This is a genomic window from Psychroflexus salinarum, assembly GCF_042677225.1.
Taxonomy (GTDB): domain Bacteria; phylum Bacteroidota; class Bacteroidia; order Flavobacteriales; family Flavobacteriaceae; genus Psychroflexus; species Psychroflexus salinarum.
This window is the reverse complement of record NZ_JBHTIV010000005.1, coordinates 576,716-634,386: the sequence shown is the minus strand read 5'-3', so window position 1 is coordinate 634,386 and position 57,671 is coordinate 576,716. Positions and strand designations below refer to the sequence as shown.

Sequence of the window (57,671 nt, the reverse complement as noted above, 5' to 3'; positions counted from 1 at the left end):
GTCTTTCGTGCTTTGGTTTACTGGATTATCTGGCTCTGGAAAATCTACCATCGCCAATAAAGTTGAAGAAGAATTATTTTATAAAGGCATAAGCACTTATGCTTTGGATGGAGATAACATTAGAAGTGGTATCAATAAAGGACTTGGCTTTAGCAAAGAAGATCGACTGGAGAACTTAAGGCGAATTTCAGAAGTTGGAAAACTGTTTGTAGACGCAGGCATTGTGACCATCGCTGCCTTTGTTTCGCCGTTGATTTCAGATCGTGAACAAGTCAAAAAAATCTTAGGTAAAGAAGACCTCATTGAAATTTTTATCGATACCTCTCTGGAGGAATGTGAGAAACGTGATGTTAAAGGCCTTTATAAAAAAGCAAGAGCTGGTGAAATCAAAAATTTCACAGGGATAGATGCGCCTTATGAAGCACCAAAAGATCCTGAAATTCATATCCAAACCGAAACTACTGAAGTGGACCAAGCTGTCCAACTCATCATTAATTATTTAGAAGAAACACATAGAATTTAACTTCATGAGAACGTATTATTTAAATTATTTAGAAGAACTCGAGTCTGAAGCCATTTTTATCTTGAGAGAAGTTTGGGCTCAATTTCAAAATCCAGTTATTTTATTTTCTGGAGGAAAAGACTCCATTTTGGTAACACATTTGGCTAAAAAAGCCTTTCATCCGGCAAAAATTCCTTTTGCCCTGATGCATGTGGATACGGGTCATAATTTTCCTGAAGCGATTCAGTTTAGAGATGATATCGTTGAAAAACTTGGTGTCAACCTTATAGTAGGTTCGGTTCAAAAATCGATTGACACAGGTAGAGTGGCTGAAGAAAAAGGTAAAAATGCCACCAGAAATGCCTTGCAAATTACCACCCTTCTCGACACGATTGAAGAACATAAAATAGACTGTGCGATTGGCGGAGGGCGAAGAGATGAAGAGAAAGCCAGAGCTAAAGAGCGGTTTTTTTCTCACAGAGATGAGTTTGGGCAATGGGATCCAAAAAATCAGCGCCCGGAATTATGGAACCTGCTGAACGGAAAATACTTTGAAGGCGAACATTTCCGTGCATTCCCCATAAGCAACTGGACAGAAATGGATGTTTGGAATTACCTCACCAAAGAAAACATTGAAATCCCCTCACTTTACTTAGCTCACGAACGTGAAGTGGTGAAAAGAAACGGATCCTGGATTCCAAATTCAGACTATTTGGTTCTGGAATCTAACGAAGAAATTGTTAAAAAGAAAATTCGGTTCCGAACCCTTGGAGATATTACCATCACTGGCGGAATAGAATCTGACGCCGATACCATGGAAAAAATTGTCGAGGAGGTTTCTACCATGAGAGAAACCGAACGTGGCAACCGAAGTGACGATAAACGTTCAGAAACTGCCATGGAAGACCGTAAAAAAGACGGTTACTTCTAGAATCTTTTTACTCAAAAAATTTTATAACTCTGATTACAAAACTGACTCATACGATGAAAATAGATAAAAATCAACTGCTTAGATTTACCACTGCTGGTAGTGTTGATGATGGAAAAAGCACGCTTATTGGAAGATTACTTTACGATTCCAAATCCATATTTGAAGACCAACTTACAGCGGTAGAAAATTCAAGCAAGCAAAAAGGTATTGAGGGTGTAGATCTTGCCATGTTTACAGATGGTCTTAAAGACGAACGTGAACAGGGCATTACCATAGATGTAGCCTACAGATATTTCACCACACCTAAACGTAAATTCATCATTGCCGACACACCTGGACACATCCAATACACCAGAAACATGGTTACTGGTGCTTCTACCGCCAATGCTGCCGTCGTTCTTATAGATGCAAGACATGGTGTGATAGAGCAAACCAAAAGACACACCTTCATTGCTTCTTTACTGAACATTCCTCATATTATTGTTTGTATCAATAAAATGGATTTGGTGGATTATTCTGAAGACACCTTCAACACGATTGTAGAGCAGTTCGAAGAATTCTCATCAAAATTACTGATCAAAGATGTCCGCTATATTCCAATAAGCGCATTGAATGGGGACAACGTCGTGAATAGATCTGAGAACATGCCTTGGTTCCTGGGTTCACCGATGCTTCACGAGCTAGAAACGCTGCACATCAGCAGTGACATCAATAAAATTGATGCTAGATTTCCAGTTCAAAACGTATTAAGGCCACAACGAAAAGGATTTGAAGATTACAGAGGTTATGCGGGTAGAATCGCTAGTGGAATCTACCGAATTGGTGATGAAATTGCAGTACTACCGTCTGGATTTACATCAAAAATTAAAACGATAAACGCAGGAGAGAACGAAGTTAATGAAGCTTTTGCTCCTATGTCTGTCGCAATGACTTTAGAAGACGATATCGACATCAGCCGGGGAGATATGATCGTAAAAGTGAACAATCAGCCAGAATTATCACAAGAATTTGATGTGATGCTTTGCTGGCTGAACAATTCGCCTGTCAAACCCAGAACTAAATACACCATTATGCATACGTCCAACGAGCAAAAAGCAGTCATCAAAGAGATTGTCTACAAAATGGACGTGAACACCTTCAAAAGAAGTGAAGATGACAAAGATTTAAAGATGAATGATATAGCACGAGTCAAACTTAAAACGTCTCACCGATTGATGCTCGATAGCTATAGAGATAATAGAAATACAGGGAGCATTATTTTGGTAGACGAGTCTACAAAAGAAACGGTTGCTGCGGGGATGATTGTTTAGACAAAAAATTTCAAGCAGTCGATTTGAGCTCCCTATTGTATACTGAAGAAATAAAAAAATAGATTATCAAATAGACCTCACAGTCCCGAAAATTCGAGACTGTGAGGTCTAAGTTTTTAGATGGGTGTTAAAACTCAAACTATATTTTTAAACCCATAACCACTTTAAGTTTAACTTTTCGCCTCCTTTAACCTCCTCAATTTCTTTCTCTAGCTTTTGAATATATTTACTTTGGGAGTCTTGGATGAACTCTGGGATGGAATAAACGTTATTGGTTCCGTTTTTTACTCCAATACCAAGAAAAGGTGCTTATAGAATATTAACTTAGGAACAAACTAAGATTAATGTTATAAGTTTGTTCCTATTTTTATACAAAGACTATGACCTCATTATTACCTATTAGACCGATATTTATATTAATAGCTTTATTTTTTGTAATTTCTTGTAAACAGGAAGAAGAAAACTTTTTCATTACTGGTAAAGTCAATGGAGACTATTCTGGACTCCTATTTCTATACTATCAAGGCGAGGGTAGGAAAGATAGCATACTTGTAAAAAATGGTAAGTTCAAATTCAAAGGAAAGGTGGAGCATCCCACAGAGGCTAGTATATCGACAGAAGGAATGTCCTCTTGTGATAAAAATTTTTTTATAGAAAATGTAGATATGGTTGTTGATATAACTATTGAAGAAAAAATGATTAGAGAATACGAACTTAATATGGTTTATATAGATACTGTATTGGGAACCAAAACTTCGAAAATTGCTTATGATTTCCAGAAGTTCAAAGAAACTTATAAAAAAGACTCTGATTGGAACAAGAAGCTATATACCAAAGTTGATGAAATTATTAGAAGGAATCCTAAGCATAGGTATTCAGCAAATTTATTAGATGAAGTTAGTTATGATTCCGTTTTAAGCTATAAGCAATTACAAAAGTTGTATAGCAATTTAAATTTGGAACATCAGGATTCACTTCGCATAAAGACACTTGAGTATAATATATTTCCAGAAAGAAGGGTAGAAATCGGAGATTCTTTAAAAGATTTTGAGCTACCTGATACAAACGAGCAACTTTTGAGTACCAAAGAATTTAGAGGCTCTTTATTGCTTATTGAATTTTGGGCATCTTGGTGTAAGCCATGTAGGAAGAGTTTTCCCAAATTGTTATCGATAGCCAAGACATATAAAGATTCAAACTTCAAAGTTTTAGGGGTTTCTATTGATCAAAATAAAGATAAGTGGCTCAAGGCAATTGAAGATGACAAATTAACTTGGCCAAACGTTATTGATACGGGTGGTGAATTTGGAAAAACAGCAACTGATTTTGGCATTTTTGCCATTCCCAATAATTTTCTTATTGACAAAACTGGAAAAGTTATTTCGAAAGATATTCCTTTAGAAGAGTTGAAAAAAATACTAGATTCTATTCAATAATTTTCAGTTTCTTAAATAAAAAAACTAATAAGCTTTCCCTATGATTTCAAGCCTAAACCAAGTCGAAGTAAGAGAATAATGAGATGGGTACTTTTGTAAGAGTAAAGCATGATAGAAAATTTGACTATCAGCATTTTCATCTAGAAACAAATTAAAAAGTAAAGAAACATAGGTTATGTAAGTCCGATTGGAGTCGATAATTTTCAAACTACTGTAAATAGCCTTTTGAACTAAGCTAAGGTTATATTTTTCACGATTACACATAACTATAACTGATTATTAATTTCAATTTTAAACCTGTCTTTAAAAAACTAAGGCAGGTTTTTATTGAAGCTGGTTTTTTTATAAATAATTGATAGCCAACAATTAGATATTCCTTAGCAAAGTCATACTTTTGCAGCATCTAAAAAAGAATCTTAAAATGGCTCAAGCTAAAGGAATAAAATCTGCTTTAATTTCGGTATATCACAAAGAAGGTTTAAGACCTATTGTAGAAATTTTAAACCAGTTGGGTGTCGAAATTTACTCGACTGGTGGAACTGAAAAATTTATTACAGATCTTGGAATAAATGTAATTCCTGTAGAAGATATCACCTCCTACCCTTCTATTTTAGGAGGTCGAGTAAAAACTCTCCATCCTAAAGTTTTTGGAGGTATTTTAAACCGAGGTGAAAATGCACAAGATCAGGAAGAATTAAAGTCTTACGATATTCCTCAGATTGATTTAGTTATAGTTGATTTATATCCCTTTGAAGATACCGTAGCTTCTGGAGCGAATGAACAAGATATTATTGAAAAAATCGATATTGGAGGTATTTCGCTTATCAGAGCAGCTGCTAAAAACTTTAAGGATGTGCTTTGCGTGTCCTCAAGACAAGATTACTCTTCTTTAGAAGAAATTCTGAAAGAAAACAAAGGCGTTGTAAGCCTTTCACAAAGGAAGAATTTTGCAGCCAAAGCATTTCAAATTTCATCGCATTACGATACAGCTATTTTCAATTATTTCAACACCACTGAAGCCATTCCTACTCACAAGCAAAGCTTTGACAAAGGGAAAGAACTTCGCTACGGCGAAAACCCACATCAGCAAGGTTTTTTCTTTGGAGATTTTGAAAAAGTTTTCAATAAACTACACGGTAAAGAATTGTCTTACAACAATCTGCTAGATGTAGATGCTGCTGTTAATTTAATGTCAGAATTTCATGGAGAAGACCCAACTTTTGCTATTCTTAAGCACAATAATGCTTGCGGATTGGCTCAAAGAAATACTATTCACCAAGCCTATCTAGATGCTTTAGCTGGTGATCCCGTTTCAGCGTTTGGTGGAATATTGATTTCAAATTCAGAGCTAGATAAAGCTACTGCAGAAGAAATTCATAACCTCTTTTGCGAAGTTGTGATTGCACCTAGCTTCACAGATGAGGCGTTGGAAATCCTAACCAAAAAGAAAAACCGAATTATTCTGGTTCAGAAAGAATTTCAATTTTCAGACAAAATCGTTAGAACTTGCCTCAACGGTGTTTTAGTTCAGGATAGAGATGCAAAAACTGATGCTTTTGAAGATTTGAAAACAGCTACAAAACTATCACCTAGTGATACTCAGGTGGAAGATCTATTATTTGCTTCCAAAATATGCAAGCACACCAAGTCAAATACCATTGTACTGGCAAAAAACAAGCAATTGCTAGCAAGTGGGACTGGACAAACTTCAAGAGTTGATGCTCTGAATCATGCTATTGAAAAGGCTTTGAATTTCAAATTTGATTTGAAAGATTCGGTTATGGCAAGCGATGCTTTCTTCCCATTTCCAGATTGTGTCGAGATTGCTGGCAACGCAGGAATCACTTCTGTAATCCAACCTGGCGGGTCTATTAAAGACGAATTGAGCATCGACTATTGCAATGAAAATAATATTTCCATGGTGATGACAGGAATACGTCATTTTAAGCATTAATTAATTAACTTTATCCTCTTCAAATAATATACGCATGGGATTTTTTGATTTTCTTACCGAAGATATAGCTATAGATTTAGGAACTGCAAATACACTTATCATTCATAATGATAAAGTAGTTGTGGATAGCCCGTCAATTGTAGCCCGAGACAGATTAACTGGGAAAATTATCGCGGTAGGAAAAGAAGCTGCTATGATGCAGGGAAAAACACATGAAAATATAAAAACTGTTCGTCCGCTAAAAGATGGTGTCATCGCAGATTTTGATGCTAGTGAACAGATGATAAGTATGTTCATCAAAGAAATTCCAGCTCTCAAAAAACGTTTGTTCACGCCTTCTCTTCGTATGGTTATTTGTATTCCTAGTGGGATTACAGAAGTTGAAATGCGCGCTGTGAAAGATTCAGCTGAACGTGTAAACGGTAAAGAAGTTTATTTGATTCATGAACCTATGGCTGCTGCAATTGGTATTGGTGTAGATATTATGCAACCTAAAGGAAACATGATTGTTGATATAGGTGGTGGTACAACAGAAATTGCTGTTATCGCTCTTGGCGGTATCGTTTGTGATAAATCTGTGAAAATTGCTGGTGATGTGTTTACCAATGATATCATTTACTTCATGAGAACTCAGCATAACCTTTTCATAGGAGAACGTACTGCTGAAAAAATAAAAATTCAAATTGGTTCTGCAACCGAAGATTTGGAAACTGCTCCAGAAGACATGAGTGTTCAGGGACGTGATTTGTTGACAGGAAAACCAAAACAAGTTGAGATTTCCTTTAGAGAAATTGCTAAGGCACTTGATAAATCTATCCTAAGAATTGAAGATGCTGTGATGGAAACTCTATCACAAACTCCTCCAGAATTGGCAGCAGATATTTACAATACAGGAATATATCTCGCTGGTGGTGGTTCCATGTTGAGAGGTCTTGATAAACGTTTATCTCAAAAAACAGATTTGCCTGTTTATATAGCTGAAGATCCGCTAAGAGCAATTGTAAGAGGAACAGGAATTACCCTAAAAGATTTAGAAAGATACAAAGCTGTCCTTCTGAAATAAGTCTAAGTTATGCAGCAAATCATTTTATTTCTTATTAAAAATAAGACAGGTTTGGTGTTTATCATTCTTATGACAATAGCGCTTGGACTTACATTCAAAGCTCATACCTACCACAATAGCAAGTTGGTTTCCTCTGCAAATTTCATCACTGGAAATATCCTAGGAACTTCAGAAAGTATATATCAATATTTTGATTTAGAAACTCAGAATGAGATTCTTTTAGAAGAAAATGAGCTCTTAAGAAGAAAGATTTTGAATCTTTCCTTTACTGAAGACACTTTAGAATCAAATCTGGATTTTATTACTGATACTTTATATAAAATTCAAAAAACAACTGTAGTTTCCAATTATTATGATAAAATAGACAATTTTCTTCTCATTGAAGGTGGGGTAAAGGATAGTATAAAGGAAGATCTTGGTGTTATTTCAAGTAAGGGTATAGTAGGAATAGTGCAAGATGTTAGTCAGGGATATTCGAGAGTAATTTCTATATTAAACACCAACACTTCCATCAATGCTCAACTCAAAAAAACCTCTCATTTTGGAACTTTAACCTGGGATGGAAAGGATCCAAATATTTTGAGTTTGGTAGATGTTCCTAGATCTGCACCCGTCAGAGTTGGGGACACCATAACAACAGGCGGACGTTCCTTAATCTTTCCTGAAAATGTTCCTATTGGCATCATTAGCGAATATGTATTGGATGAGAATGTGGGCTATTATAACATTTCGGTAAAATTATTCAACGATATGACTAATCTGAAACACGTCTATGTCATTGAAAATACAAGTAAAGAAGAGGCTTATGAATTATTAAATCCTGAACAACCGTAGATGAAAACTTATTTCATAAATAGCATAAGGTTCGTCCTTCTTATTCTAGTTCAGGTTTTGATTTTAAATCATTTTGAGGTATTTGGCTATGTGAGCCCTTATATTTATCCTTTACTCATAATTTTGTTGCCGTTTAATATCAATTCTATTCAGAAGCTTTTTTTAGCCTTTGCTCTCGGAATCTGTTTAGATTTTTTTGAAGATAGCGGCGGCATACATGCTGCAGCAACTTTAGTCATTGCTTACCTGAGACCTTTGTTCTTAAGAAATGCTTTTGGCTTAAGCTATGATTATCAAACTTTAAAGTTTTATAATGCACCCTTTAAATCTCGATTTGTTTATGTAAGTTTAATGGTTCTAATCCACCACACAGTGCTTTTTTCTTTGGAACTATTTAGTGTTAATCATTTACTATATCTTTTTGAAAAGATTATTTACTCTTCGATTTTCAGTATATTATTGATTATGATTACATTAAACTTAATACGTAAGAACAGTAAATGAGAAAGTTACTCCCTATCATCTTAGTTAGTTTTACAGCCTTGATTTTCCTAATTAGGTTATTTTATTTACAAATAATGGATGACAGTTTTGATGAAGTTTCAACAAACATATCGGTAAGGAAAGTTTACGATTACCCTCAAAGAGGTTATATCTATGACCGAAATGGTGAACTTATGGTGGGCAATCAACCTGCCTACGATGTAATGGCAGTTCCTCTTGAGGTTAAAGAATTTGATACTTTGGAGTTAGCAAGTTTGCTTAAACTCTCTCCAGAGCGACTTAAAGTTCAATTGGAAAAAGCTTGGCGTTATTCTCCTAGACTTGCTTCAGTAATTACACCTCAACTAACAAAAGATGAGTTTGCCTACCTACAAGAACGGATGCATAAATATGAAGGTTTCTATATTCAAAAGAGATCTTTAAGAGATTATAATATAGATCATAGTGCCAATATCTTAGGATATATTGCCGAGGTTGGCCAAGGAGAAATATCACAAAATTCCTATTATCAATCCGGAGATTTAAAAGGGAAACAAGGTGTAGAAGAACAATATGAGAAAATTTTAAGAGGCGAAAGAGGTGTTAAACATTACCTTAGAGACATACATAATAAAAATATAAAGCCTTTTAAAGAAGGTAAATTTGATACTGTTTCTAAAAAAGGAAGTGACTTACATCTTACTATTGATGGGAAACTGCAAGACTACGGAGAGAAGTTGATGAAAGGCAAACGCGGTGGAATAGTTGCTATTGAACCCAGTACAGGTGAAATTTTAACTTTAGTAACAGCGCCGTCCTACGATCCAGATTTATTGGTGGGTAGAAAACGCTCAAGAAACTTTACAAAGCTATATTACGATACTATTCAAAAACCACTTTACAATCGAGCTTTACAAGCTATTTACGCCCCTGGCTCACCATTCAAAGCACTTACAGGTTTAGTAGCCCTTCAAGAAGGGGTTGTTGATCTTGAAGAAGATTTTAGATGCAATGGAGGATATAATTATGGAAGGAGAAGAATGGGATGTCACCATCATCCAAGCCCTGTAAAACTTATTTCAGGTGTTGCTTATTCCTGCAATTCTTATTTTTCACAAATTTACAGAAGAACCATTGAAAAATATGAAACTCCTCAAGAAGGTATTGATGCCTGGCGGGGTCACTTAGCAAGTTTTGGACTTGGTGATTATTTAGGTTATGATTTACCGGTAGGAAGAGCAGGACTCTTACCCGATTCTGAGTATTACAATAAAGTATATCCTGATAACAACTGGTATGCAACAAATACGATTTCCAATGCGATTGGACAGGGGGAGGTGCTCACTACTCCCATACAACTGGCCAATGCTACTGCTGCTATCGCTAACAAAGGTTGGTTTTACAGACCTCATATTTTAAAAGCTATAGATAATTCACCTATAAAAGAAGAAAAATATACGACCAAGCAAATCACAACCATAGATAAAGAACATTTTGAACCCATTATACAAGGCATGCATGATGTATTCAATTACGGGACAGCCTCATTTCTAAGAGTCCCTGGAATAGAAGTCGCCGGAAAAACCGGAACTTCAGAAAATTACATAAAAATTGATGGTGAAAGAGTCCAAATGACAGATCACTCTATTTTTGTGGCTTTTGCCCCCAAAGATGATCCCAAAATAGCCCTGGCAGTTTTTGTAGAAAATGGATATTGGGGTTCTAGATATGCTGGTAGAATTTCTAGTCTTATGATAGAAAAGTACTTAAAAGAGGAGATAGAACGAAAGGACTTAGAGAGATGGATATTGAATAATACGCTCGAAGATGAGTATGCTAAGCCTTATTCTGGCGAACCTTTTAAAATTAATCAGTAAAAATGCCCAAAACTTTACTGCAACTAGATTGGCTTACGGTTCTCATCATCGCAATTCTGATAGGTTTTGGCTGGGGAAATATTTATTCAACCACATTTATAAGTCCGGAAGAAAGTATCATAGATCTTTCTAAAATATACGGAAAGCAACTACTTTGGATTTTCTTAGGAATTTTAATTGGTGTTGTCATCTTAGCCTTGGAAAGTAAATTTTTCGAAAGATTTGCAAACATCATTTACGTTTTGGCACTCTTATCACTCATAGGACTTTTTATTTTCGGAAAAACTATAGCTGGGCAAACAGCCTGGTACTCTTTTGGTGCTTTCAGCATACAGCCTGCTGAGTTTGTAAAAACAGCTGTAGCTTTAGCTTTAGCAAAGTACATAAGTGATCTGGACAATGACTTGTCAAGATTTAAATCACAAATTAAAGCTTTTGCCATAATCGGGATTCCTCTTGCGCTTATTATGCTCCAACCTGATGCTGGTAGTGCACTCATATATTTGGCTTTTATAATTCCCCTTTACAGAGAAGGTCTTCCACATATTTATATTAATATCGGCTTCTTAATTGTAGGCATTTTCATACTTACACTTAAATTTGGATTCACCATATTCGCTCCAATTTTTGGCGTTTTGGTAATTATCATATACCTACTAAATAGAAAAAAGAAGCCAAAACTCTGGCGTTATGCTTTAATTTTTATTTTCGGGATTGGCTTTTCGTATTCAGTCAATTTTATTCTAAATTCAGTTTTATTACCTCATCAAAAAGATAGATTTGATGTTCTTATTGGTGAAACCAACGACATAAGAGGTTCTGCGTTTAATCTTTATCAAAGTGAAGTTGCTATAGGAAGTGGTGGCTGGACTGGTAAAGGCTGGCTGAAAGGCTCACAAACTCAAGGTCGATTTGTTCCAGAACAACATACAGACTATATTTTCAGCACCGTTGGAGAGGAATGGGGATTTCTAGGAACAAGCATCGTTGTGGTGTTGTTTACTATGCTTATTTTAAGGTTATTCCATTTAGCAGAGCGTCAAAAAAGTCAATTTAGTAGAGTTTATGGTTATTCTGTGATGTCAGTCATTTTTGTTCACTTTTTTGTAAATGTTGCTATGGTAATTGGCTTATTTCCCACTGTAGGAATACCATTACCGTTCTTTAGTTACGGAGGCTCTGGATTATGGGGATTTTTAATATTAGTTCTTATTTTTCTTAAGCTGGATGCTAAAAGAAAGAGCTTAAACTAGCTGACTATCTAGTCTTCAAGATACATGTCGATTAGGCCTTCAGGAGTTTTGAAGTAAATCGTTTTTTCCTCCTTATCTACTTTCACAATAAACCTATCGTTCACAGGAATAATAATTTCTTTCCCGTTGAAATCAATAAAGAAAAGTGCCTGCATGGTTTGATCATTCACAAACTTAATGGTGCCGATTTCTCCATGAGTTTCATCAATGGCTTTATAATCTATAATTTCGTGGTAGTAAAATTGATTTTCGCCAAGTTTTGGCAATTGAGATAATGGCAGGTAGACATCTCTTTTTAATAAGTCGTCTGCATCTGCTTCTTCATCAACTTCTTCAAGCTTTACGCGCAGTAAATTGCTTTTCTGTAGGTTAGATTTTTCAATAAAAAAAGGAATCAATTTATTGCGGTAATCCACAAAAATTGATTCCAGGTGTTCATAGAGTTCAGGCTCGTCGGTATCCAATTTGATTTGCAACTCACCCTTAAAACTAAACTTACTCACGATGTGACCTAAATAAAAACACTGGTCTTTTGTCATCGCAATAAATTTTTTAGTCCTCTTTTTTAGTTTCTTCTTCAGAAGAGTCCTCATCAGCAGGAGTTTCCGCTTCAGCTTGTGCAGCTGCCTTAGCATCTGCTTCTTCTTTAGCTTTTGCCTCTTCCTCTGCTTGAGCAGCTTTTGCTTCAGCTTCACGCTTAGCACTTACTTCTCTTTCTGCTTCCAATGCTTTTTCTCTTTCTGCTTCTTTAGCTTTCGCTGTTTTTTCTGCAGAAGTAGATATTTTATCTTCTTTTTCAGACATCCAAGCTTCAAATTTCTTCTCTGCTTCTTCTTCTGTTAACGCTCCTTTGTCAACACCTGCTAAAAGGTGTTTTTTCATCATTGCGCCTTTGTAAGATAAAATACGTCTTGCCGTATCAGTTGGCTGCGCACCATTTCTTAACCATTTCACAGATGAATCAACATCTAGTTCAATAGTAGCAGGCTGGGTTACAGGATTGTAAATGCCTAATTTCTCAAGGTATTTACCATCTCTTTTTGAACGAACATCTGCAGCGACAATCCAGAAAAAAGGTTTTCCTTTCTTTCCGTGTCTTTGTAATCTTATTTTAACTGGCATAAAAAATTAAATTTTGGAGTTCCCGACTCCCGTTATTAATAATGAGGTGCAAAAGTAAGTTTATTTTTTGAAATACAGATGTTTGGGTTTAAGATAATTGGAATTGTTTTTTTAAAGGAATATAATTCATATTATTTATTCTTGACCCATTTGATCTTTTTCCCATTTTCATTTATCATATATAATGAATTTTGACCATATTCGAGTTTCAAGTTATCACCATACTTTAATTCATTTATATCAAATTCATCGATATAAATTTCGATCATTTTATTGCTTTTTAAATCAAAAGAGAAATAGGAATTATGATATCCTAGATATTCTGTATAACCATATAAAATACTATCGTTTTTTTTGAAAAACAATTCTAAACTTCCATTTGCATCGGTTTCTAAAGTTACACCCTTTTGTTTGATTATTAGATTCACCCCTAACATTGGACCTGATTTAAAATCTTTAATTTGAAAATTTACTCGAACAGAATCACTTTCGTTATTTGACTCAGATACCAATATTTTATATGAGTCATTATAATGAGGTTCTTTGAAATTCAATTTTAGAATAGTATTTGTATAAGTCCACATTCCCTGGAGCTTAGATTTTTTATTTATATGTTCACCAAATGTCATATCAAACGTATAATCTTCATATAAGATTATACATTCTGAATAGATTTTTAGATCATAATCTAAGCAGTATTTTCCTTCGATTTTATCTTGTCCTAATAAATTAAGAGTAACTAAAATACTAATCATTGTTAGTATTCTGCTATTCACAACCTGTTCCAGGCGCACTGTTTTCTCCATCTTGTTCTGCTATTAAGATATTTCTAATATTTAGTCTGTCTTGTTGGCTAGGGACTGATTCTATAAATGAATCAGTTTCAACTATATTACCGTTTGAATCTTTATAATACAAACCGCCAAAAGCCATTGCTTGATAATAGTCCCAGCCAAGATTTCCTCCAGTACCGTAGTTTGTATCCCACTGTAATAGTGAAACTGCTATAGCATCAACATATCGGGAAGCATATGTTTCAATAGCGGAAAAATATAATTGTTTTTATGATTTATAATTATTTAAGCAAATTAAAAGAGACCTTTGGAATAATCCAAAAGCCGCTATTGAACATATGAATGGTTGTGGTTTGTATTATTTTGATTGCTTGATAAATTCTAAGATTTCTTTTTCAAAGTGATAATTTGTTCACCTTCTTTTAGTTTCAACTGATTTTTATTTAATTTCATAATCTTATACTTTTCAATTTGATTTTTTATAGCCTTTGGTTTATTGTATCCTTCAGATAAATAAACTTCAATTTCATAGTTCAGTTTGGTATCGATTTCAAAAGAGTAATTACCACAACACAAATCTGAAACTTGAATTTTTTTGCTTCCTGCTTGTTTTTTAAAACTTAAAACAGCCAGTCCATCCTTATCTGTTACTTCACCATATCTATCTTTAAGATTTAATACTGAAACATTGGGACGAACTTTCTCACTATGGCTAAAAACTCTAACATAAAGTTTTATGGAATCAGAATCATTAAAATACGTTTTATACTTACGAAAACTATTGATTTTCAACTCGGTCAAGTCATAATTTAAAATCAAAGAATCATTTTTTATCTGATAATGACCTTTACCATAATTTATTTTCCCTAATTCTCCTTGTATTTCTCTTTGAAAGACCCCGTTGTTTTTAAAAGAAAATATTTTACATTCTCCATTATCTGTGACACCATAACAGTAACTATAATTACCACTTAACAAAGATTGGGAATTTATAGTTGTATAAATAAATAAAAACGCAAGTAGTATAACTTTTTTAATTACACTCCGTTCCTTTAGAATTTCTATTACTTTCTGCTTCATTCTCAATTATTTTTTTAATATTATTTATATCATTTTCATTTGGGACTAGTTCCTTAAAAGAATCTGTATCTATACGTATGGGATTGTTATTGCTATCTAAAATTGGATTTCCATTTGAATCTCTTTTGATTTTAGAGAGACCGGCATAAGCCATAGATTGATAATAGTCCCAACCTAAATTACCACCAGTGCCATAGTCTGTATCCCATTGTAATAGTGAAATTGCCATTGCGTCTTCATATTGAGACATAAACTCATGATGAAATTCATTTGTACCTATAGTATAACCATTGTCTTCTGCATACTTATTCAATTTCTCTTGAAAAGAAAAACTATTAAATTCAATTGTTTGTGAATACATTGCATTTATATATGCATGAACGGTTTCATGAATCATTGTTCTTGCAATAGATAACTGAGTTGCATCATCTAAATAATTATTCCCAATAGTTATATCTGCTCCATTAGCATAAGCATTAGAATTTCCAGTATTGCCGTTTTCAATAGTAAGGTGTGTTACATCACTACCTCTAAACATTTCTAAAATTGTTTCGGAAAAAGTAAAAAACGTATTTGTATCTGGATTCATTATTTGTGTTAATGATTGTTCTAGACTTCCTATTTCTAATTCAGTAAAAATAGCATTAGCACAAGGGTTACTCAGTTTATTTATGATTTCCTCATCGTGACTATTTGGATTAGTAGGGCTTGGTCCATGAGGATAATGATTATGATAGGAATCTGTATCATCATCATACGGCATACCATTGTAATCTCCTCCTATTCCTCCATCAATCCAAACCCATTCATAAGTGGAGCCAACATAAGTAGAATGAGTATAACTAATTCCCATATTACCACTCCCTACCTTGAACCAATCTTTATAGTGATCTGTTTTAACTAATAAATGGCATCCCGAACAATGACCTCCACTAATAGGCGCTACATATTTAAATTTATCATCAATGACCAACTCGCTTCTTAGTTTACCCGCTTTAAAAACTTTTAAAGACGTGTTTTTGCCATTTAAGTCAAAATAGTGAATGCTACCTGAGTAATTTCTTAAATTAAAGATACTCAAAGCATCGTGGATAGTTTTTTTATGGCTTGAAAATTTTATAAGCTCAAATTCCCAGATATTGAGATCATTTCTTGCTGCAAGTAATTTATAGCTTACATAATCTTTATTGGTACTTTCTACATTAATTACCGTATTGAATTCAAAAATTTCTGCTCCATTTAAAATGTCAAAATCCACTTTGTAATCATTCCATTTTATCAGTAGATTATTTTTAACGAAGACATCGTCAAAATTTTCTAATGTAAATTCTTCTTTTAAATTTTAAGCCTTGTACTGTTCACTTTTGGTATAATAATCTTTTTCGCAACTATAAATCACAACAAAAAGTGAAAATAGCATCAGTAGTTTAATCGGTAGTGTTTTCATTCGTATATAATTTAGTTAGTGTTTGTTTTAATCGACTTTTAAAACAATAACTAAGGAAAACCATATATAATCCTTATTTGGCTGTATAATCTAGTGTTCGGCTGTGTGTGTGTGTGTGTGAGATCACTTTGTAACTTAATAACAAAGCAATACTAAACCTTTATGACTTAAAGAGATTACGGTTCAACCTTACTTCTGTTGCGGGAAAACCGTAAATTTTGAGTTCAACTATCTCTATTCTAATAAATCTTCAAAAATTACTTATTTTAGTTATCCTGAAACACATCCTAAGCATGCTACACAAACTCAACCTAGAGCATATCCTCTTTCTGGATATTGAAACCGTTCCAGAACAGGAGGTATTTGAAGACTTGTCTCCAGTAAAACAAAAGCTTTATGCTGATAAAACACAGTATCAGCGCAAAGAGGAGTTTACGGCTAAAGAATTTTATGACCGTGCCGGGATTTGGGCGGAGTTTGGAAAAATTGTGTGCATTTCAGTTGGCTACTTTAATTTTAAAGGGGACGAAAGAAAATTTAGAACCACCAGTTTTTTTGGTGAAGAAGCCGATTTATTGAAGCGTTTCAAAATTTTAATTGAAGATTATTTCGGCTTGCCGCATCACCTCATGTGTGGTCATAATGCTAAGGAATTTGACTTTCCCTACATCGCCAGACGCATGCTGATTCATGGGATTTCTCTTCCAGAAAAACTGCAATTGTTTGGAAAAAAGCCCTGGGAAATCCCTCATCTGGACACCTTGGAATTATGGAAGTTTGGGGACTATAAACACTACACCTCTTTGAAGTTGCTTACCGAATTGTTCAACATTCCTTCACCAAAAGACGACATCGACGGCAGCCAGGTCCGGGATGTGTATTATAAAGAAAAAGACATTGACAGGATTGTGACCTACTGCGAAAAAGACGTTATTGCAGTGGCACAAGTGATTTTAAAACTTCGTCAGGAAGACCTTTTGGAAGATCACGAACTTATCTCTGTATAATGCTTAAGGTCAATAACCTCAACATAAACTTTGGTGATGAACACGTCATTAAAAACATTAGTTTTGATTTGCAACCCAATCAGATCCTTGGCATTGTTGGTGAATCTGGTTCCGGGAAGTCCGTGTCGACTTTGTCTATTTTAGGATTGCTCGGACCAAAAGCTGAAGTTGAAGGGTCAATTTTATTTAAAGACCATGAGCTTACAAGTTATAGTGAGCAACAATTTCAGCAGATTCGTGGCAACGATATTTCAATGATTTTTCAGGAACCCATGAGTTCGCTGAATCCGTCGATGCGCTGTGGAAAACAAGTGGAAGAAGTTTTAATTCGGCATAAGAAGCTTTCCAAAAAAGAAGTGAAACAGGAAGTCTTAAGCCTTTTTGAAAAGGTGAAATTACCCAGACCTGAAGCTATTTTTAAAAGTTATCCCCACCAGATCAGTGGCGGGCAAAAGCAACGCGTGATGATTGCCATGGCCATTGCCTGTAAACCTAAAATCCTCATCGCCGATGAACCCACTACAGCGCTAGACGTTACCGTTCAAAAGGAGATTTTGAAACTGCTCAAGTCACTTCAGCAGGAAACCGAAATGAGCATCATCTTTATTTCTCATGATTTGGCTTTAGTGTCGGAGTTAGCTGATCGAGTAGCGGTGATGTACAAAGGTGAAATTGTAGAACAGGACGATGTTAAGAGTATTTTTAAAAACGCTAAACACCAATATACCAAAGCACTTTTAGCCTCCAAACCTTCTACCAAACACCGTCTTAAAGCCCTGCCAACGGTTAAAGATTATATGCAGGAAGTTCCAAATGCAGAAGTAGAAACTTCAGAAGAAAGGAAAAAAAGACATAAGCTCATTTACTCTAAACCACCTTTGCTTGAAGTGAAAAATGTAAAAAAAACTTTTATTTCCAATGCAGGTTGGTTTGTAAAGTCTGATAAGGTAAATGCTGTAGATGATGTAAGCTTTAAACTCTATGAAGGTGAAACCCTTGGGCTTGTAGGCGAATCGGGTTGTGGAAAATCGACTTTAGGCAATGCTATTCTTAGGCTGGATGACCCCACTGAAGGCGATATTTTGTACCAGGGTAAATCGATTACCAAATTGAAAGGTGAAGCCTTAAGACGACTACGGAAAGATATACAGTTGATCTTTCAGGATCCGTTTTCAAGTTTAAACCCGCGACTTTCAGTGGGGAAAGCCATCATGGAACCCATGAAAGTTCATGGGTTATATGGAAATTCTGACTCAAGAAGACAAAAAACTATCGAACTTCTGGAACGTGTGGGTTTGTCTAGCGCCCATTTTGACCGATATCCGCATGAATTCAGTGGTGGCCAGCGCCAGCGTATCGGCATTGCCCGAACCATTGCGGTCGAACCCAAATTGATTATTTGCGATGAGTCGGTGTCGGCTTTGGATATTTCGGTACAGGCGCAAGTGTTGAACTTACTCAATGAACTCAAAACTGATTTTGGATTTACCTATATTTTTATTTCTCACGATTTGGCAGTGGTCAAGTACATGGCCGATCAGCTTTTAGTCATGCATCAGGGCAAAATTGTAGAACACGGCGAAGCGGATGCGGTGTATGCCAATCCTGAAAAAGCCTATACAAAAGAGCTTATTGAAGCGATTCCCAAAGGGATATAATTTAGTATAGCTGTGGCGAAATAAGACCAGAAGGTCACAGAGAGTATAAAGAAAAAATGTCAATGCAACACACTAAAGATTACCTGGAACGTGAAATCGAAAAATTAAGCTTGATGCTCATCAGTTTAATTGAAAAAGTAACAGGTCTTAATGCTAATACAGCTTCAGATGAACTAGATGAAATCGATGCCACTATGCAAGGCGAGCTTGATCTAAATCTAAGTAAGATAAGTGAAATGGGATCTGAAGAATTTCTAGATCACATTTCAAGCTTGCACCTGACCCACGTTGAGCAATTATCTGAATTACTTTATAGATTAGTTCTAAAAACGAAATCATCTAACCTAAATCAAAGCTATGACAATTCCAAAATAGCTAAAAAAGCTATTCTCTTAATCAATGTTCTAGAAGAAAAGTCAAAAACCTTTTCGATGGAACGCTTGGAGATGAAAGAGCATTTAAGACATTTTAGTTAAGCTAGCTAAAAGATTAAGAACCTCTTTAATGTTTGGACTAAAAACTCTTATCTCATAGTACTTAAAAACCATCGCGAACTCAACGCCTCAGAGGTAAATTAAAACCACAAAGTCACAGAGAGCACAGAGGCCTATTTTCACACTTACTTTTCCCTATTTTTGCTTATGGATTTTCGAGACCCTCTCCGCAAAATTATTCACGTGGATATGGATGCGTTTTACGCCTCTGTAGAGCAGTTGGATGACCCCAGTCTGGAAGGCAAAGCCCTAGCCGTTGGTGGAAGTTCCAAACGCGGAGTCGTAGCGGCAGCGAGTTATGAAGCCCGAAAATACGGTGTAAAAAGTGCAATGAGTGGCCGACAGGCCGCCCGACTTTGTCCGCATTTGATCTTCGTAAGACCAAGATTTGAACGTTATAAAGACATCTCTCAACAAATTCGTAAAATCTTTTTTGAATACACCGATTTGGTCGAACCACTTTCTCTGGATGAGGCTTATCTGGATGTTACGGTAAACAAATTCAATTTTCCCAGCGCTACAGTTTTGGCCAGAGAAATCAGAGAAAAAATTAAAGCCAAAACCGAACTGAATGCTTCGGCCGGGATTTCCATCAATAAATTTATTGCGAAAGTCGCCAGCGACATCAACAAACCTAACGGACAAAAGACCATTCCGCCAGAAGACGTTATTGAGTTTTTAGAAAAGCTCGACATCAGAAAGTTTTATGGCGTGGGTAAAGTGACTCAGGATAAAATGTACCGTCTTGGGATTTTTACAGGTGCAGATCTTAAGTTAAAATCCCTCGATTATCTTCAGGAACATTTTGGAAAAAGCGGATTGCATTACTACAATGTCGTGCGTGGCATTCATTTGAGTGAGGTTAAAACAAGCCGAATTCGGAAATCACTCGGCGCCGAACGTACCTTTTCTGAAAATATTTCTTCAGAAATTTATATGCTCGAAAAACTGGAAGACATCGCCGAAGAGGTAGAGCGCCGACTCAAAAACAGCCAAGTGGCTGGCAAAACCATTACACTAAAGCTAAAGTACAGCGATTTCAGCGTACAAACCCGAAGTAAGACTTTGAAGTTTTTTATCGCATCCAAAGCCTTAATCATGGAAGAAACCAAAGCCTTACTGTACCAAGAACCCATCAAAGATTCTATTCGGTTGTTGGGGATTTCCTTATCCAACCTCAACACAGATCAATCAAAATCAATTAAAACTTCGCCAATTCCAAAAGAAGAACAGTTGAAGTTGCCGTTTTAGAACAACAACATCCAGAATGCCATGACCAGCATGATCGTATTTTCTATAAAGGTCGCTTCGGTCATAGGAAGGTTCAAAGCCGTTCCCAGACAGGCACATTTGATTGTTTTTTTAGAAAATAAGGAGCGCGTGACACCAATTGTTGTAATTCCTAAAACAATAATCGTGGCAACCAAAGCAATATCAATTTCAAATCGCATTAAGAACATGAGTCCGAGAGCGGTTTCTATAAACGGATACACCCAACCATAAGCCGGCAGGACTTTGGCTAGAGGGTCGTACATCCTAAAGGATTCTGGAAATCCGGTATAATCCAGAAATTTAAAAAAACTAAAGACAATGTAAAACAAGCCCATAAAGTCAAACATAAAACTGCTGAGTTCCCAGTCGCTGAAATTCAGCAAAATGGAAGCTGCAGTGATGTAACCAAAGATCAAAAACAAGGGAAACAGCTGCTGAGCTTTAGATTGGTCTTGAATATTTTCACCAGATTTATCTACAAAATCTGACTGTTTGGATATCTTATATTTATCGGATAGAGCATTCTGCAGTGTTTCAATGTCAATATGCTTTTCCATGTCAACTTTGGCTTCTTCAGCCTCTAAATCAACACTTACAGATTTTACATTATCCAGTTCATTAATACTCTCTTCCACACTGGCTTTGCAGTGCTGGCAGGTCATGCCTGAAACTTTATAGGTATGTGTCATTTTTTTATTTTAAGATACTATTTTTTCAATAACTGAATTCATTATTATCATCAACATAACAGTAAATATTAATGCTTTCTAAGAAAATTCTCAAACTGAAGCCCGTTAGTTAAATTCCTTAAAATACTATTCTAAGGTAACTTCTTAATTCAGAGAAATCGTCTGTTTCACAGCGCCACAGTTTAGCATTTGGCTTCCGAAAAGCGGGTTTTTGATGTCTTTAGACGCACTTAACCAGGCACCTCCTTTATTGTCGGCGTACATCGGACAATATTGCTCATAAAGCATTCTATCTGAACCAGTGATAGCTAACATAGCTTTCATATCACGATTAATTTGGGCAAAATGCTCTCTTTGATGTGCCATATCATTTTTAGAGATATGCTCTCCATGTTCTTTCATCACTTCCAAGATTTCTTTCATTTCCTGTTGCTGAGAAGTCTCAACTCGACTCATATCAAATGCATTAGCAGATTGTACTAAACTCTCACCTGCTTTGGCAGCGGCATCTTTATCATCATCTGCCAGCGCATTTTTAATGGCTAAATAGTTATCGATTAAAGATGAAGCAGTCTTGCTTTTAGTTACTGTCATATCTGACATTTCAGCCATGTTGTGGTTTTCATATTCATGCTCCACGTCACCTTGCATTTCTCCATCGTGGTTCATTCCAGCATCATGATCATGATCCATTTGTTCATCATGCATTTCCTGGTCATGCAGGTGCTCAGCATCGGTGTTATTTTCTTTTTTCTTGTCGACACAAGCAATTATTAAAGTCATTAGTCCAATTAAGACTGTTCTCGATAAGATCATATTTAGATTTTTCATTTGTATTGAATTTTAAATTAAAGATTTAAAAGCTGTTTATAAGGATGTGGACTTCTGATTATTCATCATCTTTTGATTTTCAAAAGATTGATTAAATATTAGGTTAACTAAGTAAAAGATAAGGTCGAAAAATTACAGCTCTATTTTTCTATCATTTTGTTTTCTCAAGTTCAGCTTTTCGTTTTTCGAACTCCTCTTTATCAATTTCCCCTTTAGCATATCGGTTTTTAAGAGTTTCTAATGGTGCTGCAGTCTTATTATTATCTATAGTTGAGTTAGGGTTTCTTTTAAAAACACCACTTCTTCTTACTGCTAAAAATAAAATAACGATAAGTAGTAAGCCTATAATCCATCCGTACATCATAACTTTTGAATTTATTGTTATTGAAAATCTTAAGTTTTACTGTTTGTCATTTTCTTTTTGATCCATCATGCCTTCATGATGCATGTTTTTCATCATTTCCTTCATCATTGCTTTTTTCATTTCTGGATTTTCTTTCATCGCCTTCATCAGTTTTTTTCTGCCTTCAGCGCTTTTCAATATTTTTTCAATCATCTTCGACTGCATTTTCTCCATCATCTCTGGATTGTTCTGCATCATACTCTGCATGTTTTCTTTCATCTTCTCTTTCATCTCCGGATTATTTTTCATCATCTTCATTAGTTTTCCAGATTCCATCATTTCCATATGGCTCTGCATCATAACTTTTCTAGCCTCATCATCCTGCTGTGCCATCTGAGTAAATTCTTTCATTTGCGCAGGATCTGAAATAATTTCCTGGTAAACTGCTTGTCTATTGTTTTGAGCTTCCATTGTTTCAGCGGCATCAAAGCTCGATTTACAGCTTACAAACGCACCTATCATTCCAATTATCATTACTGTTCTCGAAATTGTTTTCATTGTTCTATATTTTTTAAAATGAATTTATAATTTAACTGTTAGACTTATTCTTGAATGGAATCAATCACACTTCCGCATTTCAGCATTGATGCCCCATAATACGGGTTTTTAATTTCTTTAGAAAAGCTCAACCAAGTCGCTCCTTCGCTCTGATTTGCCATTGGGCATTTCTGAATATAAACCGTGTCATCCGTTGGATTTGACGTTTTGACAATCATGATCATTTCTTCTGAAAGTCGTATAAATATATCTCTAAGTTCATCGATATCTTTTACATTCTTTGAATCTTTAAACGTGTGGCTTTTCAATTCTGACAAAGAAATATTCACCTTATTATACTTTAATTTTGACGTTTTGAAATCATCTGCGACCAAGGCATCTTTTAATTCAGTATAATCATTGATGAGTGTCTTGACTTCTTCAGTTTTTTCTGAAATAGATTCAGAAGAAGTTTTGATTTTAGAATCTGACGACTCGCTATTCTTTTCCATAGAACCATGATTGTGACCAGACGATGCCATAGTTTCGCCTTCAGGATTCATCATACTCGGTTTATCCGATAATTGAGCTTCAGAATCCACACTAAAAGCGCCTTGAGTTACTATTTCATCTCCTGCCTTAAGACCTGAAAGAATTTCAACAAAATCTGAAGATGAAGATCCTGTTTCCACCAATTTCATCTTGAAATAGACACCGTTTTCGTTCTCTAATTGTTGATAAACTACTGAGCGTTTTCCAGTCCAGAGTACTGCTGACTTTGGAACCATCAAGGCTTGATTAGAAGTTGATTTAGATTCAGAATTAGCTAGCTCAGCCGTTATAAAAACCCCTGGCTTCAAGTTTCGATTCGGATTCTGAATAACAATTCGCGCTTTTGCCGACCTTGAATTGGCATCCAACACTGGTGAAATGAAAGTCACTTTGCCTGTCACATTTCCTTGATTGGGAATTGTAATGTTAAGCTCATCGCCTTTTTTAAGTCGATTCAAATCGCTTTCGTACACATCTACAATTGCCCAGAGGGTCGACAGATCTGCAATATCCATCAAGTTTTGATCAGCTTTCAAATTATCACCTTGCGTTACAAATAAACTTGAAATCACACCTGTTTTAGGAGACCTCAATTTCAATCTCCCATTTTCCAAAGATTTGACGTCATTAATGGACAACTCATAATTTTGAATTTTCCTAATGATGCTATTTAGAAGCAATTCGTTTTCTTGTCTAGTGGCTAGCTCCAGTTCTTCTTTCAACACCTGAATTTCAGGCGCGTACAATTCAGCAATGACTTGCCCTTTTTGAACTTCTTCGCCTTCTTCATTGATGTACAAACGTTCAATTCGTGCCTTAAAATTGGCAGAAATAGACGATGTATTATCCTGATTTACTTCTAAGCGACCGGAGAAATTCATGCTCGATTTTGAAGCTTCTTCTCCAACCGTCATGGTTTCCACCTGAGCTAACATTCTAGCCGTTTTACTCATTTTAATCGCATTTGGATCTACATCATCTTGCATCTGACTGGCTGGAATCAACTCCATACCACAGATCGGACAATCGCCAGGTTCATCTTTACGAATTTGAGGATGCATGGAGCAGGTCCACACTTTTCCTTCTGCTTGCTCCTGTGAATGATCATGTTCTGTTTCTTTTTGTATTTCAGAAGAAAACAAAGTAGCACCCAGAAAAACACCTAAGACTAAAATCAGCCCTGCTATGATGTATGTTTTTAAATTATTTTTCATGTTATTTTGTTTAAAAATTGAATATATATTTCACTAAAATTCCACCAGCTAACCAGATATAACTTATGAAAGCCAAGTATTTTAGAACCTTCTCGAGAAGTGGACTTTTAGGGGCCATTTCTTTCATATAAGAAATGTCTTTTTGTTCTGAAAAAAATCCCAGATAAACTAAAATCCCAGATATAACCAAAAACCCTATGTTCATGAAGAAGGTATAATCCAACTGAAAATGTTCTTGCTCTAAAATTTGGATTGAGGAAAAATCAGGTAATAGATTAAAAAAATCAAAGCTGTAATGTAGAAACAACGATGTGATGATTAGTGCAGTAAACAAGAGGAAAAGAATAAACAATGACATCTTCCAGCCGTAATATTTGGCATTGATTCTCAGGACTGGAAACACTACCAAATCGCTAAAAATAAACGCCATAACACCAGCAAAACTTACTCCTTTACCAAAAAGCAAAGCTGCCAGAGGTATATTTCCCATTGACCCAATGAATGTCATAAAAGCAGCAAAAGGACCAACAATCACATGCTCCAGAAGTGTGAAAAAGCCGAAGGAAGTTTGTCCTTCACCAGTATTGATAAATAAAGTCTGGAAAAAGGTGTCTGGTACAAAAGCTGAAATGACACCAGCAATGGTAAAACCGATAGTCACATCTTTCCAGACCATCTTCCATTCCATACCATATTGCTTCCCTACTTTTATCCAGTTTGTTTTGTTTTTTATTTTTTCTGAAATGGGTTTCGAATCAACCTTTTCTTTCTTAGCTTCTCCCAGTTTCTTTCTAGCTTTTGAGATGATAGATTTGGGATTGATTAATCCAACCAATAGCCAACTGATAAGTATGAGTAAAACGCCACCCACATATTCGCCAACCACAAATTGCCAACCCAAAAAGATGGAAATCACGATTCCGAGTTCAATCACCAAGTTGGTTGAAGCCAACAAAAACGCCATAGAAGACACAAAACTTGCGCCTTTTTGAAATAACGACTTGGTCGTTGCCAAAGCAGAAAAACTACACGAACTGCTTATGAAACCAAAGAAAGTTCCAAAAAGCACAGATTTCGCATCAGATTCTCCCATGGTTTTTTGCATATTTTTCTTGGTGACAAAAACTTGAATAAGACTACTTAATGCATATCCAAGGATAAAGGCCCATAATGCCATCCAAAAAAATCCCAGTGCAGTATTAGCAGCATTTCCCCAGTTTTCTAAAAAGTTATTGATGTTCATAATTCTGAATTTGATGTGAGGTAAATTAAAGTTTCGTTTAGCTTTTGAAGGTTCGCAAGCGTTTTAGCTTGTTGCTTTTCATAAAGTAATCGCTCTTCTTCCAAGCGAAGAACTTCTTCAATCTCCATGGAAGCGTTGGCTAAAGCAACTTCTGAAAGTTGTAAAATATCTTGTAAATTCAAGAGTTGCTTTTCATATAAATCTAAAAGGCTGTAGAGTTCATCTTGTTTATATTGAGCGACTTGAATTTCAGTTTCCAAACGAGTTTTTTCATTCTCCAATTGAAATTGAATTGATTCCCCCTGAAGGGAAGCCTCCCTTTTTCTGGATTTATTTTTCTTCCCGAAAATGGGTAAGCTCACCGAAAGCATAGGCATAATCGCATCCTGACCTGCACCTGCATTCATCACATTTCTGTCTTGAATGATTGCATAATCCAAGCCTAAACCAAATTGTGGCATGGCCTGCTTTTTGGCTAATACACTTTCCGCTTTGTTGGACTCCTTTAGATGTCGAATCGCTTCCAATCGCGGGTGATTTTTGGAAACAGAATCCGTTTGCATAACTTCTTTTTGATCCAAAATCTGTTTTGGATTTGAAATGAGGACAGGTGTTTTCAACTGCCGATTCATCAATTGATTGAGTTGAGTGGCCAAAGCCTGGTCCTGGTCTTTCAACACCTGAATCACACTCAACTGTTTATCAATCTGAAGTTCAACTCGTAAAATATCAACCAGATTTGCCTTATTGTTTTCATAATTCGATTTGACGATGGATTTCAAATCTTTAAGAATTTGAAGTTGTTTGGCTTCAAGTTCAGCGATGTACCTCAACGCAGATAAGTCGTAATACTTTTCTGCCACATTGAGATATAACTTCAATTTTTGATCTTGAAATTTTTCAAATTCAGCTTCTGCTTTATAAGCTGCTATATCGCCTTTGGCTTTAAAAGTTCCAAACCAGGGCAGCATTTGCGTCAGTGAAAATTTTGCAATTTGTGGACCTACACGAGTTTCGATTGGGCTGATGAAATAGCCAAAACTCAAGTTGGGATCTTGCCAGGATTTGGCTTGAGTAACGCCTTCAAGCTGTGCTTCAAAAGCTTTAAATTGAGCTTTCAATTGTAAATTATTTTCAGCTGCTATAGTTTTTAATTCTGAAAGACTCTGCGCTTTCAAATTAAAACCAAAGCATAGCAAAACTACAACCAACATAAGTTGAGTTGAGATGCTCGTCGGTTTTATGTAATATGTTTTAAACATAGGTTTATCGTTTATAGAATTTAGTTAAGATCAATTTCAGAGGTGTTTTTTAACTGTCTGCTGTAGACGATATAGAATAAAATAGGCAGTAAAAAATAAGTCAAACTCGCCATCAACATGCCACCAAAAGCTGGAATGGCCATAGGCACCATAATATCGGATCCTTTTCCTGTCGATGATAAAACGGGTAAAAGCGCAATGACAGTGGTTACCGAAGTCATCACCGCAGGCCGAATTCTCTTGAGTCCACCTTCCATTACCGCTTCACGCAATTCCTTTTTAGTTTTGGTTGGGTTAGCTTTGAAAGATTGCCTTAAATAGGTTGCCATCAGTACCGCATCATCAGTAGCAATACCGAATAAAGCAATAAATCCAACCCATACAGCAACACTCAGGTTGATGGTTTTCAACTGAAAAATATCTCGCAGGTTTTCACCAAACCAGCTAAAGTTCAAAAACCAATCCTGTCCGTAAAACCAGATCATAATAAACCCGCCACTAAAAGCTAAAGCGATTGACGAAAACACCATCAAACTAATACGTACAGATTTGAATTGAAAATATAGAATCAAGAAAATCACGACAAAAACAACCGGAATAATCATAGATAATCGTTTTTCTGAACGGACCTGATTTTCAAAACTACCAGCAAAACGATAGCTCACTCCGCTTGGAACTTTTAAGTTTCCACTGTTGATTTCAGAAAGAATGGCATCTCTTGCAGATTCCACAGCGGTGACTTCGGCAACGCCATCGGCACGGTCGAAAAGCACGTAAGAATTGAGAAATGTTTCTTCGCGTTTTATCATTTGCGGACCGCGTTCATATTCGATATCAACAAGTTCTCCTATGGGAACCTGAGTTCCAGAAGATGTGGAGATTAACATGTTTTCAATAGCTTCTGGCGTATTTCGCAATTCTCGTGGATAGCGAACCCGCACGTTATAACGCTCACGACCTTCCACGGTTTGAGTTAGACTTTGCCCGCCAATAGCCACCGAAATATAATCCTGCACATCGTTTATGCTTAGTCCATATCGAGCTAAACTCTTGCGGTTAAGCTCTAGGTGTAAATAGGGCTTTGCAACCACTCTGTCTGCATAAACGGCTTGAGTTTTAATATTAGATACCTGCTTAAGAATATCTTCTAATTCTTTTCCGAAGTCTTCTATAGTTTGTAAGTCTGGTCCAGAAACTTTTATGCCCATCGGGGCACGCATTCCTGTTTGCAACATCACTTGTCGCGTTTCGATAGGTTGTAATTTGGGCGCTGAAGTAATGCCCGGAATCTTGGTGACTTTGGAAATTTCGTTCCAAATATCATCAGGAGACTGGATGTGTTTTCTCCAATTTCTGAAATAATTTCCGTCTTCATCTTCAATCATATAAGGCTTGAAATCATTCTCAATTTCATATAAAATTTCAGATTGAATTTGATCTGAAAATGCTTCACCTGATTTATCCTGAAAAACAAATTCAGCATTATCAAACCACAGTACATCTTCAGCATTTTTAGTGATTTCGATCTGATCGTTTTGAATTTTTAAGCCTTGTACTCTGAAAAGCCCGTCTTCATTCACTTCAAAGGCCTGACGTTTACCACTTTCATTCAGTATAAATTCGGTTTTGTATGTAATCAGATTTTCAAACATCGAAATTGGAGCAGGATCAATAGCTGATTCTACGCGACCTAGCTTTCCAACCACGGTTTCAACTTCAGGAATTTGTTTAACCAGAATATCCATCTGTTGAAGTTTATCCTTATTGAATTCGATACCTGAATGTGTCATGCTGGTCGGCATCAGGATAAAACTACCTTCAGCGAGGCTTGGCATGAACTCTTTTCCAATCCCAGGAAAAGTGTCATCCATAGCGCTCCAAAACCCCGTTTCTTCTATCGAAAATCCTACAGCATCCGAGGCTTGTTTTGACCAATGAAAAACACTTGAAAATCCTAGCCAAATCATGATTCCTATAAAAATAGCTAGTAACGGTAAGACTAAAAACGCCTTGACATGCTTCAAAAATATAGACAAGATTTGACCATAATACTTTTGAAGCAGTAGATAGAAGGTTAACAACAGTCCAACTAGAATCCCAACAAAAATGATATTAGAAAACATGGATTGCTGAGGTCCTAAGGGCAGCCAAAGGTTTGAAAGTAGAACTAAAACTCCAGCGACCAATACGTAAAAGTGTAGGTTTTTGACTCGAAATTCCTTAAAATACATTTGGTAGGAAATGAAATAACTTATGGCATAAAGAAGAATAAACAGACCTAACCAGAATTCATAGAAAATCGTCCAAACTCCAACTAGTCCAAGGAAAACGTTGAGATAATAAGCTGTTTTAGCTTTGTTGATTTTAATTCTAAACACCACATACATCAAAGTAGGCAAAACAAGTACTGTTACTAAAAAAGCTGCAATCAGTGCAAAGGTTTTGGTATATGCCAGTGGGATAAAAAGTTTTCCTTCCGCAGCTTCCAGAGCAAAAACAGGAACAAAACTGATTATCGTTGTTAATACAGCCGTCAATATAGCTGAACTCACTTCGGCTGAACCTTCATAAATGTTTTTGACTAAGGAATCCTTGGGCGAGTTTTCAAGTTTTTTAAGAACATTTTCAGAAAGAATAATGGCCAAATCAATCATCGTCCCGATAGCAATAGCAATTCCTGATAAAGCGACAATATTGGCCTGGATATTGAAAAATTTCATGGCAATAAACACCAGTAATACTGAAATAGGCAATACCGCCGAAATTACTAGTGAAGCTCTCAAGTTGAAAACAATAATAATCACCACCAAAAGAGCGATAATCAATTGCAAACTGATAGCTTCTTCCAGCGTTCCAATGGTTTCATTAATCAATTCGGAACGGTCGTAAAAAGGAACAATTTTGAGCTGGCTTTTGGTTCCGTCGGAAAGAGTTTTTGAAGGTAATCCTGGAGATATTTCTTCAATTTTATCCTTTATGTTAATAATGGCTTCCATGGGATTGAAGCCGTCACGAGCCACCACAACTCCACCAACCACATCTGCTCCAGCCTTATCGAGAATTCCACGTCGCTGGGCTGGACCAGTTTTGATTTTGGCCACATCTTTAAGGTAAATGGGGACGTTTTGGGTTTCATCGACCACAATAGATTCGAAATCTTTGAGATTTTCTAAATAACCCAAACCTCGAACTATGTATTCCACCTGATTAATTTCCAAAGTTTTGGCACCTACATCCCGGTTGCTTTCTTTTACGGCTTTTGCAACCTGCATTAAAGAAATATTGTACGATTTCAGGGCATCTGGATTGACATCAATCTGGTATTCTTTGACAAAGCCTCCAATGGAAGCCACTTCTGAAATACCTTTGGCACTGCTCAGTCCGTATTTCACATAAAAGTCCTGAACGCTTCGGATTTCATCAAGATTCCAGCCTCCGGTAGGTTCATTGTCTTCATCTCTGGGTTCAAGCGTGTACCAGAATACCTGACCAAGTGCCGTTGCATCCGGACCAAGAGTTGGTTTAGCTTCAGCAGGTAAAAGCCCCTGAGGGATAGAGCTGAGTTTCTCAAGAATACGAGAACGCGACCAGTAAAATTCTACACCATCTTCAAAAATGATATAAATGCTTGAAAACCCAAACATAGAATTGCTTCGCACCGATTCTACGCCTGGCAATCCCAACAAATAAGTAGTTAGCGGATAGGTGATTTGGTCATCGATATCCTGCGGAGAACGGCCTGGCCATTCTGTAAATACAATTTGCTGGTTGGCACCCGTATTGGGAATCGCATCCACTGGAATTGGATTTTTTGGTAAAAAAGAATCTGCCCATTGAAACGGGGAAACTATCAAACCTCCTACAACAATGCCCGCTAAAAGGATGAACGACGCCAGTCGCTGATTTAGAAAAAAATTGATAATTTTATTCAACATAAATATTTGATTTTAAAACATATACACAGTTTTGATTTCTCTTCTGAATTTGATTCAGTTGAAATCAATGCGGTAAGTTTTAATAAATCAAATAAGGAAGACCTGGTGTAAAATTTGAAAGTCCTGAAAATAATGGGGAGGGTCGTAAACTTCAGCTGAAGCTATTTCTTTAGCGATAAAACTAAGTGAACTAAAATGTATTAGGCTGAATATCGCAAATTCTAAAGGCATGTCGAAATCAAATTCAGCTTTGGAAAACTGGAGAATATCTTGACCTTCTATGATCTCAACTTCATCATCACAACATTCTGATTCTTCTTCTGAAGGCATTTCTTGATGCATTCCACAAGTTTGTGCGTGAGACATTATAGCCTTATCTATCATTATGTTTCCACAATAGTGAGTTGCAACCGTGAAAGACACGGTTGAAAATAGCACGAAGAGTGCTAAAAAAATGGACGCTATTTTGGAAATGTATAATTTCACACTACAAAAGTAAGCAAATATTTTTTAGTCTTTTTCCTTAACACTTTTCTTTTGATAATAAAAAGCTGGTAATAAGATTATTACGAAAATAGGCTGAATCAAGAAACGCCTGATATAGAAAATAATGAGATAGTTTTCAGTTTTCATATCTGAGATAAAAAACCAAAACAATAAGATCAAAACGGTGTAAGCAAACGCATAGAATACTATGGAAAAAAGAATAATTTTGCTAGATGGAAAAGTTACCCAAATAATTGCTAGAGAAAGTATAGTGTTGATAAGGAATCTCCAGCTCGTTGTTCTTAAAACTTGCAAAATATTAAGCTCTGGAGCTTCAGAATAGCTAAATTCTGAGCTAAAAAAATTGAGCAAAGGATCTGAAAAAAGTTCATGTTCAAAATAACGAACGAGGATTAAGCCAAAAACGAATAGACTAATTATAGCTAACCTAAAAAACTTATTCATGGCTTGGTTTTTCTTCGGTCTTATAACTTCTAATCCAGAAAATCCACAGTAAGAATACAAAACCATAAATGAAAATAGGAAATAGCGTTCCGTGCATTAATTCTTGGTACTTTGGGATTTCATAAATCCCAATAGTAAGCAGTGCAATGCGTAAAATATTGAATGCGTAAATCAAAACACTTCCTGCAAAAATGAAAAGTAAAGTTGTCTTCCAGTCTTTTTTAAAAGCCAACACAAAAGACAAAAAGAGAATAATTACGCTCATAGCGTTGCAACCTTCCACTACCCTCACTAAGTAATCGCCATTTATTCCAAGCCGCATTGAAGGGTCGTAGTGACTGGGAATCATCTTGGTCTCGTAACCAAAAAAACTAATTAAACTCTCTGTTTGCAGGGCTACAATATGAGTTATAGGTTCTGGAAAATAGACTTCTGATTCTACATTGTCTAAGTAGAATTGATAAGCCAGAGTAAGAACGATATAAGTTCCAAAGAAAACTCCCAGGAACCTGATTACCGCTTTATTTTTCTTTAAAATTTCCAAAAGCTAGGTATTAAGTTTAAAATTAAAGCACTGAATTGAACAATGATTTATTTGAAAATATTTAACAAATTTATAGAAAATGCATCATCTGTAATGCTTTTAGAATAAATACTTTTGCTCAAAAATACAACATCATGAGTTTAGAGGATCTTAAGCCAAGAATAGAAGAAATACTTTCCCAGGAGAATTTGGATGTAAATCACAGACTGACCGAAGTTTGCGATTTGCTTCAAACCAAAGTCGACACTTATGACTGGGTTGGGTTTTATTTCAAAAATGGTGATAAAAGAGAGCTCATTTTAAAAGCTTTTGCTGGAGAGCCAACCTATCATACAACTATCCCTTTCGGAAAAGGAATTTGTGGACAGGTTGCAGAATCCAATCAAAACTTTGTGGTTGATGATGTTTCAGCTCAAGACAATTATATTGCATGTAGTATTAATGTAAAATCTGAAATCGTCATTCCATTATTTGTTAATGGTGAAAACATCGGACAAATTGATATTGATTCTAATACTAAAAAAGCCTTTTCAAAGGAAGATGAAGAATTTTTAACCTGGGTAAATACGCAGGTAAGTAAACAACTCGAGGTTTAATTAGATTGCATTTTTTTGACGTTCTGCTTCAGTAAGTGGAATAAATTCTGGTACTAGCTTTTTAAGAACTTCTATGGATTTCAACACATCATTATTTGAAATTTGATACTGTAAGTTTTTGAGCAAAATCATTTTTTCACTATCAAAATCGTAACTCGCTTTCGCAATAAGTATTTTCTGATGATGTGTTGGCAGTGTGTTTTCTTTGTCTGCCAGTAATTCTTCATAAAGTTTTTCCCCAGGTCTTAAGCCAGTGTACACAATGTCTATATCATCATAAGGTACAAATCCCGATAAGCGAATCATTTGCTTTGCTAGATCAATGATTTTGACCGGTTTACCCATGTCAAAGACAAAAATCTCACCTCCATTACCCATGGCTCCTGCCTCTAAAACAAGCTGACAAGCTTCATCAATTGTCATAAAATACCTAGTGATATCTGGGTGAGTTACCGTTACCGGACCAAGATTTTCTATTTGTTCTTTGAAATGGGGAATCACTGACCCGTTAGAACCCAGAACGTTTCCAAATCTTGTTGTGATAAATCTTGTTGGAATTGATTTGTCTCTAGCAACAGATTGTAAATATATTTCTGCGCTTCGTTTAGAAGCGCCCATAATATTAGTGGGATTCACAGCTTTATCTGTGGAAACAAAAACAAATCGAGAAACCTTATATTGGATAGCTAAATCGGTAAGATTTTTAGTGCCTATAAAATTAACATCTAAAGCTTCAATTGGGTTAGCTTCCATCATTGGAACATGCTTGTAGGCTGCTCCGTGGAAAACTATTTCTGGTTTAAAGTGATCAAAAATCGACTCTAAACGCTTTAAATTTCTAACATTGGCAATAATTTTTTCGAAATGAAGATTTGGATATTGGGATTCCAGCTCCAAACTCATTTGATGCAATGGAGTCTCTGCTTGATCAAGCATGAGGATTGTTTTAGGTTTGAAGCGTATGAGCTGCCTCACTATATCGCTACCTATGGAACCTGCTGCTCCTGTAACCAAAATCACTTTACCATTGTATATTGACCTGAGTTTTTCGCGCTGAAGTTTTATAGGAGTTCTTTGTAGCAGATCTTCTAAGTTGACTTTTTTGATTTCAGAAGAAATTGATTCACCTCCCCAGTCTTGAAGATCTGGAAGTTTGTATATTTTGAGATTCAATTCTAATAGTTGATTCAAGATATCAGAGTCTGCTGTTGCTAGTTCTCTAAGTTTCTGACTAGAAACAATAACCGATGTCCCTCCCCTTATCTTTTTATGTTCTAATTGTTCCAAAGTGACTATTGGTAAAGTAAGAATTCTGGTCTTTTTCAATTTATTGACTTCACTTATAAAACCAACGATATCAAAACTAGTTCTCGAATCTGAAATAATGCTTTCTGCTATAGCAACATCAGTAAGACTTGTACCTAGCAAATACGCTTTGGTTGATGAAGAATCAGCGTGAATGAGTTGGTAAGCTCTTTTTACAACGACTCTGAATAAAAACAGCATTGAAAAAACAATAAATCCATAAATGATTGCTCCACCATTTACTAAAATTTTTGTCTCATAAATACTGTAAATAACTTCATTGATTACAATGAGAGTCACAACTGTAGTTATGGTAGTTTGGAGTTGCTTTATTGAGTCCTTGAACCCAGTATACCTTACAATTCCTGAGTAAGATCTAAAAATCAGAAAGAATAAGATTTGGATAGTTACAAGAGAAACGAACTCCCAATTGAGGTAAATAAATTTGATTTCACCCTGACCAACAGAAGATATTAGAAAAAAAGTGAATTGAGCAGATAATATAGAAATGCAAATATCGATTAAGAGAATAACGACTCTAGGCACGTAATTACGTGCCATTCGCTTTAAAATTTGTAAGCTGAAGCGCTTAAGTACAAGGATAAAGTTCATTTCAATTGGTTAAGATTCAAATGGAAGTTCAAACTTAATGATAAATTTTTCATAAGTCTATATTGTTCTTTTTAAAAAATAATAGTTAACTAGATAAATGGTTTTAAGGCTAAAAGGCTTTCTTTTAAATAAAAAATTGCGCTTATTTGTATTAAATTTGTTTAACTTAATTTTAATGAAACAATTCATCCTTCTTATTTTCTCACTTCTTCTTTTTAGTTGTTCTTCAAAAAAGGATATTGTCTATTATCAAGACATTGAAACAAGAGATTTTGCATCTATCGAGACAATCAATTCTCACCCTAAGATTCAGATTAACGATATCTTAAATATTTCTACTGCTGCATTAAATCCTGAAAGTGTTCTTCCTTATACTTTCAACACAGGAAATAACAGTAGTGTTCAACCTAGACAAGTTGAGCTACTAAAATTAACAGGGTATCTTGTCAACAGTGATGGAGAAATCAATTTTCCTCAACTTGGTAAAATTGAAGTAAAAGGTAAAACTACCCAAGAGATCCAATCTCTTCTTGAAGAGAAATTGTCACTTTACATTAAAAATCCTACAGTTAATGTAAGAATTATAAATTACAAGTTTACTGTTCAAGGAGAGGTAAGACAACCAGGAACTTATGAAATTATAGAAGAAAACATGACACTTCCTCAAGCTTTAGGCCTTGCAGGAGATTTAACAATAAATGGTAGACGTGATAATATCATGATTTACAGACAAGAAGGTAATCAACGGGAAGTGAAACGGATAGACCTAACTCAAAGTGATTGGATGAATTCAGACTATTTTTTTATAAAGCCTAATGATATCATTTATATAGAACCAAATGATCCTAGGATAAAGTCTGCTGGATTTGTCGGCAATGTTGGAACATTACTTTCTGTTGTTTCTATAATCTTTTCTGCAGTCGTATTATTGGCTAGATAACCTCATTTTATGGAAAACTCAAATACACATATCAATAATAGTTCTACCCCGGAAGATAGTAGTGAAGACTTAAAAAAGATTGTACTTCAATACCTAAAGTATTGGCCTTGGTTTATTATTTGCCTTGTCATTTCAGTATCGATTGCGTTTATTTATTTACGCTATTCAACTAATATATATCAAACCAATGCACAGGTTAAAGTTCTCAAAGATCAAAGTGGTTTAGATCTTTCTGGATTACAAGGGAGTTCTCCACTCATCGACATGAGTAAAGTTAATCTTGAAAATGAAAGGGCGATTTTGAAATCTAGAAGAATTGCCTCCAAAGTAGTGGACAATTTAGAACTCACAAGCAGTTACTATAAATCTGGAAGTTTTAAATCATCTGAAATTTGGAAAAATGAAAGACCTTTTAAAGTAGAGTGGATAGATAATGATTCTGTTTATGATGTTTCAACGCCACTTTACACTGTAGTATTTGAATCCCTTAATAAATTTGAAATTAGAAATCCTAAAACTGATTTCTCAGACACTTATACAGTAGGCGAGCCTATGAATGTGGAGGGCTATCCGCTGGTTCTCAATTTCAATCCAGACTACAATGGAGATATTACAAAATTGGAGGCAATTAATTTCAATTTTAGTTTCCGTTCCACTTCTCAAGCTGTTAGCTCTCTCACCAACCAAATAAGTGTAGAACCACTCGGAGATAGAAGTGAAATCTTAAATATTTCCATCAAGGGTCAAAATAAAGAAAAAAACGAAGATATTCTGAATGCGCTTATTGATCAATTCAATTCTGATGGAATTGAGGATAATCGTTTGGTTGCTAAGCGAACCGAAGAATTTGTAATTGAGCGTCTCGAATATCTTGTGAGTGAACTTGATACCGTGGAAAGCGGGCTTGCAAGTTATAAAAGCGAAAATGATCTTGTCGAGATTGAGAATAACGCAACGGCTTTATTTGGAAAAAGCACAGAAGCTGAGTTAAGAGTATTTGAATTAAGCAATCAGCTTTCCTTAACAAGGAACTTTAAAGAAGAACTTACAGAACAAGACAAATACGAGTTACTTCCAGCAAGAATTGGAATTACAAATGATAACATTAATAGCTTTACAGAAACCTATAATCAGAAAATCCTAGAAAGAGAAAGGTTGCTTATTTCTTCTACTTTAGCAAACCCAAGTGTAAGGGAACTTGATAAGCTTATTTTACAATTGAGAAAAAACATTCTCAATACTATTAATAACTACATCAAAAGCTTAGAAATATCTCTTAGAGAAGTCCAACGAAGAGAACGAGAGTTTGATTCCAATATTAGTAGACTACCAGAGCAAGAAAAGGAAATAAGGAATATTAAGCGTCAGCAGGCTGTAAAAGAGAAACTCTACTTGTTTTTACTTCAAAAGAGAGAAGAAGCAGCTTTATCTTATGCTATAACAGCACCGATAATAAAGGTTGTGGACTATGCCCACACACAACCTTCTCCAGTCAGTCCAAAATCTCAAATCATTTTGCTTTCAAGTTTAGTCATTGGACTCGTTGTTCCCTTTGGTGTACTTTATATTATTTTCTTATTTGATACAAAAATCAAAACCAAAGATCAGGTAAAAACTTTTCTGCCAAATATGCCTATTGTAGCGGAAGTGCCTCAACATAAAGAAGAAGAAAATAAGGTTATTCTACCAAACGACAGGTCATCCATTGCCGAGTCATTTAGAATAATGAGGACTAATCTCAACTTTTTGAGTGTTAAGAATAGAAAGGATACTACATCTAGCTCTGAAGTTGTTTTTGTGACTTCTACGACCAAAGGAGAAGGTAAAACCTTTGTTGCTATCAATCTAGCTTCTTCACTTGTTTCCGCTAAAAAGAAAACTTTACTTGTTGGCTGTGACCTAAGAAATCCACAGATTCACAATTATTTGAATCTAAAAAAAGAGCAAATTGGTGTAACAAATTTTCTTTATGACAATTCAATTTCTATAGATGATATTATCATTAAAAACTCGGTAGAAAGTTTAGATTTAGATGTTGTGCTTTCAGGAGATATTCCACCTAATCCGGCAGAAATGCTTATGAGTTCTAGATTTGCGAAATTAATCGAGGAAGCAAAGCAAAGATACGACTATATAATTATTGATACAGCGCCAACAATTTTGGTTACAGATACTATTTTGATATCAGACTATGCTGATATAACTCTTTATATCACTAGATCTGGATATACTGACACAAGACTTTTCCCACACATCAGAGACATTTATGACCAAAAGAAACTCGTCAATATGGGAGTTGTGATTAATGGTCTAGATGAAACAGGTATCAATGCATATAACTATGGGTATGGGTACGGTTATGGAGAAAATCAACAAAAGAAAAAATCCTGGAAGTTTTGGTAAACAATATCGCTTTACGAAGTAGAAACAATTTCAAAGTTCTCCTATGTGTTATTACACTAGCACTTGTTTCGTGTGGCAGTTCAAAAAGAGCTAAACAAGCTGAGGCAGAAAGAGCAAACACGGTTACTAATGTTGTCAATTACTCCAAAACTTATCTAGGCACTCCTTATAAGTATGGTGGTATGGATCCTTCTGGAATAGATTGTTCCGGATTACTTCACCTCTCTTTTTTGCGTTATGGAATTGAATTACCAAGGACTACTAAACAAATGTCTAGAATTGGTGATAAAGTAAAACTAAGGCAAGTGGATGTTGGAGATCTTGTATTTTTTAGGACTTCGAAAAGCAGCAGAAGAATTAATCACGTGGGGTTAGTCGTTAACAAAACCAATAAAACAATAGACTTTATACACTCTAGTTCATCTCAAGGGGTGATGATATCTTCTATCAACAATCCCTACTGGAGAAAAAACTACGTAAAAAGCAGACGAGTGATTTATTAATCCAGACTAAAATACTATGAAGTATACTAACCTTCCTTTATTACAAGTTTGTTTAGTATTCTTCTTTGGAATTTGGTTTGGTTTTTCAGAATTCAGTTTTAAGTTTTCAACCTATGTCACTTCTAGTGTAATTCTTTTTACCCTATTTACAATTTCCTTTTTTGTGTCCAAAACAGATTCAAGATTGAAGTCAGTTTTCACAGTAGTTTCCCTTTTATTTCTTTTCAGCCTAGGATTCCTCAACACAAAAATACACCTCCCTAAACATCAAAAAGATCACTATTCTCATTTCTTATCAACAGAGTCTATTCAGAATAATTATATCATTTATGAAGGAGAAGTAGTCAAGTCCTTAAAATCCAGTGCTTTTAAAGATAAATATGAAGTCCGCTTAACTTCCTTAAATGACACTAAAATAAGAGGTAAAGTTTTGCTTCAAGTTCCAACAGATAAGGATTCGCTTTTGAATGCGCATTCTAAAATCATCGGTTTCGGAAAAATAAAAGCTTTTACAGCCCCACAGAATCCTCAACAATTCAATTATAAAGAATACATGTGGAGTCAACAAATGAGCCATGTTATAGATTCTGACTTTGATCAATTTCAGATTGAAGAACAGTCAGGATTTAGTTTTAGAAGTTTTGGAGAACAAGCACGCAATACTATTGAAAGTTCTTTGAGTGGATATCCTTTTAGCGATGGGCAGTTGGATATTATTCAAGCCCTCTTATTAGGTCAAAAGCAAAACGTCGACCCGGAAACGTATAATAGCTTTTCAAAAGCGGGGGTTGTTCATATTCTTGCTGTATCAGGACTACACGTAGGTATAATTTTACTCATACTGCAGTTTATTACAAAAGGCTTACTCAGGATAAAATACGGTCGACTATTACGTGAGATTGTAGTCTTGACTGGCATCTGGGGTTTTGCAACACTAGCAGGCTTCACGCCGTCGGTTCTAAGAGCAGCTGTCATGTTTTCCTTTTTGAGTGTTGCCCTTAATTATAAAAGAAAAACTAGCGCTATCAATACTTTGGCACTTTCAGCAATCTTTTTGATTATCATTAACCCTTATTTTATTTATCAAGTCGGTTTTCAGTTAAGCTATCTCGCTGTTTTGAGCATAGTAGCTCTTCAACCTAGACTTTCTAAGATTTATGAACCTAAATTTTATTTGGACAGAAAAATTTGGGATATAGTCAGTGTTACAATAACTGCTCAATTAGGGGTTTTGCCCTTAAGCTTATACTATTTTCATCAATTCCCAGGCTTATTTATATTGAGTAATTTGGTGATTTTACCTGGTTTAGGAGTATTATTAGGCGGCGGTATCCTGATAATCTTCTTGAGCCTTCTTAAGATTTTACCAGACTTCTTAGCTCATATTTATGGTCAAGCTTTAGACTTACTTCTAAGTTTTGTGGATTGGATCGCCTCAAAAGAATATTTAGTATTCTCAGACATTTACTTTACAAAACCAATGCTCATTTCAAGCGTCGTTTTACTTTTAAGCCTTATTCTTTGGGATAAAAAACGAAAAATGCTGAGCTATTCTCTTTTGAATTTGTCTCTACTAGCTTTAATAATTTGTATTTATGTTGATAAGCGAAATCAACTTCAGCAGGAAGAAATTGTCGTATTTCAAACCTATAGAAATTCACAATTAGGCGAATTGAAAGGTTCATTTCTGAATTTGTATAGCGATAAAAGTCAGCTAAAAGATTCTATAAAAGATTTATATAACATTAAAAACTATAAAACATTAAAGGGAATTGATACTATTCTCATATCGAACTTTAGAAATGTATATGAGCTTAATTCCGATGAAATTTTATATGTGATTGATAGCATTCCTGTCTACCCTAAAGAAGGTTTTAATCCAAAATATGTCGTGCTTAAAGATTCACCGAATATCAATTTTGATAGGTTTTTATTTAATATAAAACCTAAACAGGTGATTGCCGACGGAAGTAATTATAAGACAGACATTGAACGCTGGCAAGCTTCAGCCGAAAGATTTAATGTAAAATTCCATTCTACATGGGAAAAAGGAGCTTTCGTGTTACCTGAAAACTAATTTTTAAAAGTGCCTTGAAAGTTGGATTGATACTTCTGCCATGCTTTCTGAGTTTTCAACTCTTTATAAGCATCGGTTGCAATCATCTTTAGGTAAATCTCAAGCTGTTCTGGTGTTCTATAACCAACAACAGGAGATATAACATTGGATTCTTCATCGAAGAAGACAACAGTAGGATAGGCAGAGACCTTGAGAGCATTAGCAAAAAAATGCTGAGCATTACGTTTCCCTTTTCGCTCGGGCTTATAGTTTGGATTGGTATATTCAAATCCTTTATAATCAACCTTCTCGGCTCCTTCGGCATTAAATTTTACAGGGTAAAAATGTGTATTCACATATTCTGCAACATCTGGATTTGAAAACGTATTCTTATCCATCATTTTACAAGGTCCACACCAATCTGTGTAAACATCTGCAAAAATCTTTTTGGGCTCACTCTTTTGAGCCTCCAGAGCTTCATTCATGGTCATCCATTCTATTTGCGAATGCATAGAATGGAAAACCAAAAACAATAAACTTAAATATATATATTTCATTAGATTATTTTACTTCATCATCTGCGATTTCGAAACCTTCTGCTTCAAGACCTTCAATTTCTTTCTCTTCAGCGCCATGAGTTAAACGCTTCAGAGGTTTTAGCAATAGAATAACTAATATTCCAAAGGCAACTGTAAAAATCACAATGCCTGCAAATGTTTTAAACTCAAGATCGGTTTGAAATTGGTCTATAGCTATTCTTCCTTTATATTGTCCATCTTTATAATCAAATTTTAAATAAGTCAATAATTGATTTTCTCTTGAAACATCATATGGCTCTATTCTATTTAATAATTCAGATTTAGAGTTTTCTCCTTGATAAGTGAAAATAGAATTAATTTCCTCTCCAGTACTTACTTCTTCGAAAACAACTTCACCAGATGAGTTTTTGTAAAGCTGAGTTTCGATTGTAAAGGCTTTATTATCTTTGAAAACATCCTCAGCATCCTCATTGGCGACAAATCGTGAAAGCTCACTCTGGTCTGCACTGAGTCCTATTTCTATACGTTCAGCCTGAGAGGATTCACCTATAATACCAGCTACTTTATTACCTAAACCAGTAGCAGCAAAATACAGTCCCATCATTAAAGCTCCATAACGAAGTGGTGCCAATTTGGTGATAAATGATAGAGCTACAGGGGATGCAGAAAGCTCTCCTATAGTGTGGAGTAAATAAGCAAAAATAAGCCAGTAAATAGCAGATTCACCATTAGATTGATAGTCCATTGTTGCAAAAACCATGAACACAAAGCCTAATCCCATCACAATAACTCCTATAGCCATTTTAAAAATGGAAGATGCCTCTTTCCCACGACGTTTCATCCATGCCCAAAATCCAGCAACAGGAATACCAAATATGATGATATAGGTTGGGTTTAAAGATTGGAAAAATGCCGCTGGTACTGTGTAGTCAAAAACAGGCAAGAATCTGTCAGTTTTTTGTTGAGCATAAATATTCAATAATCCTCCAGCTTGTTCAAAGGCTCCCCAAAAGACAATAACAATTAAAAAGGAGAGCAATAAGACAATAAATCTATCTTTCTCCACCTTACCATTCAAATCTTCATAAACGGTCATCATAAATCCGACAACGACAGATAAAAAGATAAAAAAGACAATGTAGGCACTTACCTCTGTATCCATAAATTGAATTGGGATTACAAAAGATAAAGCTACAAGTAGAACAAGCACAGCAAGTGATTTCTTCGTAGAAAGCATTCTCTGAAAAATCTCTTTGATAGAAACAGATGCATCGTTAGCATTAATTAAGCTTGGTTTATTCCCTACATGAGATAAGTATTTCTGACCATAAATATAAACCAATTGGCCTAGGACCATTCCAATTGCAGCTAAGCCAAAACCATAGTGCCACCCATATTCTGAAGCAATATAACCTACTAAAATAGCTGCTACAGCTGCACCAACATTTATACCGATATAAAATATAGAAAACCCTTTATCTCTTCTTGAGTCTCCTTCCTTATAAAGGCCGCCGACCATAGTAGAGATGTTTGGTTTCAACATTCCAACTCCAAGTACGATAAGTAAAAGTCCACTAAAAAAGGCCCAATCTTGTTCAATGGACAATACTCCATGTCCAGCAACTAATAGCCAGCCCCCTATCATGACAGACTTTTTCTGTCCTAGAATCTTATCGGCTATAATTCCACCTGGAATAGACACTACATAAACAAGCATTGTGTACCATCCATAGGTTGCAAGAGCTTTTCCTTCTTCCCAGCCTAAACCGGGATTATCTGAACTAACTTTTGCAAGCATGTATAACGTAAGGATTGCACGCATTCCATAGTAAGAAAAGCGTTCCCATAATTCAGTAAAAAATAAAATATAAAGACCTGCAGGATGGCCAAATAATTCTTTTTGATAGGCTGGTTTTACTGTGGCTTCCATAAAGGTTATAGGTTTTCTTTTATAAATTTAGTCATCAATGTGTAGAGGTGAAGACGAGTGTTTCCTCCGTAGATTCCGTGATTTTTATCAGGATATATTCTCCAGTCAAATTGCTTATTGGCTTGTACTAACGCTTCAATGAGTTGCATCGTATTTTGAACATGCACATTATCATCAGCACTCCCATGAACTAAAAGATAATTGCCTTTATCAAATTTATCGACGTGACTTATAGGTGAATTATCATCATAACCAGAAGGGTTTTCCTGAGGTGTAGTCATATAGCGTTCTGTATAAACTGTATCATAGAATCTCCAACTTGTCACAGGAGCTACAGCAATAGCAGCTTTGAATACATCGTTGGCCTGGAACATTGCATTGGAAGCCATAAAACCTCCGTAACTCCACCCCCAAATGCCTATTCTATCGGCATCTATATAATCTCTTCCTCCGAATAATTTGGCTGCTGAAATTTGATCTTCAAGTTCGAATTTACCAAGTTCTTTTTGAGTCACTTTTTTAAAATCTCTGCCTTTGTAGCCAGTACCACGACCATCAACACATGCTACGATATAACCTTGTTGAGCTAACATTTGATACCAGTAATCATTAGTACCAAAAAAAGTATTTGAAACTGATTGAGAGCCAGGTCCCGAATATTGAAACATCAATAATGGATAAGAATTTTCAGGATTGTAATTTGGTGGTTTAATCATCCAAGTATTCAGCTCATTGCCATTTACATTAATGGTGGAAAGTTCTTTAGGTGATATATTATAATTATCAAGTTTGTTTAACAAAGCTGAATTATCTTTTATCTCCCTCACTAGTTCACCATTACTTGCTTTATGAAGCGTGTAAACTGCAGGAGTTTTTGTGTTTGTAAATGTATTTACGAAATAAGTGAAATCTGCACTAAAATCTGCTCTGTTAGTTCCTGTTTTACGCGTAAGTCTCAATTTGTTTTTGCCATTGGCCAAAACTGAAAAGACGTCACGATTTACACTTCCGTTTTCTGTACTTTGAAAATAAATCCTCCCGGATTTATCATCAAAACCATAGTAATTTGTAACTTCCCAAGCACCACTTGTAACTTGGTTGATCAAATTTCCGTTTTCAGCATAATGATAAATATGTTTCCATCCATCCTTTTCACTTGTCCAGATGAAGCTGTTGTTATTAAGGAAAGTTAAGTCATCTGTTACATCTACATAAGCATTATCCTTTTCAGTTAAAACTAATTTAGGCTCATTAGTTTCAGCATTTACAAGATAAAGCTTTAATTCATTTTGATATCTATTCAAAGTTTGAATACTAAAGAGATCCTCATCTTGAGTCCATTCCAATCGTGGTAAGTATTCGTAATTTCCTAGTTCAATTTTAGAATTTCTTCTGGAGTTTATATCAAATAAATGAAGGCTTACTTTAGCATTTTCTTCTCCAGCTTTAGGGTATTTAAAAACATCTTGCTTTGGATATAAGCTTTGACCATAATTACCGTATAAGTCCATTGAAAATTCCGGGACGTTACTTTCATCAAATTTCAAATAAGCTATTTTAGTTCCACTTGGATTCCATTCAAAAGCACGTACAAATGAAAATTCTTCCTCATAAACCCAGTCAGTAACACCATTGATGATTTTATTTTTCTCTCCATCTGTCGTTACCTTGACGATTGAATTTGTTTTTATGTCCTTAAAAAATATATTGTTGTTCTTTACATAACCCACTTTACTTCCTTCTGGAGAAAAAGTTGGTGATTGAATCATTTCTTCATCAATTTTTACCAATTCTTTACTCTCTAGATCATAAACATAGAATATACCCCGCGTTGAACGTCTGAAAATGGATTCCACATTGGTTCCGAGAATAACTTTGCTTTCATCATCACTCAATTGAAACGTTTGGAAAACGGATAGACCTGGAATAGCTTTACTGCTTAAAAGCGTTCCGGTTTTTTCGCCAGTCTTATAACTAAAGATTTCAACCTTCATATCTTGGCTAACTCTATCGTAATCTTGTACAATGTAAGATTTGCCATCTTTCAAAGATTGCAGGTTTTGCATTCTCTCTTGACTAAACTCGCCACTCCAGATGTCCTCTAATGTGATATCCTTGGTTTGAGCGTATACAGAAGCGATTGAACTGGTCAAAAAAACGACCAATAAATTTAAAATGAACTTTTGGCTTTTCATGGTATTTTATTTGGATGTCAATTTTACTAAAAAAACATCAAAAAACGCTTACTTTTTTTATTTAAACTCTAATCTAGGGGTATAATTTATAAGAGTTAGAAATTATAATCTACAAATAGGTTACTTTAAAAATAGTATAACTTCGTTAAAGTTTCTTATTAGTTATGAAGTGTATCTTTGTAAAACAAATTTTAAAGAATAATAATGTCTAAAATATCTGGCTTCTCAAAGTTGACTAAACTCGAAAAAATAGATTGGTTAACAGAACACTATTTATCTAATTATCCAAAGGCAAAAACCATCATAAAACAATATTGGAATACAGATGAGGCTCTACAAAAGCTTCATGATGAATTCACAGAAAACACAATTTCCAACTACTACTTACCTTTGGGGGTTGCTCCCAATTTTGATATAGACGGCAAGCTTTACGCTATTCCTATGGCGATAGAAGAAAGTTCTGTAATTGCTGCTGCCAGTAAAGCTTCAAAGTTTTGGTTAGACAAAGGTGGTTTCAAGACTGAAATTCTCGGAACAACTAAAGTGGGTCACGTTCACTTTAATTATAAAGGCAAGACCCAAGTTTTGAAAGATTTTTTTGAAAATGTCAAACCCCGATTGTATGCTGAAACAGCTTCCATCACCAAAAACATGGATAGACGTGGTGGTGGCATAAAAGACATTGAGCTAATTGATAAAACCGAATCTTTAGATAACTACTATCAACTCTACTGCACGTTTGAAACAGTAGATGCTATGGGTGCAAATTTTATTAATTCTTGCTTGGAACAATTTGGACAAACTCTTGAAACTGAAGCGAGAGCTTATCAAAGTTTTATTTCTGAAGAAGTTTTTCCAGAAGTCATTATGTGTATTTTATCCAATTATGTCCCAGAATGTTTGGTAAGAGCAGAAGTTTCATGCCCAGTTTCTCAACTTGGAGACACTGATAACGAGTCAGAACAGTTCGTTAGAAAGTTTTCTCAAGCTATCAAGATTGCACAAATAGAGCCCTACAGAGCCGTTACTCACAACAAAGGCATCATGAATGGTATTGATGCTGTTGTATTGGCCACTGGCAACGATTTTAGGGCAGTTGAAGCTGGCGTTCATGCATTTGCCGCTAGAGAAGGACACTACAGCAGCTTAACTCATGTGAAGGTTGAAAATGGAATATTCAAATTTTGGATTGAAGTTCCTCTAGCTTTAGGGACTATTGGCGGACTTACAAGTTTACATCCACTTGTAAAATTATCTCTTGCAATGCTTGACCATCCTTCTGCTATGGAGCTAATGAGAATCACTGCAGTTGCAGGGCTTGCTCAAAACTTTGCAGCCGTAAATTCTTTGGTAACAACCGGAATTCAAAAAGGTCATATGAAAATGCACCTGATGAATATTCTCAATCAATTTGACGCTAGCGAGAATGAAAGAACAGAAGCTGTCGAGTACTTTAAAACCAATACTGTAACACATTCAGAAGTAATAAATTTACTTGAAAAAATGCGGTCTTAAATGAAGTCTCAACGCTTTTATAGTCACGGCAAACTGTTGTTGACTGGAGAATATTTGGTTTTAGATGGTGCCCATGCTCTTGCAATTCCATGCAAGTTTGGTCAACATTTAGAAGTTATACCTTCTGAAGATAAAATGTCTACTTGGGTAAGTTATGACAACAAAAATCATGTTTGGTTAAATTTAAATTTTGATATTAAAAAACTTATAAATCAAGAAATCAAGGGAAAAGATGACATCGAAAAGCGACTTTTCCAAATCTTGATCGAAGCCTATCGAATTAATCCTGAAGTCTTTACTCAAAATTATAATTTCAAAACTCAACTTGAATTTCCTAAAAACTGGGGACTTGGAACATCTTCTACTCTTATTTCGAACGTAGCAAAATGGGCAGAAGTTAACCCGTACCAATTGTTAGCCAAGACCTTTGGCGGTAGCGGTTATGATATAGCTTGTGCAGAATCTAAATCTGCATTGGTATATTCTCTGGAGGACAAAAAGCCAAGCGTTAGGGAAACTAAAATACCAGAAGCTTTAAAACCTTTTATCTATTTTGTTCACTTGGAGGAAAAACAAAATAGCAGAGAAGCTATATCTAATTATAGAAATATAAAGCCAGTTGATCTCGGAGTTTTTATTTCAAAAATAAATAGTATTACTCAGGAATTCCAAAAGGTCAAGTCACTTAAAGATGCTCAGGAAATAATCCTTACACATGAAGAATATCTTTCTGAAATTCTCAAAATAGAACCAGTACAACTCAGATTATTTTCAGATTTTAATGGAGCCATTAAAAGTCTTGGAGCATGGGGAGGTGATTTTATAATGGCAATGTGCGAAACGAATCCGTCTTCTTATTTTAAAAATAAAGGTTACACTACTATACTTACTTACGAGGAAATGTCTTTATAACTAAAACGCCCTACAATAGATATTGTAAGGCGCTTTAAAAAATTATCTTTCCTTTAATTAATAAATCAAATGACGATTATCTTCGATTTCTTTACTATTTTTCAATGCCTCAATAATTGGGCTTGTTCTAGGATTTAGTAAAGAACGTGTTCTTTTTTCAGTTTCTTGTTTTGCAACAGATCTATAAGAAGGTAATGGCTCTGCTTTGTTTTTTTCAATAAGCTTAATTACATAAACGCCGCTATTTCCTTCCAATGGCTTAGATAATTCCCCTTCTTGCATAGCAAATGCTGCTCCAACAATTTTAGGCTCTCTTCCACCCCCAGGAATTATAGGATTACTCATGTTTATGGAAGTTGCTTTTTGTTGAGTCAAACCAAAAGCAGAAGCAACAGCAACCAAGTTATTATCTTCAATTTGAGAAATAATGTTCTCCGCTTGTTTACGTTTTCTTAAAACTGGAGTTACAACCGCAGAAGCTTCTTCCGGAGATCTTAAACCCTTTTTTGTGATTTTAGTAACTCGAGCGACAATGTAACCATCACCAGTATCAAAACTTTTTATATCTCCCACACTAGTTTCGTTCTCAAAAGCCCATTTCACAATAGATCTTTGTCTGCCAACTCCAGGTATTGTTTCATCAAGTTTATTAATTCCATTCACAGGCTTTACTTCTTTACCAATTTCCTCGGCTTGCTCAAGAAAATCATTGTCTTTTGCAGCAAGCTCAAATTTACTTGCAGAACGGTAAAGCTCATTTAATGTTTTTTCTGAGGGCTCAACAGTTTTAACTATGGTAGCAAGTTTCAAGACATTCTTTGGAGATGTTCTGTCTTCAACGTGCACAACGTGATAGCCGAAATCTGTTTCAACAACACCGTAACTATTTACCCTTGCTTCTTCAAAAACGTAATCGTTAAACTCTGGAACCAATGCCCCATAATTGATCCAGCCAAGATCTCCGCCATTCTGAGCACTTTGTCTGTCTGAAGAAAACTCAGTTGCAAGCTCTGAAAACTTATCGGAATTTCTTCTTACTACTGAAGTTATACTGTCAGCTAGACTTTTTGCTTCTTCTTTAGTCCTTGTAACCGAACCGTCTACACGTGTACCGTCATACGTAACTAAAATATGATTTGTTTTTACGGAATCAGGTTTTTGTGTACGCTCAAGAAGTTTTGTCACTTTATAACTTTGGTTCTCAAAATAAGGCCCGTAAACCTCATTTAAATCTAAGTCTAATATCTCTTCTGCGTTTTCTCCTTTTAGGTCATATTCAAATGTATAAACATCATTAAAAGGAACTTCAGAATTCATTGCTAAAAATTCTTCAATGTTTTCTGTAGTTCTGAAATCTTGATCGCCTTCTGTAACAAGTTTTTCAACTTCAGCTAAAACTAAAGTATTATCTTCTTCTGAAGGTTCTTCTTCAAAGGAAACATACTCTATATCTCTTTTAGCTTCTTGCTGAAAACGCTCCTTGTGTTCATTTATATAGTTTTGAATATCAGACTTCCTTACTTCAACTTTTTCTGCTTTAGTGAAAGGTACTTTTACAAATTCAAAAGTTAGGTTATCATTTTCTTGGTGATAAATTTGCTTTCCTTCTAAAAGCGTAGCTGTAATACCCGCTTTTACCATGTTGAAGTAAAGTTGAGATTTTGCATTTACTTCCATAGATTTTTCAAAGTTAACCCACTGCTGATATTGTTCTGGTGACGTAACTTTTAGCTCAGCGATAAACTGTTTGAGCTTAGCTTCATCAAAAAAACCTGCTTCATTGGAAAACCTAGGATCTCCAGCTAGTTGCTGCGCCATCACATCTGTGATTTGATCTGCACCAACCTCAAGTCCTAACTTTTCAAACTCTTGCTTAAGCAAGATGCTTCTTAGATTATTTTCCCAAGCCTGTTTAGCCGCTTGTAAAGTACTTACTCTCCCTTGGCTTTGTTGTACAATACCTTCAACTTGAGTCGCAAACTGCTCTCTACTTATTTCTTCATCACCAACTACTCCCACACTAGTAGAAGCTTTATCTGTAGAAAACCCTCCGTTTCTAAATAAGTCTGTAAGTACAAAAGCAAACAAGGCTAATGCAATGATGACTATAAGGAAAACCGTACGTTCTCTAATTTTACTAAGTATTGCCATTTTAAGATATTTTAAGAAATATAGGGGGCGAAAATAAGATAATTCGCCCATATAAAAAACCTAGTTGTTCAAAATATTTAATTCGTTTTAGTATGAGGTAAATGCCTTAAGAATATTGTTGAACAAGAAGTTACAAATTAATAATTTTGATTACTCGTCATCATAAACTTTAATTGACACCAATTCTATTTTTTTACTGGAAGCTTCTAATATTTCTATTTTGAAATGATCAATAATTACTTCCTCGCCAACATCTGGAATTTCTTCTGTGGTATTGACGATCATCCCTCCAAGAGTCTCATAATTTTCACTTTCTGGTAGATTAATGTCATATTTTTCATTGATATAATCCACATCAAGTCTGGCAGAAAATTTATAGGAATTCTCACTTATGTTTTCTTCCACCAAAATCACCGAATCATGCTCATCTTGAATTTCACCAAAGAGCTCTTCTACGATGTCTTCAACAGTCATCATCCCACTAGTTCCTCCATATTCATCTACAACAACTGCTATGCTTTTACCTTTTTTGATTAATATATTTAATATTTCCTTTACTAGCATTGTTTCTGGAACAAAGACCACCGGCATCAAAATGCTATGTATGTCTTTTGGTTGTCTGAACATTTCAAAAGAATGGATGTATCCAACTATATCATCATTGCTTTCTTTATAAACAAGCAATTTGGAAAGACCTGTTCTTGTAAATATTTCAGTAAGATTTTCTGTATCCTCAGAAATATCTATGGCAACAATCTCATTTCGAGGAATCATTACTTCACGAGCTTTAACTTCTGAAAATTGTAGGGCATTTTGAAATATTTGAATCTCTGAATCAACATCTTGTTTAGATTCTACGGCTTCCATTTGCTCATTAATGTAATCACCTAATTCAACTTTACTAAAGTTCAGTTGTACTTTATCGCCTTCAATTTTGAATATTTTTTTCAGGATAATGTCTGAAACCCAAATCACAAAACTTGATATAAAGCTAAAAAGATAGTAGAATATAAAAGCGGGGACGCTAAAAACCTTCAGAAGTACATTGGCGTATATCTGAAAAAATACCTTGGGAAGGAATTCCGCAGTAAAAAGTATAACTAAAGTAGAGATTAAAGTTTGGGTAAATAAACTAGCTTCAGTGATTAAATAGCTCAGAAATTCATTCTGAACAGGCTGCATACTTGTAAACCAGTTCATAATCAAATCTCCCATGAAAAACCCATAAACCACAAGAGCAATGTTATTCCCTACCAACATGGTAGCAATAAACTTAGAAGGCTTTTTCGTCAACGTCTTTAGAACGCTAGCAATGATATCAGTTTGATTTTTCTGAAGTTCTATATGAACTTTATTGGAAGACACAAAAGCAATTTCCATCCCAGAGAAAAAAGCTGAAAGAAGTAAACATATAATAATAATGAGGACTTCTGTACTCATCACTTCTTATTTTTATTTTCAATTTTTTTTCTAAAACGTCTTTTAAAGAAAAACATAAAAGAAGCTAAAACTGAAAAAAACAGGTAGAGGTAAGCTCTGCTTTCGCTTTCAGCCCAAATTCTAATGGCTTCAATTATAAAAAATATAGCAAAGGCTATGTAAGCGAATTCAAAGTATTTAAAAAATTTCATCAGTCTTGTAAGTATTGGATTCCTGTATTAGATCTAGAATTGAAGGTATTAAATTTCTGGTCAGAATCAAAGCCTTCCCCTTGATTTCTGGCACCGTTTGGTAATTGTAAGCTATAACTATAGTCTGTGAATAACCACTCCTGCTGTTGATCCCAGTATAATTGTGGACCCTTAAGAATTGTACTGTCAGAGGTCACAATTTTTACGTTTTTTCTAAGGTCTATAAGTCCTGTTTCCAAATACTGAATTGCATAATCTGAAAAAACTGTGTTTTTACTTGAATCTTGCTCAAAAAAATCTAACTCAATACCTTGTGGAAACTCCCTAAAAGGAAACTTCCTGTTGGAATAATCTAGCATTTCTGGACTTCTTAAATTAACTCTTACAGCTCCACTATCTGTATAAAAAAGATTGAGGTCATAAACTTTGGACTGAGGTTCTAAAAAATCTTTTTCCATTTCCTTTACATCCTTAAGGTTTCCCTCACAAGCAAAAAGCATTGCTGTAAGTAAACATACAGCAATGCTTTTATAAATTAATGTATTTTTAAATATCATTTTAGAGATTTGGTACCACTACGCTTTCTCCAATCCAACAACTTGAAAATGTAATTTTTCTACCAGCAGCATCTTCTTGAAAGATATCAGACTTTTGAGGTGCTCTAGCTTTATAGCTCTCTGCAGTTGCAGTTGCATTAGAACTTAAAGAAGGGTCAACACGGCCAGCTCTACTTGCATAATCTGCAGCTAACCAGTAAACAGCTCTTTTTTCAAACACATTAGTACCACAGTCGTTAGCACTTTTTGCATACATATCTGCTATTTTTAAGTAAGCAACACCCATAGAAGGCTTATTATTTAAAGCTTTTCTGTAGTAGTTTCTAGCTTGAGAGTAACTACCTCTGTCTTTATAATTATTGGCAATTCTATAGTAGATTCTTGACTTTTTTATCTTGTTCGTTTCAAGCTCTGCTGCTTCATTGAAGTAGTTTAGGGCCTTACCTCTATTTCCTTCAGCTTCTGCTAATTGCCCTAGTGAATAAGCTGAATTTGCGGAAGGGTCTTTTTTATGTAAAGCTTCAGAAACTTTAAAGAATAATGGATCTTCAGTACAGTCTTTTGCAGACAATCTCTCGTTTGCATTTCTTAACCAATTTACATCATCCTTTTTCTCCTCAAAATCCTTTTTATATAAAGGTATAAGGTTATCACAGTCAGCTTTAGAACCTAGTAAAGAATTTACACTACCTTTTATCTTCGTATAATTTCTCAAATAAATCTCAGAATTCTTAAGTATTCTAGATTCTCTTGGAGTTAGCTCTTGTTGAGCCTCCTGCTTTTCGATAAGAGGTTTAGCTTCAGCTGCCTTATCATTTTCTTGATTTTCTATAAGTTCAATAACTTCATCATACTTATCAAATAAGAATTGTATGTCTCTTTCCCCTGCATCATTAAGGTCATTTGCAATTCTGAAATAAGCATAAATTGCTACTGGAGAAGAAAAGTTATCCTTATCTGCTTCAACAACCTTTTCAAATGATCTGAGCCTATCTTCTAAAGTTCCGACCTCATATTTATATTTGATCATCGCAACATCCGCCAACATATCTCCTTCCTTGGTTTCATTTGGAAACTTTTCCAAACGCATCATTTGGTTGTCTATATATTCTTGGATTAATTCCATTTTCCTTTCATCAGTCTCTGCATCATCTATCATTCCTTCAAGCATTTGCGCACCACGCTGATAGATTAATTTATTGAAATCTGAACAGTTTTCCAGCAGTTGCTTATACTTAGGATAAGCATCGCTAAAGTTATTTACTTTGGCACTTTCGTTAAATAAACTAAGTGTCACTGTACAATCTTGAGCACTTGCCACGTTAAAAGCGAAGAATACTCCTAAAAGTGTAAAAGCGATTTTAAACTTCATAATTTTAAGTATTTAATTATATTTAGATTTAATGAACCATTTGTCGTTGAAAGAGAAACTCATAAATACACTTATAAAATTTTCTTGAACCAAGTTATTTGATGTGGTACCTCTTTCAAAATATTCAACTCCTATGTTGGCATTGGTAAAAACCCGACCGGCAGGTAAACCTAGACCAAATGATATGCCAAACTCGTTTATGTCTTCACCTCTGTATTCCAAACCACTCTCTTCATATCTGATTCCGGCTCTATAAACAATTCTTTTAAAGTAACTTACAGGGTCATTATATCTTGGAATATAAAATCCGCCAAGTTTAAAAGTATTAGATTCTTTTTGTGTGACTTCAGAGCCAAAATTGAAAGCTAATTCAGAAAAGTCGCCAGCAGTGTAATTTTCATATTCCAAACCAACATACCATTTTCTATCTCTACCTAGACCCAAACCAAAAGAATACATTTCTGGCAAATCAATTTCTGTATCAATAGGATTTACCTCAATTCGGTTCACGATATTCTCAGTTCCATTTTGTCCTGGCTGAATGGTTGCTAACTCTCTTCTTCTATTCACGTCAAGTGAAGAGCCTGTTTCATATCTTGCTGATGACTTTAAAGTCAGTTTCTCGGTAAGTCTTAAGTCGTATAAAGCTCCAACATCAAAAGAGAACCCACTTATATCTGTAAAATTAATTTCTCTTGAAGCATATTGTACTTGATCTGTAAAAATTATGGCTTTATTTTCTAAATCACCAAAATGATAATTAGCAGTAGCTCCTAGCCTAAAATTCTTAATAGGCTCAAAACCTGCTGAAAAATAAACTGTATTCAATCCTCCTCGACCTTCAAATCTCGAAACTCTTGTTTCTGTTCTTTCTTCCAATTCATATCCTACAGAACTTCTGGGCTTAACACCAAATCCAACACCCAAATTATTAAAAGGGAGCCCAACCGCGAGATAATCAAATGTGAAATAGTTTATATTATCAGTAGTAGAATTTGTTTTCAACTCAACTGAATTTGCTGTTACTCCAGCAGTAAAAGCAGTCAATTGTAAATCTGAATATGCTGCAGGGTTTCTTAAATTAAGATGTATGCTATCGCTAAAAGTAGCTAGCCCACCCATTGATCTGTTTTCGACAGTTCCTCTAAATGCTTTCGTTCCTATGCCAAGGAAAGAGTAAGGCGATGACGATCCTTCCTGAGAAAACGCAGAGGATGTCGTGAAAAGTATTATCGAGATAAAAAGAATAAATCTTGTGAACATTAATTTGAGTTGAGTTGTAGAATTTTATTTAATCCTTTCAATAAAAAATTAGGAGTGGCAAATATGCTATTTTTTATAGATGCTGACAACAAATAATAATCTCCGCCTGTTAAAACAACTGTTAAATCTTCATAATCAGCGAGATAATCTTTAATATAAGCATCAATTTCATAGCATATTGATTTGTAAACCCCAATATGCATTGCTTCCAGAGTAGATTTGCCAATATAATCTCTAGGTTGAGTAGTCTTCTCAAGTAGTGGTAATTTTCCTGTAAACTTATGCATTGCCTTGTATCTCATTTGTAGCCCTGGAGAAATAGCTCCTCCTTGATAAACTGAGTCATTATCGATGAAATCGTAGGTGATGCAGGACCCTGCATCGATAACCAATACATTTTGATTTGGAAATAGATCTGCAGCTGCAGTTACAAGTGCAATTCTATCCAGACCTAAAGTTTCGGGAGTTTCATAAGCGTTAGTGAAATTTAATTTACTCAAATGTGAGAATTTTACAAGATAGATTCTTTCAGACAACTTTTTATGTATCGCTGCTGGAATATCTGCAGTAGAAGAAACTATACCTTTTGAAAGGGTTGGATGAAACTGAAATATTTTTTGGAGTGATTTTTCAGCCTTTTTTGGGTCACTTGCTATTTTTTCTATCAATTGATCCCCATCAAAAACGGCAAATTTGATTTGAGTATTCCCAATATCGATGATTAAATTCATAACTGAAATAAAATCCAAAGATAAGGATAAGAATAATTCATCTTTTCTTTTGTTTAATTAAATAATGGTTTTATATTTGCACCCGCAATAAAACTGGTGCCTTAGCTCAGTTGGTAGAGCAATGGACTGAAAATCCATGTGTCCCTGGTTCGATTCCTGGAGGCACCACCTTTTAAACCTCAACTTTAATTAGTTGAGGTTTTTTTTATTTTAGTATATGAGCCTTCTGTATATCATATTAAACAAGAAAATCGATAAGTTTCATATTTAGACTACTGATGTTGATAAAAGACGTGAAGTTCATAATTAACATATTTTAAAAAGGGGTTTATAAAGTGTGATAAAGACTGGAAACTATCACTTTATTCTGAATGTCAATCTGAAATCGACGCATCATACCTTGAAATTTTTATTAACCAGAAGAAAACTAAAAATTCATCATTAAACTAATTGAACACCTCAAATTCTTACAGATATTCTCAACAGAAAATAGACCTTATTCTCACTAAGCGTCGAGACTAGGGGCAACGCCTTTTTAAACCATAATCGCTTTTTTTTATTGATGAAGGGTACAAATAAGGGTACAACTTGAAACTTTTGGTTTTAGGGTAAAAAAAAACGCTACTTCACTTTAACGGTTTTTAGTACTACTCTAGAGGGCAATCAGAATACCAAGTCCGCTACAAACTTTTTTAAAATTATAAACATATCCTACAACCCCCACTTCCCTTAATATGTTAAGCTTATTTGCGTCTCAATACAATCCCTAAAACTAGTACAACGACACTTATAATCACCGGAGTCCAGTTTGCTGAACTTACAGCGACATCTATACCCAAAAAATTAAAACTTTCTGAATCCTCAAAGGCCTGGATTCCAAATACAATAGTTCCCAGTATTCCTATTATTAATAAAATAGTTCCAAGTAATCTCATAGTTTTTAGTATTTGTTTAATAATTTAAACAACAGTTAATATAGTCAACAATAGCCTTTTAAAATAAAAATCTCCCATTCTTAAAAGAATAGGAGATTTAGTTTGTGATTCAATATAAAAATTTACAACTCCTCGTAGCCCATATTATAAAACGTAAAGGCGAAAATATCAGCATATTCCTGAATGATTTTAGACGTTGGTTTTCCAGCACCATGTCCAGCATCGGTTTCTATTCGAATTAAAGTCGGGTTATCTCCAGCTTGTTTGCTTTGTAATTCTGCAGCAAATTTAAAACTATGTGCGGGCACCACTCTGTCATCATGATCTCCAGTGGTGACTAAAGTTGCAGGATACTCAGTACCTTCATTGATATTGTGTAAAGGTGAATACCCTCTTAAGTATTCAAACATTTCTGGATCATCTTCAGAAGTACCATAATCGTAAGCCCAACCAGCACCAGAAGTAAATGTATGGTAACGCAACATGTCCAAAACACCAACAGCTGGCAATGCCACCTGAACCAAATCTGGTCGCTGTGTCATCGTCGCCCCTACTAAAAGTCCGCCGTTAGAGCCTCCACGAATAGCTAATTTATCTGAAGAGGTGTAATCTTCTTCTATAAGGTATTCCGCAGCTGCGATAAAGTCATCAAACACATTTTGCTTTTTCATTTTAATTCCTGCATTGTGCCATTCTTTACCATATTCTCCGCCGCCTCGCAGATTAGCAACAGCATAAATACCGCCATTTTCTAACCAAACTGTATTCGCTGTACTAAACGAAGGAGTCAACGAGATGTTGAAGCCTCCATAACCATAAAGCATAGTTGGATGTGAACCGTCCAATTCAATTCCTTTTTTATGGGTGATAATCATAGGAATCTTTGTGCCATCTTTCGACGTGTAAA

Annotated in this window: 50 protein-coding genes and 1 tRNA gene (2 of these 51 running past the window's edge); 22 read left to right on the top strand and 29 right to left on the bottom strand. The window is 35.2% G+C overall.

The features are described from left to right. The 10 genes from cysC to rodA all read left to right on the top strand — a co-directional run. Positions 1–523 carry the 3' portion of an adenylyl-sulfate kinase gene (cysC, locus tag ACFQ0R_RS05045; RefSeq protein WP_379657287.1) on the top strand. It extends 71 nt beyond the left edge of the window, so 523 of the gene's 594 nt are visible here — the last part of the coding sequence; the start codon falls outside the window, past its left edge; its stop codon occupies positions 521–523. A gap of 4 nt (positions 524–527) precedes the next feature. Then, a complete protein-coding gene (cysD, locus tag ACFQ0R_RS05040) occupies positions 528–1,433 on the top strand; it encodes a sulfate adenylyltransferase subunit CysD (RefSeq protein ID WP_379657286.1) in 906 nt (301 codons plus the stop codon). Between the two features lie 53 nt (positions 1,434–1,486). After that, positions 1,487–2,743: a sulfate adenylyltransferase subunit 1 gene (locus tag ACFQ0R_RS05035; protein WP_379657285.1), complete on the top strand. Its 1,257-nt coding sequence runs from the start codon at positions 1,487–1,489 to the stop codon at positions 2,741–2,743. A gap of 380 nt (positions 2,744–3,123) precedes the next feature. After that, complete coding sequence (locus tag ACFQ0R_RS05030; protein WP_379657284.1) at positions 3,124–4,179, top strand: redoxin domain-containing protein; 1,056 nt, start codon at positions 3,124–3,126, stop codon at positions 4,177–4,179. Between the two features lie 421 nt (positions 4,180–4,600). Further along, positions 4,601–6,133: a bifunctional phosphoribosylaminoimidazolecarboxamide formyltransferase/IMP cyclohydrolase gene (gene purH, locus ACFQ0R_RS05025; protein ID WP_379657283.1), complete on the top strand. Its 1,533-nt coding sequence runs from the start codon at positions 4,601–4,603 to the stop codon at positions 6,131–6,133. 34 nt (positions 6,134–6,167) lie between these two features. Further along, complete coding sequence (locus ACFQ0R_RS05020; protein ID WP_224460339.1) at positions 6,168–7,196, top strand: rod shape-determining protein; 1,029 nt, start codon at positions 6,168–6,170, stop codon at positions 7,194–7,196. Between the two features lie 9 nt (positions 7,197–7,205). Further along, positions 7,206–8,030 carry a rod shape-determining protein MreC gene (gene mreC / locus ACFQ0R_RS05015; RefSeq protein ID WP_379657282.1) on the top strand — a complete coding sequence of 275 codons (825 nt, stop codon included), beginning with the start codon at positions 7,206–7,208 and terminating at the stop codon, positions 8,028–8,030. Beyond that, positions 8,031–8,534: a rod shape-determining protein MreD gene (mreD, locus tag ACFQ0R_RS05010; protein WP_379657281.1), complete on the top strand. Its 504-nt coding sequence runs from the start codon at positions 8,031–8,033 to the stop codon at positions 8,532–8,534. It abuts the gene before it with no gap. Continuing rightward, complete coding sequence (gene mrdA, locus ACFQ0R_RS05005; protein WP_379657280.1) at positions 8,531–10,390, top strand: penicillin-binding protein 2; 1,860 nt, start codon at positions 8,531–8,533, stop codon at positions 10,388–10,390. Before mreD ends, mrdA begins: the two co-directional genes overlap by 4 nt. 2 nt (positions 10,391–10,392) lie before the next feature. After that, positions 10,393–11,643, top strand: a complete 1,251-nt coding sequence (gene rodA, locus ACFQ0R_RS05000; RefSeq protein ID WP_379657279.1) for a rod shape-determining protein RodA — start codon at positions 10,393–10,395, stop codon at positions 11,641–11,643. A gap of 8 nt (positions 11,644–11,651) precedes the next feature. Here the strand turns inward: rodA and rimM are convergent, their stop codons facing one another. From rimM to ACFQ0R_RS04975, 5 genes are all read right to left on the bottom strand, one after another. Continuing rightward, positions 11,652–12,182, bottom strand: a complete 531-nt coding sequence (rimM, locus tag ACFQ0R_RS04995; RefSeq protein ID WP_379657278.1) for a ribosome maturation factor RimM — start codon at positions 12,180–12,182, stop codon at positions 11,652–11,654. 13 nt (positions 12,183–12,195) lie between these two features. After that, positions 12,196–12,765: a 30S ribosomal protein S16 gene (locus tag ACFQ0R_RS04990; protein ID WP_379657277.1), complete on the bottom strand. Its 570-nt coding sequence runs from the start codon at positions 12,763–12,765 to the stop codon at positions 12,196–12,198. A gap of 131 nt (positions 12,766–12,896) precedes the next feature. After that, positions 12,897–13,571 carry a hypothetical protein gene (locus ACFQ0R_RS04985; RefSeq protein WP_379657276.1) on the bottom strand — a complete coding sequence of 225 codons (675 nt, stop codon included), beginning with the start codon at positions 13,569–13,571 and terminating at the stop codon, positions 12,897–12,899. A 369-nt stretch (positions 13,572–13,940) separates the two neighbouring features. Next, positions 13,941–14,639: a hypothetical protein gene (locus tag ACFQ0R_RS04980; RefSeq protein WP_379657275.1), complete on the bottom strand. Its 699-nt coding sequence runs from the start codon at positions 14,637–14,639 to the stop codon at positions 13,941–13,943. Continuing rightward, positions 14,593–15,897 carry a hypothetical protein gene (locus ACFQ0R_RS04975; protein ID WP_379657274.1) on the bottom strand — a complete coding sequence of 435 codons (1,305 nt, stop codon included), beginning with the start codon at positions 15,895–15,897 and terminating at the stop codon, positions 14,593–14,595. Before ACFQ0R_RS04975 ends, ACFQ0R_RS04980 begins: the two co-directional genes overlap by 47 nt. A gap of 482 nt (positions 15,898–16,379) precedes the next feature. On the opposite strand from ACFQ0R_RS04975, the gene ACFQ0R_RS04970 reads away from it, so the two are divergent. The 4 genes from ACFQ0R_RS04970 (at position 16,380) to dinB (ending at position 20,496) form a co-directional block, all read left to right on the top strand. Continuing rightward, the gene (locus ACFQ0R_RS04970; RefSeq protein WP_379657273.1) at positions 16,380–17,093 is read left to right on the top strand and encodes a 3'-5' exonuclease; all 714 of its coding nucleotides are present in this window, start codon (positions 16,380–16,382) and stop codon (positions 17,091–17,093) included. Next, on the top strand, positions 17,093–18,751 hold the full coding sequence (locus tag ACFQ0R_RS04965; RefSeq protein WP_379657272.1) for an ABC transporter ATP-binding protein: 1,659 nt from the start codon (positions 17,093–17,095) through the stop codon (positions 18,749–18,751). The genes ACFQ0R_RS04970 and ACFQ0R_RS04965 overlap by 1 nt, the downstream gene beginning before the upstream one ends. A 62-nt stretch (positions 18,752–18,813) precedes the next feature. After that, a complete protein-coding gene (locus ACFQ0R_RS04960) occupies positions 18,814–19,227 on the top strand; it encodes a hypothetical protein (protein WP_379657271.1) in 414 nt (137 codons plus the stop codon). A gap of 165 nt (positions 19,228–19,392) precedes the next feature. Beyond that, positions 19,393–20,496, top strand: a complete 1,104-nt coding sequence (dinB, locus tag ACFQ0R_RS04955; RefSeq protein WP_379657270.1) for a DNA polymerase IV — start codon at positions 19,393–19,395, stop codon at positions 20,494–20,496. On the opposite strand, the gene ACFQ0R_RS04950 is transcribed toward dinB, so the two are convergent. From ACFQ0R_RS04950 to xrtF, 11 genes are all read right to left on the bottom strand, one after another. After that, entirely contained in the window at positions 20,493–21,206 is a 714-nt protein-coding gene (locus tag ACFQ0R_RS04950) for a heavy-metal-associated domain-containing protein (RefSeq protein ID WP_379657269.1), read from the bottom strand. The genes dinB and ACFQ0R_RS04950 overlap by 4 nt on opposite strands. Before the next feature lie 144 nt (positions 21,207–21,350). Next, positions 21,351–22,037, bottom strand: a complete 687-nt coding sequence (locus ACFQ0R_RS04945; RefSeq protein WP_379657268.1) for a DUF3347 domain-containing protein — start codon at positions 22,035–22,037, stop codon at positions 21,351–21,353. Positions 22,038–22,188: 151 nt separating this feature from the next. Further along, complete coding sequence (locus ACFQ0R_RS04940; RefSeq protein WP_379657267.1) at positions 22,189–22,401, bottom strand: SHOCT domain-containing protein; 213 nt, start codon at positions 22,399–22,401, stop codon at positions 22,189–22,191. A gap of 36 nt (positions 22,402–22,437) precedes the next feature. Next, complete coding sequence (locus ACFQ0R_RS04935; RefSeq protein ID WP_379657266.1) at positions 22,438–22,938, bottom strand: hypothetical protein; 501 nt, start codon at positions 22,936–22,938, stop codon at positions 22,438–22,440. A 44-nt stretch (positions 22,939–22,982) separates the two neighbouring features. Continuing rightward, positions 22,983–24,683: an efflux RND transporter periplasmic adaptor subunit gene (locus ACFQ0R_RS04930; protein WP_379657265.1), complete on the bottom strand. Its 1,701-nt coding sequence runs from the start codon at positions 24,681–24,683 to the stop codon at positions 22,983–22,985. 10 nt (positions 24,684–24,693) lie between these two features. After that, the gene (locus tag ACFQ0R_RS04925; protein ID WP_379657445.1) at positions 24,694–25,920 is read right to left on the bottom strand and encodes a permease; all 1,227 of its coding nucleotides are present in this window, start codon (positions 25,918–25,920) and stop codon (positions 24,694–24,696) included. Positions 25,921–25,922: 2 nt separating this feature from the next. Beyond that, positions 25,923–27,188 (bottom strand): TolC family protein, encoded by a 1,266-nt coding sequence (locus ACFQ0R_RS04920; protein ID WP_379657264.1) that lies wholly within the window; start codon positions 27,186–27,188, stop codon positions 25,923–25,925. Between the two features lie 20 nt (positions 27,189–27,208). Beyond that, entirely contained in the window at positions 27,209–31,123 is a 3,915-nt protein-coding gene (locus tag ACFQ0R_RS04915; RefSeq protein WP_379657263.1) for an efflux RND transporter permease subunit, read from the bottom strand. Between the two features lie 87 nt (positions 31,124–31,210). Continuing rightward, positions 31,211–31,609, bottom strand: a complete 399-nt coding sequence (locus ACFQ0R_RS04910) for an HYC_CC_PP family protein (protein ID WP_449314341.1) — start codon at positions 31,607–31,609, stop codon at positions 31,211–31,213. Positions 31,610–31,633: 24 nt separating this feature from the next. Continuing rightward, on the bottom strand, positions 31,634–32,074 hold the full coding sequence (locus tag ACFQ0R_RS04905; protein ID WP_379657261.1) for an exosortase F system-associated membrane protein: 441 nt from the start codon (positions 32,072–32,074) through the stop codon (positions 31,634–31,636). Further along, entirely contained in the window at positions 32,067–32,618 is a 552-nt protein-coding gene (gene xrtF / locus ACFQ0R_RS04900) for an exosortase family protein XrtF (RefSeq protein WP_379657260.1), read from the bottom strand. Before xrtF ends, ACFQ0R_RS04905 begins: the two co-directional genes overlap by 8 nt. Before the next feature lie 134 nt (positions 32,619–32,752). Between xrtF and ACFQ0R_RS04895 the strand changes: the two genes are divergently transcribed. After that, a complete protein-coding gene (locus ACFQ0R_RS04895; RefSeq protein ID WP_379657259.1) occupies positions 32,753–33,214 on the top strand; it encodes a GAF domain-containing protein in 462 nt (153 codons plus the stop codon). Here ACFQ0R_RS04895 and ACFQ0R_RS04890 read toward each other — a convergent pair whose 3' ends face one another. Further along, the gene (locus tag ACFQ0R_RS04890; RefSeq protein WP_379657258.1) at positions 33,215–35,080 is read right to left on the bottom strand and encodes a polysaccharide biosynthesis protein; all 1,866 of its coding nucleotides are present in this window, start codon (positions 35,078–35,080) and stop codon (positions 33,215–33,217) included. It lies immediately after the preceding gene. Positions 35,081–35,306: 226 nt separating this feature from the next. Between ACFQ0R_RS04890 and ACFQ0R_RS04885 the strand changes: the two genes are divergently transcribed. The 4 genes from ACFQ0R_RS04885 to ACFQ0R_RS04870 are packed head-to-tail and all read left to right on the top strand — an operon-like array spanning position 35,307 to position 41,054. Beyond that, a complete protein-coding gene (locus ACFQ0R_RS04885; protein ID WP_379657257.1) occupies positions 35,307–36,071 on the top strand; it encodes a polysaccharide biosynthesis/export family protein in 765 nt (254 codons plus the stop codon). Between the two features lie 9 nt (positions 36,072–36,080). Next, positions 36,081–38,474, top strand: coding sequence for a GumC family protein (locus tag ACFQ0R_RS04880; protein WP_379657256.1), 2,394 nt, complete (start codon positions 36,081–36,083; stop codon positions 38,472–38,474). Then, entirely contained in the window at positions 38,468–38,977 is a 510-nt protein-coding gene (locus ACFQ0R_RS04875) for a C40 family peptidase (RefSeq protein WP_379657255.1), read from the top strand. Before ACFQ0R_RS04880 ends, ACFQ0R_RS04875 begins: the two co-directional genes overlap by 7 nt. Positions 38,978–38,993: 16 nt before the next feature. Further along, positions 38,994–41,054, top strand: a complete 2,061-nt coding sequence (locus ACFQ0R_RS04870; RefSeq protein WP_379657254.1) for a ComEC/Rec2 family competence protein — start codon at positions 38,994–38,996, stop codon at positions 41,052–41,054. On the opposite strand, the gene ACFQ0R_RS04865 is transcribed toward ACFQ0R_RS04870, so the two are convergent. From ACFQ0R_RS04865 to ACFQ0R_RS04855, 3 genes are read right to left on the bottom strand one after another with little or no spacing between them, the layout of a single operon-like run. Further along, on the bottom strand, positions 41,051–41,590 hold the full coding sequence (locus tag ACFQ0R_RS04865; protein WP_379657253.1) for a thioredoxin family protein: 540 nt from the start codon (positions 41,588–41,590) through the stop codon (positions 41,051–41,053). The genes ACFQ0R_RS04870 and ACFQ0R_RS04865 overlap by 4 nt on opposite strands. Positions 41,591–41,594: 4 nt before the next feature. Continuing rightward, complete coding sequence (locus tag ACFQ0R_RS04860) at positions 41,595–43,502, bottom strand: peptide MFS transporter (protein WP_379657252.1); 1,908 nt, start codon at positions 43,500–43,502, stop codon at positions 41,595–41,597. 5 nt (positions 43,503–43,507) lie between these two features. After that, positions 43,508–45,697: a S9 family peptidase gene (locus tag ACFQ0R_RS04855; RefSeq protein WP_379657251.1), complete on the bottom strand. Its 2,190-nt coding sequence runs from the start codon at positions 45,695–45,697 to the stop codon at positions 43,508–43,510. 204 nt (positions 45,698–45,901) lie between these two features. Here ACFQ0R_RS04855 and ACFQ0R_RS04850 point away from each other — a divergent pair, with 204 nt between their 5' ends. Beyond that, entirely contained in the window at positions 45,902–47,212 is a 1,311-nt protein-coding gene (locus ACFQ0R_RS04850; RefSeq protein ID WP_379657250.1) for a hydroxymethylglutaryl-CoA reductase, degradative, read from the top strand. Continuing rightward, positions 47,213–48,124 (top strand): GYDIA family GHMP kinase, encoded by a 912-nt coding sequence (locus tag ACFQ0R_RS04845; RefSeq protein WP_379657249.1) that lies wholly within the window; start codon positions 47,213–47,215, stop codon positions 48,122–48,124. It abuts the gene before it with no gap. Positions 48,125–48,181: 57 nt separating this feature from the next. On the opposite strand, the gene ACFQ0R_RS04840 is transcribed toward ACFQ0R_RS04845, so the two are convergent. The 7 genes from ACFQ0R_RS04840 to ACFQ0R_RS04810 form a co-directional block, all read right to left on the bottom strand. Next, positions 48,182–50,275, bottom strand: coding sequence for a peptidylprolyl isomerase (locus ACFQ0R_RS04840; RefSeq protein ID WP_379657248.1), 2,094 nt, complete (start codon positions 50,273–50,275; stop codon positions 48,182–48,184). A 150-nt stretch (positions 50,276–50,425) separates the two neighbouring features. Beyond that, the gene (locus ACFQ0R_RS04835; protein ID WP_379657247.1) at positions 50,426–51,715 is read right to left on the bottom strand and encodes a hemolysin family protein; all 1,290 of its coding nucleotides are present in this window, start codon (positions 51,713–51,715) and stop codon (positions 50,426–50,428) included. Next, positions 51,715–51,906 (bottom strand): hypothetical protein, encoded by a 192-nt coding sequence (locus ACFQ0R_RS04830; RefSeq protein ID WP_379657246.1) that lies wholly within the window; start codon positions 51,904–51,906, stop codon positions 51,715–51,717. The genes ACFQ0R_RS04835 and ACFQ0R_RS04830 overlap by 1 nt, the downstream gene beginning before the upstream one ends. Continuing rightward, positions 51,906–52,463, bottom strand: coding sequence for an LPS export ABC transporter periplasmic protein LptC (gene lptC / locus ACFQ0R_RS04825; protein ID WP_379657245.1), 558 nt, complete (start codon positions 52,461–52,463; stop codon positions 51,906–51,908). The genes ACFQ0R_RS04830 and lptC overlap by 1 nt, the downstream gene beginning before the upstream one ends. A 1-nt stretch (position 52,464) precedes the next feature. Continuing rightward, the gene (locus tag ACFQ0R_RS04820) at positions 52,465–53,835 is read right to left on the bottom strand and encodes a hypothetical protein (protein WP_379657244.1); all 1,371 of its coding nucleotides are present in this window, start codon (positions 53,833–53,835) and stop codon (positions 52,465–52,467) included. Positions 53,836–53,847: 12 nt separating this feature from the next. Then, the gene (locus tag ACFQ0R_RS04815; RefSeq protein WP_379657243.1) at positions 53,848–55,098 is read right to left on the bottom strand and encodes a lipid outer membrane transport protein FadL-like protein; all 1,251 of its coding nucleotides are present in this window, start codon (positions 55,096–55,098) and stop codon (positions 53,848–53,850) included. After that, the gene (locus ACFQ0R_RS04810) at positions 55,098–55,829 is read right to left on the bottom strand and encodes a type III pantothenate kinase (RefSeq protein WP_379657242.1); all 732 of its coding nucleotides are present in this window, start codon (positions 55,827–55,829) and stop codon (positions 55,098–55,100) included. The genes ACFQ0R_RS04815 and ACFQ0R_RS04810 overlap by 1 nt, the downstream gene beginning before the upstream one ends. Before the next feature lie 95 nt (positions 55,830–55,924). Between ACFQ0R_RS04810 and ACFQ0R_RS04805 the strand changes: the two genes are divergently transcribed. Continuing rightward, positions 55,925–55,997: transfer RNA gene (locus ACFQ0R_RS04805), tRNA-Phe, on the top strand. Between the two features lie 575 nt (positions 55,998–56,572). On the opposite strand, the gene ACFQ0R_RS04800 is transcribed toward ACFQ0R_RS04805, so the two are convergent. Together ACFQ0R_RS04800 and ACFQ0R_RS04795 are read right to left on the bottom strand one after the other, a co-directional pair. Then, the gene (locus tag ACFQ0R_RS04800; RefSeq protein WP_379657241.1) at positions 56,573–56,764 is read right to left on the bottom strand and encodes a hypothetical protein; all 192 of its coding nucleotides are present in this window, start codon (positions 56,762–56,764) and stop codon (positions 56,573–56,575) included. A gap of 122 nt (positions 56,765–56,886) precedes the next feature. After that, positions 56,887–57,671 carry the 3' portion of a prolyl oligopeptidase family serine peptidase gene (locus tag ACFQ0R_RS04795; protein WP_379657240.1) on the bottom strand. 1,345 nt of this gene lie beyond the right edge of the window, so only the last 785 of its 2,130 coding nucleotides appear in the window; the start codon falls outside the window, past its right edge; the stop codon is at positions 56,887–56,889.

What these genes read in the sequence shown, in the direction of transcription:
- ACFQ0R_RS04850 (WP_379657250.1), top strand. Translation starts at nt 45,902, where the DNA reads ATGTCTAAAATATCTGGCTTCTCAAAGTTGACTAAACTCGAAAAAATA.
- ACFQ0R_RS04920 (WP_379657264.1), bottom strand. Translation starts at nt 27,188, where the DNA reads ATGTTTAAAACATATTACATAAAACCGACGAGCATCTCAACTCAACTT.
- ACFQ0R_RS04985 (WP_379657276.1), bottom strand. Translation starts at nt 13,571, where the DNA reads ATGGAGAAAACAGTGCGCCTGGAACAGGTTGTGAATAGCAGAATACTA.
- ACFQ0R_RS04860 (WP_379657252.1), bottom strand. Translation starts at nt 43,502, where the DNA reads ATGGAAGCCACAGTAAAACCAGCCTATCAAAAAGAATTATTTGGCCAT.
- ACFQ0R_RS04990 (WP_379657277.1), bottom strand. Translation starts at nt 12,765, where the DNA reads ATGCCAGTTAAAATAAGATTACAAAGACACGGAAAGAAAGGAAAACCT.
- ACFQ0R_RS04935 (WP_379657266.1), bottom strand. Translation starts at nt 22,938, where the DNA reads ATGAAAACAATTTCGAGAACAGTAATGATAATTGGAATGATAGGTGCG.
- ACFQ0R_RS04810 (WP_379657242.1), bottom strand. Translation starts at nt 55,829, where the DNA reads ATGAATTTAATCATCGATATTGGGAATACTCAAATCAAATTTGCCGTT.
- ACFQ0R_RS04905 (WP_379657261.1), bottom strand. Translation starts at nt 32,074, where the DNA reads ATGAATAAGTTTTTTAGGTTAGCTATAATTAGTCTATTCGTTTTTGGC.
- ACFQ0R_RS04820 (WP_379657244.1), bottom strand. Translation starts at nt 53,835, where the DNA reads ATGAAGTTTAAAATCGCTTTTACACTTTTAGGAGTATTCTTCGCTTTT.
- ACFQ0R_RS04890 (WP_379657258.1), bottom strand. Translation starts at nt 35,080, where the DNA reads ATGGCACGTAATTACGTGCCTAGAGTCGTTATTCTCTTAATCGATATT.
- ACFQ0R_RS04950 (WP_379657269.1), bottom strand. Translation starts at nt 21,206, where the DNA reads ATGACACATACCTATAAAGTTTCAGGCATGACCTGCCAGCACTGCAAA.
- ACFQ0R_RS04980 (WP_379657275.1), bottom strand. Translation starts at nt 14,639, where the DNA reads ATGAAGCAGAAAGTAATAGAAATTCTAAAGGAACGGAGTGTAATTAAA.
- ACFQ0R_RS04885 (WP_379657257.1), top strand. Translation starts at nt 35,307, where the DNA reads ATGAAACAATTCATCCTTCTTATTTTCTCACTTCTTCTTTTTAGTTGT.
- ACFQ0R_RS05035 (WP_379657285.1), top strand. Translation starts at nt 1,487, where the DNA reads ATGAAAATAGATAAAAATCAACTGCTTAGATTTACCACTGCTGGTAGT.
- ACFQ0R_RS05030 (WP_379657284.1), top strand. Translation starts at nt 3,124, where the DNA reads ATGACCTCATTATTACCTATTAGACCGATATTTATATTAATAGCTTTA.
- ACFQ0R_RS04840 (WP_379657248.1), bottom strand. Translation starts at nt 50,275, where the DNA reads ATGGCAATACTTAGTAAAATTAGAGAACGTACGGTTTTCCTTATAGTC.
- ACFQ0R_RS04830 (WP_379657246.1), bottom strand. Translation starts at nt 51,906, where the DNA reads ATGAAATTTTTTAAATACTTTGAATTCGCTTACATAGCCTTTGCTATA.
- mreC (WP_379657282.1), top strand. Translation starts at nt 7,206, where the DNA reads ATGCAGCAAATCATTTTATTTCTTATTAAAAATAAGACAGGTTTGGTG.
- ACFQ0R_RS04835 (WP_379657247.1), bottom strand. Translation starts at nt 51,715, where the DNA reads ATGAGTACAGAAGTCCTCATTATTATTATATGTTTACTTCTTTCAGCT.
- ACFQ0R_RS04870 (WP_379657254.1), top strand. Translation starts at nt 38,994, where the DNA reads ATGAAGTATACTAACCTTCCTTTATTACAAGTTTGTTTAGTATTCTTC.
- mreD (WP_379657281.1), top strand. Translation starts at nt 8,031, where the DNA reads ATGAAAACTTATTTCATAAATAGCATAAGGTTCGTCCTTCTTATTCTA.
- ACFQ0R_RS04965 (WP_379657272.1), top strand. Translation starts at nt 17,093, where the DNA reads ATGCTTAAGGTCAATAACCTCAACATAAACTTTGGTGATGAACACGTC.
- ACFQ0R_RS04855 (WP_379657251.1), bottom strand. Translation starts at nt 45,697, where the DNA reads ATGAAAAGCCAAAAGTTCATTTTAAATTTATTGGTCGTTTTTTTGACC.
- lptC (WP_379657245.1), bottom strand. Translation starts at nt 52,463, where the DNA reads ATGATATTTAAAAATACATTAATTTATAAAAGCATTGCTGTATGTTTA.
- ACFQ0R_RS04915 (WP_379657263.1), bottom strand. Translation starts at nt 31,123, where the DNA reads ATGTTGAATAAAATTATCAATTTTTTTCTAAATCAGCGACTGGCGTCG.
- ACFQ0R_RS05020 (WP_224460339.1), top strand. Translation starts at nt 6,168, where the DNA reads ATGGGATTTTTTGATTTTCTTACCGAAGATATAGCTATAGATTTAGGA.
- ACFQ0R_RS04970 (WP_379657273.1), top strand. Translation starts at nt 16,380, where the DNA reads ATGCTACACAAACTCAACCTAGAGCATATCCTCTTTCTGGATATTGAA.
- ACFQ0R_RS04800 (WP_379657241.1), bottom strand. Translation starts at nt 56,764, where the DNA reads ATGAGATTACTTGGAACTATTTTATTAATAATAGGAATACTGGGAACT.
- ACFQ0R_RS04895 (WP_379657259.1), top strand. Translation starts at nt 32,753, where the DNA reads ATGAGTTTAGAGGATCTTAAGCCAAGAATAGAAGAAATACTTTCCCAG.
- ACFQ0R_RS04940 (WP_379657267.1), bottom strand. Translation starts at nt 22,401, where the DNA reads ATGATGTACGGATGGATTATAGGCTTACTACTTATCGTTATTTTATTT.
- ACFQ0R_RS04945 (WP_379657268.1), bottom strand. Translation starts at nt 22,037, where the DNA reads ATGAAAAATCTAAATATGATCTTATCGAGAACAGTCTTAATTGGACTA.
- ACFQ0R_RS04880 (WP_379657256.1), top strand. Translation starts at nt 36,081, where the DNA reads ATGGAAAACTCAAATACACATATCAATAATAGTTCTACCCCGGAAGAT.
- ACFQ0R_RS04865 (WP_379657253.1), bottom strand. Translation starts at nt 41,590, where the DNA reads ATGAAATATATATATTTAAGTTTATTGTTTTTGGTTTTCCATTCTATG.
- ACFQ0R_RS04960 (WP_379657271.1), top strand. Translation starts at nt 18,814, where the DNA reads ATGCAACACACTAAAGATTACCTGGAACGTGAAATCGAAAAATTAAGC.
- rimM (WP_379657278.1), bottom strand. Translation starts at nt 12,182, where the DNA reads ATGACAAAAGACCAGTGTTTTTATTTAGGTCACATCGTGAGTAAGTTT.
- cysD (WP_379657286.1), top strand. Translation starts at nt 528, where the DNA reads ATGAGAACGTATTATTTAAATTATTTAGAAGAACTCGAGTCTGAAGCC.
- mrdA (WP_379657280.1), top strand. Translation starts at nt 8,531, where the DNA reads ATGAGAAAGTTACTCCCTATCATCTTAGTTAGTTTTACAGCCTTGATT.
- purH (WP_379657283.1), top strand. Translation starts at nt 4,601, where the DNA reads ATGGCTCAAGCTAAAGGAATAAAATCTGCTTTAATTTCGGTATATCAC.
- ACFQ0R_RS04930 (WP_379657265.1), bottom strand. Translation starts at nt 24,683, where the DNA reads ATGAAAAATAATTTAAAAACATACATCATAGCAGGGCTGATTTTAGTC.
- ACFQ0R_RS04815 (WP_379657243.1), bottom strand. Translation starts at nt 55,098, where the DNA reads ATGTTCACAAGATTTATTCTTTTTATCTCGATAATACTTTTCACGACA.
- rodA (WP_379657279.1), top strand. Translation starts at nt 10,393, where the DNA reads ATGCCCAAAACTTTACTGCAACTAGATTGGCTTACGGTTCTCATCATC.
- dinB (WP_379657270.1), top strand. Translation starts at nt 19,393, where the DNA reads ATGGATTTTCGAGACCCTCTCCGCAAAATTATTCACGTGGATATGGAT.
- ACFQ0R_RS04845 (WP_379657249.1), top strand. Translation starts at nt 47,213, where the DNA reads ATGAAGTCTCAACGCTTTTATAGTCACGGCAAACTGTTGTTGACTGGA.